The organism is Burkholderia lata, assembly GCF_902499025.1.
In the GTDB taxonomy this organism is placed as follows: Bacteria; Pseudomonadota; Gammaproteobacteria; order Burkholderiales; family Burkholderiaceae; genus Burkholderia; species Burkholderia lata_C.
Map to the genome: position 1 here is coordinate 1 of NZ_CABVPW010000061.1, position 40,623 is coordinate 40,623.

At 67.4% G+C, this 40,623-nt stretch carries 39 protein-coding genes; 19 read left to right on the forward strand and 20 right to left on the reverse strand.

The genetic code is table 11. The features are described from left to right. The 3 genes from fliK to BDI24065_RS37905 form a co-directional block, all read left to right on the forward strand. Positions 1-718, forward strand: a 718-nt coding sequence (fliK, locus tag BDI24065_RS37895; protein WP_175035500.1) for a flagellar hook-length control protein FliK, incomplete at its 5' end; no start/stop codon positions are given. Then, complete coding sequence (locus BDI24065_RS37900; RefSeq protein ID WP_166962517.1) at positions 715-1,032, forward strand: EscU/YscU/HrcU family type III secretion system export apparatus switch protein; 318 nt, start codon at positions 715-717, stop codon at positions 1,030-1,032. The genes fliK and BDI24065_RS37900, both read left to right, overlap by 4 nt. 269 nt (positions 1,033-1,301) lie before the next feature. Continuing rightward, on the forward strand, positions 1,302-2,036 hold the full coding sequence (locus BDI24065_RS37905) for a PepSY-associated TM helix domain-containing protein (RefSeq protein WP_085041894.1): 735 nt from the start codon (positions 1,302-1,304) through the stop codon (positions 2,034-2,036). A gap of 143 nt (positions 2,037-2,179) precedes the next feature. On the opposite strand, the gene BDI24065_RS37910 is transcribed toward BDI24065_RS37905, so the two are convergent. From BDI24065_RS37910 to BDI24065_RS37950, 9 genes are all read right to left on the reverse strand, one after another. Next, a complete protein-coding gene (locus BDI24065_RS37910) occupies positions 2,180-3,205 on the reverse strand; it encodes an XdhC family protein (RefSeq protein WP_175035526.1) in 1,026 nt (341 codons plus the stop codon). 264 nt (positions 3,206-3,469) lie between these two features. After that, positions 3,470-4,876 (reverse strand): amino acid permease, encoded by a 1,407-nt coding sequence (locus BDI24065_RS37915; protein ID WP_175035501.1) that lies wholly within the window; start codon positions 4,874-4,876, stop codon positions 3,470-3,472. Positions 4,877-5,092: 216 nt separating this feature from the next. Beyond that, the gene (gene rqpR, locus BDI24065_RS37920) at positions 5,093-5,749 is read right to left on the reverse strand and encodes a response regulator transcription factor RqpR (protein WP_175035502.1); all 657 of its coding nucleotides are present in this window, start codon (positions 5,747-5,749) and stop codon (positions 5,093-5,095) included. A gap of 7 nt (positions 5,750-5,756) precedes the next feature. Further along, a complete protein-coding gene (gene rqpS / locus BDI24065_RS37925; protein WP_175035503.1) occupies positions 5,757-6,572 on the reverse strand; it encodes a quorum system sensor histidine kinase RqpS in 816 nt (271 codons plus the stop codon). Between the two features lie 415 nt (positions 6,573-6,987). Next, positions 6,988-7,758: a ferredoxin--NADP reductase gene (locus tag BDI24065_RS37930; protein ID WP_043184673.1), complete on the reverse strand. Its 771-nt coding sequence runs from the start codon at positions 7,756-7,758 to the stop codon at positions 6,988-6,990. Between the two features lie 235 nt (positions 7,759-7,993). Beyond that, on the reverse strand, positions 7,994-8,641 hold the full coding sequence (locus BDI24065_RS37935; protein ID WP_089431829.1) for a LysE family translocator: 648 nt from the start codon (positions 8,639-8,641) through the stop codon (positions 7,994-7,996). Between the two features lie 129 nt (positions 8,642-8,770). Next, positions 8,771-9,586, reverse strand: coding sequence for an endonuclease/exonuclease/phosphatase family protein (locus BDI24065_RS37940; RefSeq protein WP_039354781.1), 816 nt, complete (start codon positions 9,584-9,586; stop codon positions 8,771-8,773). 5 nt (positions 9,587-9,591) lie between these two features. Continuing rightward, positions 9,592-10,080 (reverse strand): hypothetical protein, encoded by a 489-nt coding sequence (locus BDI24065_RS37945; RefSeq protein WP_175035504.1) that lies wholly within the window; start codon positions 10,078-10,080, stop codon positions 9,592-9,594. 146 nt (positions 10,081-10,226) lie between these two features. Then, positions 10,227-10,946: a nitroreductase gene (locus BDI24065_RS37950; protein WP_175035505.1), complete on the reverse strand. Its 720-nt coding sequence runs from the start codon at positions 10,944-10,946 to the stop codon at positions 10,227-10,229. Positions 10,947-11,175: 229 nt separating this feature from the next. Between BDI24065_RS37950 and BDI24065_RS37955 the strand changes: the two genes are divergently transcribed. The 3 genes from BDI24065_RS37955 to BDI24065_RS37965 all read left to right on the forward strand — a co-directional run bounded on the left by BDI24065_RS37955 (position 11,176) and on the right by BDI24065_RS37965 (position 13,949). Next, positions 11,176-12,156, forward strand: a complete 981-nt coding sequence (locus tag BDI24065_RS37955; RefSeq protein ID WP_175015385.1) for an AAA family ATPase — start codon at positions 11,176-11,178, stop codon at positions 12,154-12,156. A gap of 177 nt (positions 12,157-12,333) precedes the next feature. Next, a complete protein-coding gene (locus BDI24065_RS37960; protein WP_175035506.1) occupies positions 12,334-13,443 on the forward strand; it encodes an NAD(P)/FAD-dependent oxidoreductase in 1,110 nt (369 codons plus the stop codon). Between the two features lie 194 nt (positions 13,444-13,637). Next, complete coding sequence (locus BDI24065_RS37965) at positions 13,638-13,949, forward strand: high-potential iron-sulfur protein (RefSeq protein ID WP_175015387.1); 312 nt, start codon at positions 13,638-13,640, stop codon at positions 13,947-13,949. Positions 13,950-14,163: 214 nt separating this feature from the next. On the opposite strand, the gene BDI24065_RS37970 is transcribed toward BDI24065_RS37965, so the two are convergent. After that, positions 14,164-14,679, reverse strand: coding sequence for a hypothetical protein (locus BDI24065_RS37970; RefSeq protein WP_175035507.1), 516 nt, complete (start codon positions 14,677-14,679; stop codon positions 14,164-14,166). After that, positions 14,676-15,872, reverse strand: a complete 1,197-nt coding sequence (locus BDI24065_RS37975; protein WP_175035508.1) for a DUF6402 family protein — start codon at positions 15,870-15,872, stop codon at positions 14,676-14,678. Before BDI24065_RS37975 ends, BDI24065_RS37970 begins: the two co-directional genes overlap by 4 nt. Before the next feature lie 331 nt (positions 15,873-16,203). On the opposite strand from BDI24065_RS37975, the gene BDI24065_RS37980 reads away from it, so the two are divergent. The 7 genes from BDI24065_RS37980 to BDI24065_RS38010 all read left to right on the forward strand — a co-directional run bounded on the left by BDI24065_RS37980 (position 16,204) and on the right by BDI24065_RS38010 (position 24,662). Continuing rightward, positions 16,204-17,511: an MFS transporter gene (locus BDI24065_RS37980; protein ID WP_175035509.1), complete on the forward strand. Its 1,308-nt coding sequence runs from the start codon at positions 16,204-16,206 to the stop codon at positions 17,509-17,511. A gap of 320 nt (positions 17,512-17,831) precedes the next feature. After that, complete coding sequence (locus BDI24065_RS37985) at positions 17,832-19,460, forward strand: ABC transporter substrate-binding protein (protein ID WP_175035510.1); 1,629 nt, start codon at positions 17,832-17,834, stop codon at positions 19,458-19,460. A gap of 117 nt (positions 19,461-19,577) precedes the next feature. Next, positions 19,578-20,588, forward strand: coding sequence for an ABC transporter permease subunit (locus tag BDI24065_RS37990; RefSeq protein ID WP_011353491.1), 1,011 nt, complete (start codon positions 19,578-19,580; stop codon positions 20,586-20,588). Positions 20,589-20,592: 4 nt separating this feature from the next. Then, positions 20,593-21,510, forward strand: coding sequence for an ABC transporter permease subunit (locus tag BDI24065_RS37995; protein ID WP_175015390.1), 918 nt, complete (start codon positions 20,593-20,595; stop codon positions 21,508-21,510). 2 nt (positions 21,511-21,512) lie between these two features. Further along, a complete protein-coding gene (locus BDI24065_RS38000; protein WP_175035511.1) occupies positions 21,513-22,511 on the forward strand; it encodes an ABC transporter ATP-binding protein in 999 nt (332 codons plus the stop codon). Further along, complete coding sequence (locus BDI24065_RS38005) at positions 22,508-23,524, forward strand: peptide ABC transporter ATP-binding protein (RefSeq protein ID WP_175035512.1); 1,017 nt, start codon at positions 22,508-22,510, stop codon at positions 23,522-23,524. The genes BDI24065_RS38000 and BDI24065_RS38005 overlap by 4 nt, the downstream gene beginning before the upstream one ends. Beyond that, entirely contained in the window at positions 23,517-24,662 is a 1,146-nt protein-coding gene (locus tag BDI24065_RS38010) for a TraB/GumN family protein (RefSeq protein ID WP_039354812.1), read from the forward strand. The genes BDI24065_RS38005 and BDI24065_RS38010 overlap by 8 nt, the downstream gene beginning before the upstream one ends. Before the next feature lie 557 nt (positions 24,663-25,219). Here BDI24065_RS38010 and pxpA read toward each other — a convergent pair. The 3 genes from pxpA to pxpB all read right to left on the reverse strand — a co-directional run bounded on the left by pxpA (position 25,220) and on the right by pxpB (position 27,778). Beyond that, the gene (gene pxpA / locus BDI24065_RS38015) at positions 25,220-25,984 is read right to left on the reverse strand and encodes a 5-oxoprolinase subunit PxpA (protein WP_175035513.1); all 765 of its coding nucleotides are present in this window, start codon (positions 25,982-25,984) and stop codon (positions 25,220-25,222) included. 73 nt (positions 25,985-26,057) lie between these two features. Further along, a complete protein-coding gene (locus tag BDI24065_RS38020; protein WP_175035514.1) occupies positions 26,058-27,125 on the reverse strand; it encodes a biotin-dependent carboxyltransferase family protein in 1,068 nt (355 codons plus the stop codon). Beyond that, on the reverse strand, positions 27,122-27,778 hold the full coding sequence (gene pxpB, locus BDI24065_RS38025) for a 5-oxoprolinase subunit PxpB (RefSeq protein ID WP_175035515.1): 657 nt from the start codon (positions 27,776-27,778) through the stop codon (positions 27,122-27,124). The genes BDI24065_RS38020 and pxpB overlap by 4 nt, the downstream gene beginning before the upstream one ends. A 148-nt stretch (positions 27,779-27,926) precedes the next feature. Here pxpB and BDI24065_RS38030 point away from each other — a divergent pair, with 148 nt between their 5' ends. Beyond that, positions 27,927-28,439 (forward strand): winged helix DNA-binding protein, encoded by a 513-nt coding sequence (locus BDI24065_RS38030; protein ID WP_027788908.1) that lies wholly within the window; start codon positions 27,927-27,929, stop codon positions 28,437-28,439. Between the two features lie 62 nt (positions 28,440-28,501). Here BDI24065_RS38030 and BDI24065_RS38035 read toward each other — a convergent pair whose 3' ends face one another. Further along, positions 28,502-29,110 carry a 5-formyltetrahydrofolate cyclo-ligase gene (locus BDI24065_RS38035; protein WP_175035516.1) on the reverse strand — a complete coding sequence of 203 codons (609 nt, stop codon included), beginning with the start codon at positions 29,108-29,110 and terminating at the stop codon, positions 28,502-28,504. Between the two features lie 8 nt (positions 29,111-29,118). Here BDI24065_RS38035 and BDI24065_RS38040 point away from each other — a divergent pair, with 8 nt between their 5' ends. The 4 genes from BDI24065_RS38040 to BDI24065_RS38055 all read left to right on the forward strand — a co-directional run bounded on the left by BDI24065_RS38040 (position 29,119) and on the right by BDI24065_RS38055 (position 34,272). Next, complete coding sequence (locus BDI24065_RS38040) at positions 29,119-31,071, forward strand: lytic transglycosylase domain-containing protein (protein ID WP_175035517.1); 1,953 nt, start codon at positions 29,119-29,121, stop codon at positions 31,069-31,071. A 283-nt stretch (positions 31,072-31,354) separates the two neighbouring features. After that, positions 31,355-32,314, forward strand: coding sequence for a complex I NDUFA9 subunit family protein (locus tag BDI24065_RS38045; protein ID WP_175035518.1), 960 nt, complete (start codon positions 31,355-31,357; stop codon positions 32,312-32,314). 72 nt (positions 32,315-32,386) lie between these two features. Beyond that, positions 32,387-33,034 carry a glutathione S-transferase family protein gene (locus BDI24065_RS38050; RefSeq protein WP_174937526.1) on the forward strand — a complete coding sequence of 216 codons (648 nt, stop codon included), beginning with the start codon at positions 32,387-32,389 and terminating at the stop codon, positions 33,032-33,034. Next, on the forward strand, positions 33,031-34,272 hold the full coding sequence (locus BDI24065_RS38055) for a multifunctional CCA addition/repair protein (RefSeq protein ID WP_175035519.1): 1,242 nt from the start codon (positions 33,031-33,033) through the stop codon (positions 34,270-34,272). Before BDI24065_RS38050 ends, BDI24065_RS38055 begins: the two co-directional genes overlap by 4 nt. Before the next feature lie 50 nt (positions 34,273-34,322). On the opposite strand, the gene BDI24065_RS38060 is transcribed toward BDI24065_RS38055, so the two are convergent. Further along, positions 34,323-35,108 carry a helix-turn-helix domain-containing protein gene (locus BDI24065_RS38060; RefSeq protein ID WP_175035520.1) on the reverse strand — a complete coding sequence of 262 codons (786 nt, stop codon included), beginning with the start codon at positions 35,106-35,108 and terminating at the stop codon, positions 34,323-34,325. Between the two features lie 426 nt (positions 35,109-35,534). Between BDI24065_RS38060 and BDI24065_RS38065 the strand changes: the two genes are divergently transcribed. Then, positions 35,535-37,385, forward strand: coding sequence for a M24 family metallopeptidase (locus tag BDI24065_RS38065; RefSeq protein ID WP_175035521.1), 1,851 nt, complete (start codon positions 35,535-35,537; stop codon positions 37,383-37,385). A 19-nt stretch (positions 37,386-37,404) separates the two neighbouring features. Here the strand turns inward: BDI24065_RS38065 and BDI24065_RS38070 are convergent, their stop codons facing one another. The 4 genes from BDI24065_RS38070 to flgA form a co-directional block, all read right to left on the reverse strand. Further along, a complete protein-coding gene (locus BDI24065_RS38070) occupies positions 37,405-38,760 on the reverse strand; it encodes an SGNH/GDSL hydrolase family protein (RefSeq protein WP_175035522.1) in 1,356 nt (451 codons plus the stop codon). A gap of 171 nt (positions 38,761-38,931) precedes the next feature. Next, positions 38,932-39,372, reverse strand: a complete 441-nt coding sequence (locus BDI24065_RS38075; protein ID WP_175035523.1) for a flagella synthesis protein FlgN — start codon at positions 39,370-39,372, stop codon at positions 38,932-38,934. 72 nt (positions 39,373-39,444) lie between these two features. After that, positions 39,445-39,774, reverse strand: coding sequence for a flagellar biosynthesis anti-sigma factor FlgM (gene flgM / locus BDI24065_RS38080; protein WP_175035524.1), 330 nt, complete (start codon positions 39,772-39,774; stop codon positions 39,445-39,447). 118 nt (positions 39,775-39,892) lie between these two features. Continuing rightward, positions 39,893-40,623, reverse strand: a 731-nt coding sequence (gene flgA, locus BDI24065_RS38085; RefSeq protein ID WP_175035525.1) for a flagellar basal body P-ring formation chaperone FlgA, incomplete at its 5' end; no start/stop codon positions are given.

Below are 40,623 nucleotides of genomic sequence, written 5' to 3' on the forward strand. Positions count from 1 at the left end.
GGCCGCGCGCGCGACGGCACAGCCGGGCACGCCGGCCCAGGGCGGCGCGTCGGCGCGCGATGCTGCGCAGGGCTTGCCGGCAGGCGCGCGACAGGGCGCGTCGCTGTCGCCCGATACGGCCGATCTGCTCGGTGAGCGATCCGATGCGCACTGGACGCCCGCGCGGGCCGAACTGGCCACCGCGTCGTCCGATTCGCAGGCGCAGACGCTTGCGACCGTGCACCCGGCCGCCGTGCCGCTCGTCCGGCAGCAGCTCGACGCGCTCGCGACCGACCAGTTCCGCTGGGCGGGCGAGGCGTGGCCCGGCGCGCGGCTCGACTGGACGATCGAGCCCGACGATCCGGGCAACCGTGCGCCGCGCGGCGACGGCGACGCGGGTGACGGCATCGCCTGGCGCACGCGCCTGACGCTGACGCTGGCGTCGCTCGGCACGGTCGACGCGGAGCTGGTGCTGAACGGCACGCAGCTCGTCGCGCGGCTGCGCGCGAACCAGACGGGCGCCGACCGCCTCACGCGGCACGAGGCAGCGCTGCGGCAGCGGCTCGAAGGGTCGGGGCTCAAGGTGGGCGGGCTGTCGATCCGCGCGGTCGACGACGGCCCGGACGGTTTCGACCTGTTTGCGGCGCAGGCGGCGGCCGCCGCGTACGCGAGCGGTTCGGCCTCGGCCGGCGGCCCCGCGACGCGTGCGCCGGATACCGGCGACGAGGCGCTGCAATGAGCATGACGTCCCGCAAGCGCGCGGCCGCGCTCGTCTACGATCCGAAAGGCGGCGATGCGGCGCCGCGCGTGGTTGCGAAGGGCTATGGCGTGCTCGCCGAGATGATCGTCGCGCGCGCGCACGATGCGGGGTTGTACGTGCATACGGCGCCGGAGATGGTGTCGCTGCTGATGCAGGTCGACCTCGACGACCGGATTCCGCCGCAGCTCTACCAGGCGGTCGCGGATCTGCTCGCGTGGCTGTACGCGCTCGACCGCACCGAGCCCGCGCCGGACGACACCGCGCCGCGCTTTCCGCTGCCGCCGCTGCGCTGAACGGCCCGGCATCACGCGATTTCTTACGAAATGCCGTCTCGACCTTGCAAGGTCATTCTGTCGATATTTTTCGCCTATTGATCGACATCGCGATGCAACGTGCGCGCTTTGTCCACATTTCCTCTCTCATGGGACTTGCCGCTGCGTCCCCGGGCTGATTGAGCGGGCAATCGATTTATGTAATGATATCCATTCTCATTTTCATGTTGCTCGGGCGGCGCGCACGCTTTGCGCGCCGCCCGTTGTTTTGAACGAATGGAATCTCTCGCGTGAACGCGCCCGAAACGATCAATCCGCCCAAGACGGGGACTTCCCGCGCGGGCGTCACCGTGCTGCACCCGGCGGCCCGCCCGCTGAGCGACGACGAACTGGCCGCACGCCGCCAGCGCTCGCGCCGCGCGACCTTCATCAAGTGGCTGCGCAAGGTGCACGGCTGGGTCGGGTTGTGGGGCGCGGTGCTCGGGCTGCTGTTCGGCGTGACGGGGGTGTTGCTCAACCACCGCGCACCGCCGCTGAAGATTTCGACCGGCGAGCCGCAGGTCGAGGAGATGCAGATCGCGCTGCCGGATCCGGCGCCGAAGACACCCGCCGCGATGACGAAATGGCTGCAGCACGAACTGCATTTCGACGGCAAGCCGGGCCGCATGCGCAAGGAGCCTGCACAGCCCGTGGCGTGGGGCGACAAGCGCGTGATGCAACCGGAGCACTGGCAGATGGGTCTGTTCGGCCCGCATCAGAACCTGCAGGCCGAATACTGGGTCGGCAACGGCTATGTCGCGGTGAAGCGCACGGGCAACACGTTCCTGACGACGTTGAACAACCTGCATCGCGGCGTCGGGATGAATCTCGGCTGGGTGCTGCTGATGGACACGATCGCGGGCTCGCTGATCCTGCTGTCGCTGACCGGCGTGCTGCTGTGGACCGAGCTGAACAAGCGCCGCACGGTCGGCGTCGTGCTGGTGGTCGGTTCGGTCGCCGCGGCGCTGGCCGCGGGCCTGACCTGATCGGCGGCACGCGCCGGCAGGGTGCCGGCTCGTGCCGTTTCGCTGGTTTCGTCCGCTTCGCTCGTCGTCGGCGCGTACCCGGTGCGTATCCAGTGCGTATCCAGTGCGTATCCGGCGCGACCGCGCGCCGGAGCCGGTGGCGATCAGAGGCCGCAGGCCGCGCCGCTGTTCGCCGCGATTTCGCGCGCAGCCTTCGCGCCTTCGACCTGCAGGATGGTCGGCAGCGACACGTTGTTCTTCGCTGCGGTGATCTCGGCGAGGATCGAGATCGCGATTTCCGGCGGCGTCCGGCTGCCGATGTAGATGCCGGCCGGCCCGTGCAGCCGGCCCAGTTCCGCTTCGTTCAGGTCGAATTCGCGCAACCGCTCGCGCCGTGCCGCGTTGTTGCGCCGCGAGCCGAGCGCGCCCACGTAGAACGCGGGCGTCTTCAGCGCCTCCATCAGCGCGAGATCGTCGAGCTTCGGATCGTGCGTGAGCGCGATCACGGCCGAACGCGCATCGAGGTTCATGTCGAGCACCGTATCGTCGGGCATCGTGTGCACGACGCGCGTACCCGGCACGTCCCACGCATCCGTGTATTCCTCACGCGGATCGCACACCGTCACCTGGTAGTCGAGCCCGACCGCGATCTGGCACAGATAGCGTGACAACTGGCCGGCGCCGATCACGAGCATCCGGTAGCGTGGCCCGTGGATCGTCATGAGCCGTTCGCCGTCGAACGCGAGCCCGTCGGCCGCCTGCGCGGGCGACAGCGAGGCGCGGCCGGTCGCGAGCGTCATCGTGCGCGTGACGAGGCGGCCGGCCTCGACTTCCGCGCACAGCGCGGCAATCCCGCTGTCGCGCGTGAGCGGCTCGAGAACGAGCTGGATCGTGCCGCCGCAAGGCAGCCCGAAGCGGTGTGCTTCCTCGGCCGTCACGCCGTACTTGAGCGCTTCCGGGCGTGCGTCGGCCGCGATCCCGCTCGCGTGCACGCGGGCGATCAGGTCGTCCTCGATACACCCGCCGGACACGGAGCCGACCACGAGCCCGTCCTCGCGCACCGCGAGCATCGCGCCTTCGGGGCGCGGCGACGAGCCCCACGTCTTCACGACCGTCACGAGCAGCACGCGGCGCCCTTCTTCGAGCCAGCGCGCGCTGGATTTCAATACATCGAGATCGACGCTTTCCATCATCTTCTTCCTGTTGCCGGGCGGCCCGCTGCCCGGGACCGTCGTTCGATGGCGGGATTATGAACCGCGCGGCGCGCACGTGCAGGCAGTGCGGTGGCGCGTGCGGGCAAATCCGGAGAATCGGGCAAGAGATCGCGACGATCGGACAGCGATCGATCGCGGGAACGGCACCGCGGCCGGTTCGGGAGGGCGCGCGCGGGACGCCGGTGGCGGGCCCGCGCGGTGTTCGTCGCGACGCGCGGCCTGCGCGCGCCGCTGCGGCACTCAGTGCGCGTCGTGCTGACCGTGTGCGAGCTTCGAGTGGTGACGCGAGTACAGGAAGTAGATCACGAGGCCGATCACGAGCCAGATACCGAACGCGGCCCACGTGATGGGCTGCAGGTTCAGCATCAGGAACAGGCACGACGCGACCGCGAGGATCGGCACCACCGGCACGCCGGGGCAGCGGAACGCGCGCGGCAGGTCGGGGTGCGTGCGGCGCAGCACGAGCACCGCGATCGACACCATCGAGAACGCCGCGAGCGTGCCGATGTTGATCAGTTCTGCGAGCACGTTGAGCGGCACGAGCGCGGCGATCAGCCCGAAGAACAGGCCGACGAGCCAGGTCGTCAGGAACGGCGTCGCGTAGCGCGGGTGTACGCGCGACAGCGCTGCCGGCAGCAGCCCGTCGCGCGACATCGCGAAGATCACGCGCGTCTGGCCGTAGCTCATCACGAGGATCACGGTCAGCATGCCGAGCACGGCGCCGAGATCGATGAAGCCTGCCACCCAAGTCTCGCCGGCCATCTGCAGCGCGTACGAGATCGGGTGCGAGATGTTCGCGTACTGGGCCGACGGCACGATGCCGGTCGCGACCGCGGCGACCGTCACGTACAGCACCGCGCACACCGCGAGCGACGCGATGATGCCGATCGGCAGGTCGCGTTTCGGGTTCTTCACTTCCTCGGCCGCCGACGACACCGCGTCGAAGCCGATGAACGCGAAGAACATCACGGCCGCTGCGCCGAACACGCCGTTCCAGCCGTGCGGCATGAACGGCTGCCAGTTCGCGGGCGTCACGTGGAACACGCCGACCGCGATCACGAGCAGGACGACCGACACCTTGATGAACACCATGATGTTGTTGATGCGGGTCGACTCGCGGATGCCGATCGACAGCAGCGTCGTGATCACGATCATCACCAGGAACGCGGGCAGGTTGAACCACGTGACGACGCCCGGCACCGCACCGGGCGCGGCGGTCAGCACGGTGGGCAGCGTGAGCCCGAAGCCCTGCAGCAGCGACTGCAGGTAGCCCGACCAGCCGACCGACACGGCCGACGACGCGAGGCCGTATTCGAGCATCAGGTCCCAGCCGATGATCCACGCGACGAGCTCGCCGAGGGTGGCGTACGAGTACGTGTAGATCGAGCCGGCGACGGGGATCGTCGACGCGAACTCCGCGTACGACAGTGCGGCGAGGCCGCACGCGATCGCGGCGATCACGAACGACAGCATCAGTGCGGGGCCGGCCTGCACGGCGCCGGTACCGGTCAGCACGAAGATGCCGGTGCCGATGATCGCGCCGATGCCGAGGAAGGTGAGGTCGATCGCGCCGAGCGCTTTCTTGAGCCCGGCGGCATGCGCGCCGGCGATCATGCGATCGACGTTTTTCTTGCGGAAGAGAGACATTGCGGATGAATCGCCAGCGCGCGCAGGCGCGGTAGCGCTGACTGAGTGAAAACCCGTAATTTTAGCCGATTTGGCGCACAAGACCCGCTGCAGCGCAGCGCAGCGTCACTGAATCGTCCGATAAAACAAGCGCTTGCGCTTCAGACGGGCGGCAGTGCGCGGCGGCGCGGCATGTGCCGCGTCGCTGGATCGGGTGAACCGGGTGGATCGGGGAAATCAGGCGCCGGCCGTGGGCGCCATGTCGACGAGCCGGTTGCTCATCACGTAGAACGTGAGCTCCGCGTTGTTCGACAGCCGCATCTTCTCGAGCAGCCGCGACCGGTACACGCTCACCGTCTTCACGGACAGCGACAGCGTGTTCGCGATGTCGGTGAGCCGCTTGCCGGACGCGAGCATGCAGAGCGTCTGGTATTCGCGGTCGGACAGCTTCTCGTGCGGCAGCGGTTCGTTCTCGAACGACACGTATTCGGCGAGCGCCTCGGCCATCGCGGGGCTCACGTACTTGCGGCCGGCCGCGACCTGCTGGATCGCGCCGATCATCTGCGCGGCATTGACCGTCTTCGACAGGTAGCCGGCGGCGCCGGCCTTCAGCGCGCGCACCGCGTACTGATCCTCGCGGTACATCGAGAACATCAGCACCGGCGTGCGCGGCAGCTTGCGCTTGAGGCGCTTGAGCACTTCGATGCCGTTGGTGTCCGGCAGCGAGATGTCGAGCAGGATCACGTCGAATTCCTGCTTGTCGACGGCCGTCATCGCGTCACCGCCGTTTTCGGCCTCGGTGACGTTGCGTGCGACGCCGCGGTCGATCAGCAACTGGCGGATCCCTTGCCGGACGATCGCGTGATCGTCCACGAGCAGGATGTTCAGGCTCATGACGACCTCACGAAAGCGACGCGCGGCGGGCCGTGACGGGCACCGCGAGCAGCGAATCCCAAGCGAAGCGCGCGGTGACGCGCGTGCCGTGGCCGGTGTCCGGCGTGGCCGTCTCGAAGCTGCCGCCGAACGCCTCGCAGCGGGCGCGCATGCCGGCGAGACCGTAGCCGGTGCGACGGCTACGGGAGAAACCGGTCCCATCGTCGGAGACAATCAGTGACAGATGCGTGCCGTCGGTGGCGATGCGCACATCGACCGACGTCGCGCGTGCGTGCTTCGCGACGTTCGACAACGCTTCCTGCGCGACGCGGAACACCGCGAGCGCGCTGGCGCCGGCGATCTGCGTCAGGCGCGCGTCGGCCGCACAGACGAAGCTGGTGCGCAGGCCGGTGCGTGCCGCATGGGTGTCGACCCACGACGACAGCGTGCCGACCACGCCCGCGTCGAGCGCCGGCGTGTCGCGTTCTTCGATCAGCCGGCGATTCGCGTCGGTCGCGGCGTCGAGCGCCTGCTGCGCAAGCTCCAGCGCGCGCAGGCAACCGTCCGGCGCATCGGCCGGCAGCCACGTTTGAACGTTTGCGAGCGCGAAACGCGCAGCGGTGAGTTCGGCGCCGAGCCCGTCGTGCAGCTCGCCGGCCAGGTGGCGGCGGGCCGCTTCGTCGGCGGCGAGCAACTGGGCAGACAGCGCTGCGATCCGCGCGGCAGAGGTACCGCGTTTCGGCGAGACGCCGGCAATGGGCGGAGTCGCGACGCAGCCCGGCACGCGCTGTTGCGACGGGAACGGGGCGTGGGCGCCCAAAGGCGCGTTAAGCGACGTATCCATGACTCTCCCTGCTGTCAGAAAGCGGTTCAGACACCGGCTGGCTGCGTGGATCGGCTGCCGTTTCGATGACGGTCGCCGCCAGAGAATCGCCCCCTGCCGAGGTAACAAAAGTTACGTCTTGTAACACTTGCATCCGACCCTTCCACTCTCATCCGAACGGCAACCACGCGCGGCGAATAATATCTCAAAATTTCTGAAAACGTCATGTCGGGCGGACATTTAAGGGTAAATGTGAATAATCGGAATGAACGTGTTGTAGGAAAAACACTGACACCCGAGCACCGGACGATGACGTATCCAAATGTAACTATTTGAGATGTGATGATCCCAATTTGTTACGAATTCGCCAAGTAGGGATGAAAAAAAACCGGAGCTTTCGCTCCGGTTCTTGATGACGCGCAAATTTGGGGATCGATCAGTCCACGAATGCGCGCTCGATCACGTAGTGGCCCGGCGCGCTGTTCTTGCCTTCGACGAGGCCGGCCTGCTTCAGCAGGTCGGTCGTGTCCTTCAGCATCGCGGTGCTGCCGCACAGCATCACGCGGTCGTTTTCCGGCGAGAACGGCGGGACGTCGAGATCCGTGAACAGCTTGCCCGTCGAGATCAGGTCGGTGATCCGGCCTTCGTTGTCGAACGCTTCGCGCGTGACCGTCGGGTAGTAGACGAGCTTTTCCTTGATGATGTCGCCAAGGTATTCGTGGCCCGGCAGGTCGTGCTTGATGAAGTCCATGTACGCGAGCTCGCCCTTCAGGCGGCACGTGTGCGTCAGGATCACCTTGTCGAAGCGTTCGTAGATGTCCGGGTCGCGGATGATCGACATGAACGGCGCGAGGCCCGTGCCCGTGGACAGCATCCACAGCGTCTTGCCCGGCAGCAGGTTGTCGGCGACCAGCGTGCCCGTCGGCTTCTTGCCGATCAGCACCGTGTCGCCCACCTTCAGGTGCTGCAGGCGCGACGTCAGCGGGCCGTTCTGCACCTTGATGCTGAAGAATTCGAGATGCTCTTCGTAGTTCGGGCTGACGATCGAGTAGGCGCGCGCGAGCGGCTTGCCGTCGACCTCGAGGCCGACCATCGTGAATTCGCCGTTGTTGAAGCGCAGGCTCGCCTCACGGGTGCAGGTGAAGCTGAACAGCGTGTCGGTCCAGTGATGGACGGATTGGACGGTGGCGGTGTCGTATTTGCTCATGGCTTTGAAAACGGACGCGCGTAGCGAACGCGAGTAACGGGCCCAAAAACGGGCAAAAAAAACGAGTGCGACGGCCCGATCGCGGATCGGCCGGCCGGCGCGTCTGACACGCGCCTTCTCGATGACAGACGATTGAGGAACTCGTTATTTTACCCTGTTGACGCGGATCGCGGGCTTGACCCCCGTGGCCGCGCGGATTTGGCGCAACGAATTATTTCAATCAGCTTTCAATTTTTCAGCGCTCGGCCGCGAGTTTCGCGCCGAGGCCGACGAGCGCCACGCCGCACAGCGCGTCGAGCGGGCGTCGCACGCGACGGTAGCCGCGCTGCGCGCGCGGGCTCGCGAACAGGTACGCGACGCACGAATACCAGCCGGCCGACAGCACGCCGATCGTCACCAGCACCGCACCGTTGAACCACAGCGGCACGTGCGCGGGCAGCATCGCCGCGAACACGCTGGTCCAGAACGCACACGATTTCGGGTTCGTCAGGCACGTGAACAGGCCGCTGCGATACGCGCGCAGGTAGTCGCGTGCATGCGGCGCGGCCAGCGGCGCGCGTTCGTCGGGGGCATCGGCCGGCGTCGTGTCGCGGCGCACGCCCGCGCGCAGCAGCTTGAAGCCGAAATACACGAGGTACACGGCACCGCCGATCCGGATCGCCTCGTACAGCCATTCGACCTGGTGCAGCACGGCCGCGAGGCCGAGCATCGCGAGTGTCGCCCACGCGATCGACGCGGTGCCGACGCCGAGCGCCGACGCGGCGCCGAGGCTGCGCCGCCCGGCAAGCGACAGTTGCGAAATCATGAAGAAATTCGGGCCGGGGGTGATCGCCGCGACGAGATAGACGACGGCGATTTGCAGCAGGATCGGCAGGTAAGTCATGGCGGCGCGGCCCGGCGGCGGGCCTGGCGGAATGGGCAAGGCGTTAATGTAGCGCGCGCCGCGCGGCCGCGCTTTGGCGGCGCGCAATCCGGTTGCAACCCGGCTGAAATCCGGCCGGGAGCGGGAACGTTATTGCGGATCGAGGCGCAGGCGCGCGATGTACGGCAGGTGATCCGACAGCCACGCGGCCTCGCCGGACGGTGCGCGCCATTCGAGCGGTGTCAGCCCACGCACGAACATCTTGTCGAGCGCGAGCGCCGGCGAGAACGCAGGGAACGTGCGGCCCGATTCGCCGAGCAGCGTCGCGACCTCGGACAACCCGATCTCGCCGAACAGCGCGACCGAATCGTTGCGCCAGTCGTTGAAGTCGCCGGCGAGCATCAGCGGGCCGTCGCCCGCGTTGCGCACGATCCAGTGCGCGATCCAGTGCATCTGGCGCAGTCGCGCGGCGCGCGTGAGCGCGAGGTGCGCGCACAGCAGCGTGACCGGGCGCGCACCTGCGAGCGTCGCGCGCGCGACCAACAGGCCGCGCCGCTCGAAGCGGTGCGCGGAGATGTCCCAGCGGCCGCCGAGGTCGAGCGGGTGCGGTGACAGGATCGCGTTGCCATGCCGCCACGACGGCTTGAACACGTTCGGCCCGAGCGCGATCTGCCAGTCGAGCGCATGCGCGATCTCGGTGGCCTGGCAGTGCCATACGTCGTCGACCGCGTCGTCCATCGGCGCGCCGAAGCCGGGCGCGAGTACGGGGCGCGGCATGCGGCGCGCCATCGCTTCCTGCAGGAAATACACGTCGGCGTGCGTCGACTGCATCCAGTTGCGCATCGCGTTCCACGCGGTGAAGCCGAGCGGCGAGCGGCCCTTGTGCAGGTTCCAGCTCACCGCGGTGATTTCGTCGGGTGCGGCGTGCGGTTCGGCGAACGGCAGGGACAGGGCGTCGGCGGACATGACGCTCAATCCTTCGCGACGTGCGCCCGCACGCGGTACACGAGGCGCGGATGTTGCTCGACGAGCGTCCAGTCGGTCCACGCGTCGCCACCGACCGTCAGGCCGGGGTGGCTCGCGACGATTTGCCGCGGCGATGCAGGCACGCACGGATCGGCCGGCTTCGCGCCTTCGTCGTCGATCGTTTCCTGCACGTCGAGTGCGAGCGACACCGTGTTCGCACCGGCATCGGCGGTGAGCGGCGCGACCGTCACCGAGCGCGAACGCTCGGTCGGCACGACGCGCGCGGCATTGCCGCAGCCGACCGGCACGGCGGACGGATAGCGATGGGTATCGGTACGGGTCTGACCCACGGTGGTGCGCTGCTGGAACGTGTCGATGGTCTGACCGTCGCGCACCACCTGGATCTCCCACGCGACGGAGGCCGGTGCGGGGCTCTGCGCATGGGCGGCGAGCGCGACGCTCGCGAGCAGGATGGCCAGGCCGTGTTTCAGCATGAAACGTCTCCGGAAACGCGGAATAGCGGGGAACGGACGCACATCTTACGCCCGATCGATTTCGGTCGCGATGTGACAGGACGCGCCGCGGCAGGTTCGCCGCACGATGCGTTCCTGTTCGAAAGGTAGGGCCGCGTCATGCGTTTTCAAGCGAAAAAGCGCGTGAACTCGGCGACGGGCGCGCGCTCGGTGACGAGGCGGTTCTCGATCGCGCCGGGGTCCGCATGGCCGAGCGACATGCCGCAGACGAGCTGTTCGTTGGCGGGAATGCCGAGGTGTTCGGTGACGATCCGGTGAAACGGCACGAACGCAGCCTGCGGGCAGGTATCGAGCCCGCGTGCGCGCGCAGCCGTCATCACGCCCTGCAGGAACATCCCGCAGTCGAGCCATGCACCGTGGGTCATCACGCGGTCGAGCGTGAAGAACAGCGCGACCGGCGCATCGAAGAAGCGGAAGTTGCGTGCGTGCTGCGCATGCATGCGCGCCTTCTCGTCGCGGCCGATGTTCAACAGGCCGTACAGGTCCCAGCCGACCTTGCGGCGCCGGTCGATATACGGCGACACCCATTCGCGCGGGTAGTAGTCGTACTCGGCGACGTATTTCTCGTCGCGCGCGGGATCGTCGTGGGCCGCGGTGAGCGCGGCGGCGAGCGCATCGCGCGTGGCGCCGGTCGCGACGTACACGCGCCACGGCTGGATGTTGGTGCCCGACGGCGCGCGGCTCGCGGCTTCGAGGATCGCCTCGAGCGTGTCGCGCGGCACGGGTGTCGGCAGGAACGCGCGGATCGCGCGGCGCGACGTGAGCGCCGCGTCGACGGCATCGGCCGCATCGGCATCGACGCGCGGGACAGCAGTGGGGACGGACATCGGCATACCTTCGGGACGGGGTCCGACGCGCCGCGCGGGCGCCGTCGGCAAGGCCGGTGCGGCGGGTGAGTGAACCGACGATCATACGCCGCGGTACGCCGTCGTGCAGCGCGCGCGGGTGTTAGCAGCAGACTCGCGTGGCTGCTTGCTTGCGCGGGGATGCGGGATCGCTACACTGAAATCGTAAGGGTCTGATGGTCGTGTGACAGCAAGCGGCAGCGAGGTTGGTATGACGACGGCGATGGTGAAACAGGAACTGGCGGTGGCGTCCTTCAGCACGGTGTACGACCTCGAGCAGGTCGAGACGGCGCTGAGTGACCTGAACGAGAGCGCGAGCGACGCACTGCGCGCCACCTACGAGAGGATGCTCAAGACGGGCAATCTGCGCTTCTGCGTGAAGCCGAACCGGATGCCGTCGTTCGACGCGCTCGGCGAGGCATTGCCCAATTTCGCCGAGCCGCTCGACGACGTGCGCAAGCAGGTCGCGCTGTGCCTCGAAACGGACGACCGGCTCGAACTGATGCCGATCCTGCTGCTCGGGCCCCCGGGCATCGGCAAGACGCACTTTGCGAAGGCGCTCGCGCAACTGCTCGGCACCGCGTACCACTACGTGCCGATGAGTTCGCTGACGGCCGGCTGGATCCTGTCGGGCGCGTCGTCGCAATGGAAGAACGCGAAGCCCGGCAAGGTGTTCGATGCGCTCGTGAACGGCAGCTACGCGAACCCGGTGATCGCGGTCGACGAGATCGACAAGGCCGGCAGCGATGCGCAATACGATCCGCTCGGCGCGCTGTACGCGTTGCTCGAGCACGACACCGCGCGCGCATTCATCGACGAATTCGCGGAAGTGCCGATCGATGCGGGCAACGTGATCTGGATCGCGACCGCGAACGAGGCGCACGCGATTCCGGAGCCGCTGCTCAACCGGATGAACGTGTACGAGATCGAGCCGCCCGATGCGGCCGGCGCGCGCCGGATTGCGCAGACGATCTACGACGAGATCCGCACGTCGCATGCGTGGGGGCGGCGCTTCCCGGACACCCTCGGCGACGACGCGCTCGACGTGCTGGCCGCGACACCGCCACGCACGATGCGCCGCGCGCTGCTGCACGCATTCGGCGCCGCGCGGCTCGACGGCCGCGATGCGATCGCGCCGCGCGACATCCGGGCCGACGAAGGCGCCGCGAAGCGCCGGCCGATCGGCTTCTGAACGAGCGGCGCACGCACTGCACGGCGGCGTGCGCGCCGTGCAGTGCCGTGAGTCGTGCCATGCGTCGCACGTCATGCAAGGCGTCGTCGCGATACGTTGCACGACCCTCGGCAAGCGGATGAACCGGGACGTACAATTCTCTTCTCTCCCCTCGACGCGCTAGCGGCGCGAAACGTCATGGAGCAGATGGATTGTGTCGTGATCGGCGCGGGCGTCGTCGGTCTTGCGATTGCGCGCGAACTGGCCGCGCGCGGGCGTGAAACGCTCGTGCTCGAGGCCGCCGATGCGATCGGCACCGGGACGAGTGCGCGCAACAGCGAAGTGATCCATGCGGGGCTCTACTATCCGCGCGGGTCGCTGAAGGCGATGTCGTGCGTGCACGGGCGCGACCTGCTGTACGAATTCTGCGAGACGCATCAGGTGCCGCACCGGCGCGCCGGCAAGCTGCTCGTCGCCACGAGTGCCGCGCAGGTGAAACAGCTGAAGGCGATCGCCGCGCGCGCGACCGAAAACGGTGTGCTCGACCTGATGCCGCTCACGCGCGCCGAGGCGCAGACGCTCGAGCCCGCGCTCGAATGCGTCGAGGCGCTGTTCTCGCCGTCCACCGGCATCGTCGACAGCCACCAGCTGATGCTCGCGCTGCTTGGCGACGCGGAGCGCGACGGCGCGGTGTGCGCGCTGAAATCCCCGGTGGAATCGATCGACGTGCTGCGCGGCGGGCGCTTCGTCGTGCGCACGGGCGGCGACGCGCCGACCGAGATCGAGGCCGCCTGCGTGATCAACAGCGCGGGCCTCGGCGCCCAGGCGCTGGCGCGCCGCATGCGCGGCCTCGACCCGCGCTGGGTGCCGCCGCTCTATCTCGCGCGCGGCAACTACTTCAGCCTGTCGGGCCGAGCGCCGTTCTCGCACCTGATCTACCCGATGCCCGACCGCGCGGGGCTCGGTGTGCACCTGACGCTCGACCTCGGCGGGCAGGCGCGCTTCGGCCCGGACGTCGAATGGGTCGATGTGCTGCGCTACGAAGTCGATCCCGCGCGCGCAACCGCGTTCTACGCGTCGATTCGTGCGTTCTGGCCTGAGTTGCCCGACGACGCGCTGCAGCCGGCGTACGCGGGCATCCGGCCGAAGGTCGCAGGCCCCGGCGAGCCGCCGGCCGATTTCATCGTGCAGGGCGCCGCGCAGCATGGCGTGCGCGGGCTCGTGAACCTGTTCGGCATCGAATCGCCGGGGCTCACCGCATCGCTCGCGCTCGCGCAGCGCGTGGGCGACATGACGGCTTACCGCTGACGCGGCGCGAGTGTGGCGGGTATGTGGCGGGTATGTGGCGGATGCGTATCGGCCGTGTGGCGGCTGTGTGGCGGCCGTGTGAAATTCCTTATCTCTGGAATTTCGGCGCGCACATTTATTCGCTTGAGCGTTATTCTGTCGAACGGCTGTCGCCAGAACAGCTTTCAAACCGATAACGTTGGAGCGAGTCCCCCATGAAAACATCCCGTCGGAGTTTCCTGATTACGAGCATTGGTGCCGTGTCCGCGCTGGCGCTGTCGCGTGAAGCGCTGGCCGATGCGCCGATGCTCACGGAGAGCGACCCGACCGCGACGGCACTCGGCTACAAGGCCGATGCGACCAAGGTCGACAAGGCGAAGTACCCGAAATACGCAGCAGGCCAGGATTGCGCGGCCTGCATGCTGTACCAGGGCAAGAAGGGTTCGGCCTCGGGTCCGTGCGGTGCCTTCCCCGGCAAGCAGGTGTCGGCGAAGGGCTGGTGCAGCGCCTTCTCGAAGATGGGTTGAGGCTCGTGCGGCATCGTGCGATGCCGCATTGTGGCGAAAACCGCAAAACGCCCGCCGTCGAAAGACGGCGGGCGTTTTTTATTGCTTGAAAACGTTTTATATCTGCTGACCTCGTTGTGTCCAAGCGGGGCAAGTCGCTGCCGGCCAGTGCGATCCGCCATGTGAGAGAGGCAGCAGCCGGGGCTGGTCGCTGCGTTGGCGTGTCTTGCTGGTCTTATGGAAGCTGCGTCAGGATTCGATCGTAAAGAGAGGGTGGGAGATTGATCGTCCTGAGGATATCGCCCTCCGGGTAGATCAGGCCGTCCTTGGTCCAAGTCAGGCTGACGAGGACCCCGGATGTATCCCGGTAGGTCCGCTCGGCAAGAGGTCGTGCGTCGTCTCTCCCATACAGCTTCAGAACGATCGTATCTCCGAAGGAGCAATATTTCGCGACGTAGCGACCGTCAGGCGAGTATTCGGTCATCCGATCTCGAGGGCCGCAGGTGGCTCGCAATCGTGTGTCCTGCCAGTAGCGCCATGCAATGCCGAGCATCATCACGGCAGCGAAAGTGATGGCGACGCGTCGGATCGAGACACGGAGCATTTGCCTGGCTCGTTGAGCCCGGCCATCGCGATCCGACCAGATGAAACGCAACGCAAGAGTTATCGAGATTGATGCAATGACGATAAGGCTGCCGGCCAGCAGCAGGACGAGGGTGCCAACGCCAGTGGCTTCTGCGAAGGAACTCACGAAAACACGATCTCGATGGGTTGAGGGAGCGTTACGCAGCGATAGTCCGAGAAGATAATGAAATCGCCGCCGCGCCGGTGTCGTTGCTGCCACTCGCGAAACGACTTGTTTCTGACCGGATAGTAGATGTTGTCTCGAGAGCGTTTGCCACCGACGACGACGGGATAATCCAGCCAGGGCATGCCGACAATTCCAGCCGCGCCCGCTGCGGGTACGAGGACGACGCGCTTGTGGTTCCAGTGCCCGAGATATTGCGACTGAGCGTCGCCTTTGTCGGAAAACGTATAGTTGTCGCGCACATAGAGGTAAATCGACGTGACCGTTGCGCGGCTGGCCTCCCGGTTGAATTCGGCATACGCGACGGCCGCGTAGATGTTGAACGATCCCAGCGCTCCCGTCAGATCATCCGGCAAGCCACTGTTGGTCAGACGCTGCAGGATGAATTCGTCGAGTTTTTGACCGAACGTACTTTCAACGCCTGCGAACTGGAACTGGAAGCGTTTGTGCAATTCCACCAGATTTCCATTGCAAAGCGCCATCGCGTCGATCACCTCGTCCGGGGAGCGGACACGAGACAGGCACTTGTGCAGCGCGCTGAGGGCTCTAGGCGTGGTCAGTCGCTCGCGTTGTTGAAGCGCCACATATTGCGCTTTCGCGCGAGGGTATTTCAGAATCCATTCGAGCTTGATGGATCTCATGTCGTACATGTCGTCCGGATAAGGCTGGCCGTCCTGATTGATGCTTAGCATCTCGTCCTTGTCGGTCGGCGAATAGTTCAGCGCGCCGGCAAACCATCGCTCCATCAGCCTCGCGGATACCGGCATCCAGAGTCTTCGCATCGCGCCGGGAATCTCCTGGATATCCAGCGGTGCGATCGCCGGTTCCTTTTGGCGCTGTGCCGATGGTGCTGGTTTGGGACTTTTCGGCGCGCTCGGCGTGTGAAGCCACGTTTTGAATCGCGCGAGCGCTTCCGCCGCGGCCAGAAGATCGTCGAGCGAGTTGTTCACGCGATCCTTGTGAGTCAGGCGCTTGACGGGCTTGGGGGGCTTGGGTTTGACTGGCAACGGCGGCGGTGCTTGATTCAGCGAGAGCATGGTTTCGTGGGCGATTTCGCAACCGTCGAGCCCTTCGCATCGAGCCCATTTCCACAGCAGCCTGTTTGCCTCGTAATAGGGAATCTTGTTGTTGCTCATGGCGGTATCCGGGAAAAGTGTCTGGCGATAGAGCAACGTTCGGGGCCCGGCGCATCGGATGCCGGGCGACCTGACGAGGCACGAATTGCATTGTGCGAAAGTTAATGGAAAGGAATGGGATGTGAAATCAGACAAAGTCGAAAGTGCAGCCCATCGTGCGATGCCGCATTGTGGCGAAAACCGCAAAACGCCCGCCGTCGCAAGACGGCGGGCGTTTTTTATTGCTTGAAATCGGTTCCGTCGCTTTCTACACTCGCTGCAAACCGGCGCGCCGTGCGCACCCCGCGCGCCGCGCAGCCCGACACGGCGAATTGACGAGGACGAGGCACGCATGGCGACGATTGCGAATTCAACGAAAACGATCCGGCCCGAGCGTGCGCTGAACCGGCGCGCGGTGGCGGCTGCCGTGATCGGCAACGCCCTCGAGTGGTACGACTTCACGGTGTTCGGCTTCATGACGGTCGTGATCGCCGAGCTGTTCTTCCCGACCTCCAGCGAATACTCGTCGCTGCTGCTGACCACCGCGACGTTCGGCGTCGCGTTCTTCATGCGCCCGATCGGCGGCATCGTGTTCGGGCTGTACGCGGATCGCGCGGGCCGCAAGGCCGCGCTGTCGCTCGTGATCCTGCTGATGACGGGCGGCATCTTCCTGCTCGCGGTCGCGCCGCCCTATGCGGCGATCGGCATCGGCGGCCCGATCCTGATCGTGCTCGGCCGTCTGCTGCAGGGCTTCTCCGCGGGCGGCGAATTCGGCAGCGCGACGGCGCTGCTGATCGAAGCCGCGCCGTTCTCCAAACGCGGCTTCTACGGCAGCTGGCAGATGGCGAGCCAGGCGGCCGCGCTGCTGATCGGCGCGCTCGTCGGCGCAGCCGTCACGCGCGGGCTGTCGCACGATGCGCTGCGCAGCTGGGGCTGGCGCGTGCCGTTCATCCTCGGGCTCGTGATCGGCCCGATCGGCTTCTACATCCGCCGCCATCTCGCCGATTCCGAAGCGTTCCTGCATGCGCAGCAAAGCGCGCGCCGCGCGACGCTCGGCGAAGTGTTCACGCGCCACCCCCGCGAGGTGCTGTGCGGGCTCGGCTCGGTGATCGCGCTGACGGTGACGATCTACGTGCTGATCAGCTATCTGCCGACCTTCGCGGTGAAGCAGCTGAAGCTGCCCTTCGCGGAATCGTTCTACGCGGTGATCGTCGGCAACCTGCTGCTGATGGTGCTGTCGCCGATCGCCGGTGCGTGGTCGGATCGCATCGGCCGCAAGGGGCTGTCGCTGTGGTCGCTGGTGCTGACGCTCGCGCTGATGTATCCGCTGTTCGCATGGCTCGACGCGGCGCCGAGCATCGCGCGGCTGATCGCGGTGCAGGCGGTGCTGTCGGTCACGCTCGCGGGCTACTACGGGCCGTTCGGCGCGATGATCGCCGAGCTGTTTCCGGCCAACGTGCGCTCGACCGGGCTGTCGATCGCCTACAACGTCGCGGTGATGCTGTTCGGCGGCTTCGGGCAGTTCATCGTCACGTGGCTGATCAAGGTCACGGGCACGCCGCTCGCGCCGACCTACTACGTGATGGCCGGGATCGCGCTGTCGATCGTCGCGGTCGCGTTCGTGCCCGCGCGCAGCGCCGACCTCGATGCGCCGGCCTGACCGCATGACAGATTGAAGACTGTCACAGGATCGTTTCGCAAAACGCAATGATGTGCTGCAGAACACGGGAAAACGGCGCGTCGAGCCTTCGTGTTCGCGCCCGAATTGTTTAGTCGTCGAACGAAACTTGCGCGAGATGAACGGAATTGCCGCTCGCGCGCGTTATCGCATTTTTTTACCCCCACTAAACATCGGCAAAAACCCGGCGGGGCATCTAGAAGAGTTTTTTCTCCAGCTTGTTGCCACATCGTTAGCTCAAGTAATATCCGCGTACACCGGCCCCGGGCGGGCCGGTTCCGATCTGGAGACCTGGAGGAAACATGGAATACAACCGTCTGTTGCACACCCTGCGTGTTACCGCCATTGCAGGCGTGGCAGCGGCATCGCTCGGCGTCGCGGGTTCTGCATTCGCACAGATCCCGAACAAAACGCTCGTCTACTGCTCAGAAGGCAGCCCGGCGGGTTTCGATTCCGCGCAGTTTACGACCGGCGTCGATTTCACCGCCGCTACGTTCACCGTCTACAACCGCCTCGTCGAATTCGAGCGCGGCGGCACGAAGGTCGAGCCGGGCCTCGCCGAGAAGTGGGACGTGTCGCCGGACGGCAAGGTGTACACGTTCCACTTGCGCCATGGCGTGAAGTTCCACACGACCGACTTCTTCAAGCCGACGCGTGAGTTCAACGCGGACGACGTGCTGTTCACGTTCCAGCGCATGCTCGATCCGAACCAGGCGTTCCGCAAGGCGTACCCGGTGTCGTTCCCGTACTTCACCGACATGGGCCTCGACAAGCTGATCACGAAGGTCGAGAAGGTCGATCCGTACACCGTGAAGTTCACGCTCGCCGAGCCGAATGCGCCGTTCATCCAGAACATGGCGATGGAATTCGCGTCGATCCTGTCGGCCGAATACGGCGACCAGCTGATGAAGGCCGGCAAGGCCGCCGACATCAACCAGAAGCCGGTCGGCACGGGCCCGTTCATCTTCCGCAGCTACACGAAGGACGCGACGATCCGATTCGACGGCAATCCTGATTACTGGAAGAAGGGCGAAGTGAAGATCTCGAAGCTGATCTTCTCGATCACGCCCGATCCGGGCGTGCGCGTGCAGAAGATCAAGCGCAACGAATGCCAGGTGATGAGCTATCCGCGTCCGGCCGACATCGCGACGCTGAAGGCCGATTCGGGCGTCGACATGCCGTCGCAGGCAGGCTTCAACCTCGGCTATCTCGCGTACAACGTCGAGCACAAGCCGGTCGACAAGCTCGAGGTGCGTCAGGCACTCGACATGGCGATCAACAAGAAGGCGATCCTCGAGTCCGTCTACCAGGGCGCCGGCCAGGCTGCTACCGCACCGATGCCGCCGACCCAATGGTCGTACGACAAGAACCTGAAGATGGCGCCGAACGACACCGCGAAGGCGAAGGCGCTGCTCGCGAAGGCCGGCTTCCCGAACGGTTTCGAGATCACGCTGTGGGCGATGCCGGTGCAGCGCGCGTACAACCCGAACGCCCGCCTGATGGCCGAGATGATCCAGGCCGACTGGGCGAAGATCGGCGTGAAGGCGAAGATCGTCACGTACGAGTGGGGCGAGTACATCAAGCGCGCGCACTCGGGTGAGCAGGACACGATGCTGATCGGCTGGACGGGCGACAACGGCGATCCGGACAACTGGCTCGGCACGCTGCTCGGCTGCGACGCGATCAAGGGCAACAACTTCTCGCACTGGTGCTACAAGCCGTTCGACGATCTGGTCCAGAAGGGCCGCACGACGACGGGCCAGGACGCGCGTACGAAGCTCTACACGCAGGCTCAGCAGATCTTCGCGCAACAGCTGCCGTTCTCGCCGATCGCGAACTCGACGGTCTACCAGCCGGTGCGCAAGACCGTGGTCGACATGCGTATCGAGCCGCTTGGCTATGCCCGCTTCGATGGTGTTAGCGTGAAGTAACACGCCTGTCGTAAGCTGTCTACGAAGACCGAGACCGGCTAATTCATCCGGCGGCGGGAGGCCAAAAGCTTCCCGTCGCCGGTCGCACATTTCCCACAAGAAAATACGAGACGCATCATGTTCACATTCGTGTTGCGCCGCGTGGGCATGGTGATCCCGACTTTCATCGGCATCACCATCCTGGCGTTTGCGCTGATTCACCTGATACCGGGCGACCCCATCGAAGTGATGATGGGCGAGCGCGGCGTCGATCCCGCGATGCATGCGGAGGCGATGAAACGCCTCGGGCTCGACCAGCCGCTGCCCATGCAGTACCTCCACTACATCGGCCGGGCGCTGCATGGCGACCTCGGCACGTCGATCATCACCAACACGAGCGTCGCGGGCGAGTTCTTCGCGCGCTTCCCGGCGACCGTCGAGCTGTCGCTGTGCGCACTCGTGTTCGCGCTCGCAGTCGGGCTGCCGGCCGGCGTGATCGCCGCATTGCGGCGCGGCTCGGTCGTCGACCACGGCGTGATGGGCACCGCGCTCACCGGCTATTCGATGCCGATCTTCTGGTGGGGGCTGATCCTCATCATGGTGTTTTCGTCATACCTCGGCTGGACGCCCGTGTCGGGGCGCATCGCCGTCGAATACGACTTCCCGCACCCGACGGGCTTCATGCTGATCGACGCGCTGCTCGCGCCGGATGAAGGCTCGTTCAAGTCGGCGGTCAGCCACCTGATCCTGCCCGCGATCGTGCTCGGCACGATCCCGCTCGCGGTGATCGCGCGGATGACGCGCTCGTCGATGCTCGAAGTGCTGCGCGAGGACTACATCCGCACCGCACGCGCGAAGGGGCTGTCGCCCGCGCGCGTGGTCGTCGTGCATGCGCTGCGCAATGCGCTGATCCCGGTCGTCACCGTGATCGGCCTGCAGATCGGCACGCTGCTCGCGGGCGCCGTGCTGACCGAGACGCTCTTTTCGTGGCCCGGTGTCGGCAAGTGGCTGATCGATGCGATCGGCCGCCGCGACTATCCGGTCGTCCAGGGCGGCATCCTGCTGATCGCGACGCTCGTGATCGTCGTGAACCTGGTCGTCGACCTGCTGTACGGCGTGCTGAATCCGCGCATCCGCCACACGAGGTAATCCCATGAGCAATCTGCAAAATACCCTGCCGACCGAATCCGCGCCGGCCGGCGGCCGTGCGCTCGCGCTGCGCGAGTTCTGGGCCAACTTCTCGCGCAACCGCGGCGCCGTCGGCGCCGGCATCGTCGTGCTCGTGCTGATCCTGGTCGCGCTGCTCGCCCCGCTGCTCGCGCCGCACAGCCCGGTCGAGCAATACCGCGACTTCGTGAAGATCCCGCCCGCGTGGCTCGAAGGCGGCAACTGGAAGTTCATCCTCGGCACCGACGAAGCGGGCCGCGACATTCTTTCGCGGCTGATGTACGGCGCGCGGATGTCGTTCTGGATCGGCTTCGTGTCGGTCGTGCTCGCGCTGATCCCCGGCATCGTGCTCGGGCTCGTCGCCGCGTTCTTCCAGAAGTGGGCCGACACGCCCGTGATGCGCATCATGGACGTGCTGCTCGCGCTGCCGTCGCTGCTGCTCGCGGTCGCGGTCGTCGCAATCATCGGCCCGGGCCTCACCAACACGATGTTCGCGATCGCGATCGTCGCGCTGCCGGCCTACGTGCGTCTCACGCGCGCATCGGCGCTCGGCGAGCTGCAGAAGGAGTACGTGACGGCGTCGCGCGTGGCCGGTGCCGGCACGCTGCGACTGATGTTCTCGCAGGTGCTGCCGAACTGTACGGCGCCGCTGATCGTCCAGGCGACGCTCGGCTTCTCGTCGGCCATCCTCGACGCGGCCGCGCTCGGCTTCCTCGGCCTCGGCGTGCAACCGCCGACCGCCGAATGGGGCGCGATGCTGGCGTCCGCGCGCGACTACATCGACAACGCGTGGTGGATCGTGACGATGCCGGGCCTGTCGATCCTGATTTCGGTGCTCGCGATCAACCTGCTCGGCGACGGGCTGCGCGACGCGCTCGATCCCAAACTGAAACGGATGGCGTGAACATGAGCCAAGATCTTCTGACCATCCGCAATCTCGCGGTGAACTTCAACGGCCTGCCTGCCGTCGACCGGATCAACCTGTCGATCGCACCGGGCGAGGTGGTGGGCGTCGTCGGCGAATCGGGCTCGGGCAAGAGCGTGACGATGATGGCGCTGATGGGCCTGATCGATGCGCCGGGCAAGGTGACGGCAGACGAAGTCACGTTCAATGGCGTCGACCTGCTGAAGGCGTCGCCGAAGGCGCGCCGCAAGATCGTCGGCAAGGACATCGCGATGGTGTTCCAGGACGCGCTGACGAGCCTGAACCCGAGCTACACGGTCGGCTACCAGATCAAGGAGGTGCTGAAGCTGCACGAAGGGCTGCGCGGCGACGCGCTGCACCGCCGCGCACTCGAACTGCTCGACCAGGTCGGCATTCCCGATGCGAAGAACCGCATTACGTCGTTCCCGCACCAGATGTCGGGCGGGATGAACCAGCGCGTGATGATCGCGATGGCGGTGGCGTGCAACCCGAAGCTGCTGATCGCCGACGAGCCGACCACCGCGCTCGACGTGACGATCCAGGCGCAGATCATGGACCTGCTCGTGAAGCTGCAGAAGGAGCGCGGGATGGCGCTCGTGCTGATCTCGCACGACCTGGCCGTGGTGTCGGAGGTCGCGCAGCGTGTCGCGGTGATGTACGCGGGCGAGGTGATCGAGACCAACAGCGTGCCCGAGATCTTCCGTGCGCCGCATCATCCGTACACCGAAGCGCTGCTCGCGGCGATTCCCGAGCACAATAAGGGGGCGCGTCGCCTTGCCGCATTGCCCGGCATGGTGCCGGGCCGCGATGATCGCCCGTCCGGGTGCCTGTTCGCGCCGCGCTGCAAGTACGTCGTCGACGACTGCCGCAAGGCGCGGCCGGCGCTCGACACGCTGGTGTCCGGCAACGATGCGATGCGCGCACGCTGCATCAAGCCGCTCAACGTTTCCAACCTCGACCTGACGGGAGGTGCACGATGAATGCAGTCAATCAAGCGCGTGCCACTTCGCACGACGAGGAAGCAGTACTGGTGGCCGACGGCCTCGCGAAACACTATTCGGTGAAGCGCGGGATGTTCGGGCAGGGCACGGTGAAGGCGCTGAACGGCGTGTCGTTCTCGCTGAAGCGCGGCAAGACGCTCGCCGTCGTCGGCGAATCGGGCTGCGGGAAGTCGACGCTCGCACGCCAGCTGACGATGATCGAGACGCCCACCTCGGGCAGCCTGACGATCGACGGCAAGAACGTCGCCGGCGCGAGCCGCGAGACGGTCGCCGACCTGCGCCGCCGCGTGCAGATGGTGTTCCAGAACCCGTTCGCGTCGCTGAACCCGCGCAAGACCGTCGAGCAGACGCTTGCCGAGCCGCTCGAGATCAACGCGAACCTGACGGCCGCCGAACGCGCGCAGCGCATCGCGCAGATCATGCGCACGGTCGGCCTGCGGCCCGAGCACGCGAAGCGCTATCCGCACATGTTCTCGGGCGGGCAGCGCCAGCGTGTCGCGATCGCGCGCGCGATGATCCTCGATCCGCGGATCGTCGTCGCCGACGAGCCGGTGTCCGCGCTCGACGTGTCGATCCAGGCGCAGATCCTGAACCTGTTCATGGATCTGCAGGAGCAGTTCAAGACGAGCTACGTGTTCATCTCGCACAACCTGTCGGTGGTCGAGCACGTCGCGGACGACGTGATGGTGATGTATTTCGGCAGCGTCGCCGAGCTCGGCGACAAGGCGACGATCTACGCACGGCCGCGCCATCCGTACACGCGCGCGCTGATGTCGGCGACGCCGGCGATCTTCGAGGAAGACCGCCGCGTGCAGATCAAGCTGCAGGGCGAACTGCCGTCGCCGCTCAATCCGCCGTCGGGCTGCGCGTTTCACCAGCGCTGCCCGTATGCGGTCGAGCGCTGCCGTGCGGAAGAGCCGCAGCTGCGCGAGGTCGACGGCCGGCGCGTCGCCTGCCATCGGGCCGAGGAGGTAGGGGAGGCGAATGCCTGAAGCGTTGGCGGCGCGCGCGTCCGGCGTGCGCCGTGCGGGGGCAAGCAGCGCGCGCGTGATGCGCGCGTACCGCTACGCGCGGCGCTGGAGCGTGCGTACCGTCACGGGCGCGGCGCTGGCCGGCGCGTGCGTGGCGGCCAGCCTCGTGGTTCCCGTCGAATCCGCGCGCGCCGAAGGGCGCGCGCCGGCCACTTCACCGATCCATCCGTCGCAAGTCCCGCCGCCCGGCATGAGCCTGCCGGGCTTCCACGCGCCCGCCGTGTCGGACGGCACGGTGTCGCGCGGCACCGTGCGCGTGCAGCCCGCGCGCATGCCGTTCTACGTTGCAACCAAGGGCAAGGTCACGCTGTACGTGCTCGGCACGCTGCACACGGGCGACCCGTCCGATTATCCGAGCGCGCAGCCGTTCCGGCCGCGCATCCTCGCGGCGCTCGCCGCATCGCCCACACTGGCGCTCGAGCTGTCGCCCGACGACCTGCTCGAATCGCAGGACGACGTGTCGAAGTACGGCGTGTGCCGCTACCCGTGCCTGCAGCGCCTGCTGCCCGAGCCGCTGTGGCAGCGGCTCGCGGCGCGCCTGCGCGGCAACCCGGCCGCGCTTGCCGAGATCCGCAAGATGCGGCCGTGGCTCGCGGCACTCGTCGTCGAGACCTACGATTCGCTGTCGGCCGGCCTGCAGACCGAGTACGGCACCGAGGCGCAGCTGCAGAACGTGTTCCTGAAGAAGAAGGGCGGCCGCGTGATCGGCCTCGAGACGCTCGCCGAACAGATGCGCGCGTTCACCGGGCTGACGCTCGCCGAGCAGCGCGAGATGCTCGCGCAGGACATGGTGCAGACACCCGCGCAGAACGCCGACGACATCAAGGCGCTGCACCGACTGTGGCGAATTGGCGACGCCGATGCGATCTCGGCATGGGCGGTCGCGAAGAGCGAACGGCTCGCGCGTTCGAAGGCGTTGTCGGACGCGATCGACAACAAGATCGTGTACGAGCGCAACCGGCGCTTCGTTGCAAGAATGACGGCAATCGCCGCACCGAACCGGCCGCTGTTCGTCGCGATCGGCGCGCTGCACTTGGGCGGCCCGCGTGGCGTGCTCGAATTGTTGCGTCAACAAGGTTACAGGGTCGACGCGAACTGATCGTCGCCACCGTGCCCGAACCGATCCTCCCCTGTTTGATCGACGTCGCGCGCACGGCGTCAAACGCCTGTATGGCCACGCTATTCGATAAGGAAAACCCTCGAATCGTCAGAAAATAGCGTTTCAAACGATTGACATCCCGATCTGCCAATATCTATTCTTCGATCCACAAGTTGAAAAAATGAAAAGAATAGAAAAAGTTCTACGGGGTAGCAGAAATAAAGCGCGGGGTTAGCGCGTTGCCGGCACGTGGTGCACGTGCCGGCCGCGGAAGTGTCTGCATGTACGGCGGGGCCAATCATCGTCGGACAACAACTAGGCATGCAGGCCGACTTGCGAGATAAAGCAACGTTCCGTCGTCCCACCGGGGAAAGGCAGTGATCGGGCGGCGGCGGACGTTTTTTAATCCGGAAGATTTTTCCGGTCACCGTCGAAAGACGGTTTCGGGGGGCGAATCGACAGACGGCAAAGCCGCAGCGATTGCGCCAACGGAAAAGCGCCACGAGGGCGCTTTTTTCTTTTGTGCGACGGATTTGCGCCTGCTGGCGCAGGCCGGATCAGGCGCGTTCGTCGGCCTGCAGCAAGCCCGGCGCGACCACGTCGACGCCCACCGCCTCGAGTGCGGCGCGAATCCGCTTCGCGAAGACCAGCGCATGCGGCCCGTCGCCGTGCAGGCAGACGGTCTGCGCATTGAGCATCACCCATTCGCCGCCGATTGCGCGTACCTGCCGGCTGCGCACCATGTCCAGCGTGCGCGCGATCATCGTATCCTCGTCGTCGATCAGCGCGCCGGGCTGGTTGCGCGGCACGAGCGAGCCGTCCGCACGATAGCCGCGATCGGCGAACACTTCCTCCACCGCGGCGAGCCCCGCGTGCCGCGCGGCCGCGACGAACACGCTGTTCGCGAGCCCGAATACCGCAAGCGACGGATCGAAATCGCGGATCGCGGACACCACCGCATCGGCGATCATCGGGTCGCGCGCGGCCTGGTTGTAGAGCGCGCCGTGCGGCTTCACGTGTGCGATGCGCCCGCCCTCGGCCTGCGCGATCGCCGACAGCGCGCCGAGCTGGTACAGCACGCCCGCGTAGATGTCGCTGGCCGGCAGCTGCATTTCCTTGCGGCCGAAATTCTCCGGATCGTGAAAGCTCGGATGCGCGCCGATCGCGACGCCTTTCTGTACGGCCCAGCGCACGCAGTCGCGCATCGCGTTCGCACCGCCCGCATGCCACCCGCATGCGATGTTCGCGGACGTCACGAGGTCGAGCAGCGCCTCGTCCGAACCGCATCCTTCGCCGAGATCGGCATTCAGATCGATTTCCATGATGTTCCTCGTCCACTGATTGCGTGGCCCGTCTTTGCTACCGCTACTGCCTTCGGCACTGCTACCGCCATTGTCATGCCGCACGCGACTGGGCGCGGCGGCGCGCTTCCTCGCGCATGTCGATCGCGACGTCGATCTGCCGCAGATAGGCACGTTCCGCAGCCAGCGCGGCACGCGCGGCGTCGGGTGTCGTGCGCACGAAGCGGATCGGCAGGTTGAGCCGCGCCTGCGCGAGTTTCCACAGGTCCGCCCGGATCACCGTGCCGATCTTCGGGTAGCCGCCGGTGGTCTGCGCGTCGTGCATCAGCACGATCGGCTGGCCGTTCGGCGGCACCTGGATCGTGCCGGGCAGCACCGCGTGCGACAGCAGCTCGACCGGCCGCTCGCGCATGAGCTCGGCGCCGGCCAGCCGATAGCCCATACGATTGCTGTTTGCCGTGACAAGCCACTCCTCATCCCAGAATGCCTGCTGCGAATCGGCGGCGAACGATGCGTAGTCGGGGCCCGGCAGCACGCGCACGGGCATCGCCCACGGCGCATGCGCCGGGCGGTGGCGGCGCGGCGGCTCGTCGACGCGCACGAACGCGCACCACGCCGGCGCCTTGACGCCGAATTCGGGCGCATCGGCCGCGAGGCAACCCATCCCGGCCGGAAGCACGCCGACCGGGAGGCGATCGCCGTCGCGCAGCGCGCGGCCGCCGAGGCCACCGAAGCGCGATGCAAGATCGGTGCTGCGCGAGCCGAGCATCGGCAGCACGTCGATGCCGCCGGCGATGCACAGGTAGCCACGCATCCCGCGTTTCGCGGCCGGCAGCACGAGCGTCTGCCCGGCCTCGACCGGCAGGCTCCACCAAGAATATACGCGCCGGCCGTCGAGCGTGGCACCGAACTCGGTGCCGGTGATCGCGACGCGGGTCGCGCGCGTAAAGCGGAAGGCGGCCGGGCCGATCGTGATCTCGACGCCTGCCGCATCGGGACGGTTGCCGACCAGCCGGTTGCCGACCTCGAGCGCGAGGCTGTCGAGCGCGCCGCCCTGCGCGACGCCGAGATGGCGCGCGCCGCGGCGCCCGAGATCCTGCACGGTGGACAGCGGGCCGGCCCGCACCACTTCGATGGTGCCCGGTACGTTGCTCTGGGTCATCGTGCGTCGACTCCGGCAATGGTGAAGCGCACGCGGTCGCCGGGCAGCAGCAGCGTCGGCTGCGCCCGCGCCGGATCGAACAGCACGTGCGACGTGCGGCCGATCAGTTGCCAGCCGCCGGGCGACGTGGCCGGGTAGATGCCCGTTTGCGCGCCGCCGATGCCGACCGAGCCGGCCGGTACCTCGAGGCGCGGTGCCGCGCGGCGTGGCGTGTGCAGTGCCGCGTCGAGCCCGCCGAGATACGCGAAGCCCGGCTGGAAGCCGACGAAAAACACGACATAGGCACCGGCCGCATGGCGGGCGACGACCTCGTCGGTCGACAGGCCGGTGTGCGCGGCGACAGCCGGCAGGTCGGGGCCGGCGGCGCCACCGTATTCGACCGGGATCTCGACCTCGCGGCCGTCCGCGTGCTCGACGTCGGCCGTTTCCCACGCGTCGCGCAGCGCCGGCGTGAGCGACTCGGCCGTCGTGGCGAGCGCGTCGAACACGATGGTCAGGTTGTTCATGCCGGGCACGACGTCGACCACGTCGGGCCACGCGCGCGCGGCCTCGGCAACGGCCCAGACGCGGCGCTGGCAATCGAGCGTGGCGGGCGGCGGCACCTCGCAGACGAGGGCGGCATCGCCGAGCGGATAAATGCGGGGTTGCGTCATCGGACTGGCACGGTTCGGACGGCAATGTTAGCGCACATTGTCAATAAAATATCGACAACTTCCCAATAAGCGTTTTCGCCTAGCCCGTATGTCGGGGCTTCTGGCGTACACTCGGCACACCCTGTCATCCGGCTTGCGCCGCCTTTCCATGAAGCGTCCTGCGACCAAGATCGTGTCATCCGAACACCTCGTTTCCGATTCGAGCGCAGAGCTGTCGGAGCTCGAATACGGGCTCATCATGGCAGGCAACGCTTTCAATCGATGGATGGTGCGCTGCATGTCGGCGGCCGGCGCGAAGGACATGACGGCGGTCGAGGTGTCGCTGCTGCATCACGTCAGCCATCGCGAACGCAAGAAGAAGCTCGCCGACATCTGCTTCGTGCTCAATATCGAGGATACGCACGTCGCGACCTATGCGCTCAAAAAACTGATCGCCCGCGGCTATGTGAAGAGCGAGAAGAACGGCAAGGAAGTGTTCTTCTTCGCGACCGACGCGGGCCGCGACCTGTGCCTGAAGTACCGCGAGGTGCGCGAGCACTGCCTGATCGAGACGCTGAAGGACAGCGGGCTCACGAACGAGCAGATCGGCGACGCGGCGCAGTTGCTGCGCAACGCATCGGGCCTGTACGACACGGCCGCGCGCGCGGCGGCGTCGCTGTAAACGGTTGCGGCAAGGAAGGCGCGCGGCGTTGTGCTGACGGGTGAGCGGCGCCGCCCGCCGCATCATCCGACGGCCGGGTAGAGCGCGCCGTCGGTCACGATCCAGCGCAGCGCGAGATCGTGCGCTTCGGCCGGCAGCGCATCGACGCGGCACGCTTCATAGGCGATGCCGACCGTCACCGGCAACTCGCTGCCAGGCCATGCGGCGAGCGTGCGGTCGTAGTAGCCGCCGCCGTAGCCGAGCCGGTAGCGCTCCAGATCGAATCCGACACACGGAATCAGCAAAAGGTCGGGCACGACGACGATCCCCGACGCGGGTTCCGGAATCCGGTGATGACCTTCGCGCATCGGCGTGTGCGTGTCCCATGCATGGAACTCGAGCGGTGTGTGCCGCTCGTCGATCACGGGTAGCGCGGCCTGCCTGCCGGCACCGGCCGCGCACCACGCGAGCACCGCCTCGCGCGCATCGAATTCGCCCGGCAGCGGCCAGTAGAACCCGACCGTGCGCGGAGCGAGCCGTTCGAGCAGCGTGCGCAGCCGCGCATCGAGCGCGGCGTTCGCGGCGGGTTGCGACGCGGCGTCGCGACGCGCGCCGGACAGCGTTTTGCGTAGCGCAACCTTCGGGTTTGGCACAGGGTTGCGTGCTATGCTTTCGCTCACTTCGTGCTCCATTCAAAACGATGTCGAACAGCCTTTTCCGAGTATATCGCGCGGTCGCGCTGACACTTTCGGCCGCCGCGCTCGTCGCGGGTACGGCCGCGTGCGCCGCACCGAACGACGATACGGTCTCCGGGGATGACCAGGTCTTCGTGCAGCTTCGCGAAGCCGCACGCCGCAACGACGCTGCGAAAGCCGCGCAGCTCGCGTCGATGATCCCGAACTATCCGGTCCCGTCCTACGTCGAGTATTTCCAGATCAAGCCGCAGCTGTTCGATTCGACGGGCCGCGCGCGCGTCGATGCGCCGGATGCGCCCGTGCAGTCGTTCCTGCAGCGCTACGACGGCCAGGCGATCGCCGACCGCCTGCGCAACGACTACCTGCTCGTGCTCGGTGCGCGCCACGACTGGCGCAACTTCGACGATCAATACAAGCGCTTCGTGCTCGACGACGACACGCAGGTCAAGTGCTATGCGCTCGAATCGCGCGCGGCGCGCGGCGAGAACGTCGCCGATGCGGCACGCGCGCTGCTCGTCGAGCCGAAGAACTACGGCGACGCGTGCGTCGACCTGATCACCGCGCTGACGGTCAACCAGCAGTTCACGAACGACGACGTGTGGCAGCAGGCGCGCCTCGCGTACGAGCAGAACTACACGACGCTCGGCGGCAAGATCGTCGACGCGCTCGGCCCGCGCCCGGTCGGCTTCGACCAGGCGACGAGCGCGCCGCCGCTGTACCTCGCGCGCGGCGTCGGCGCCGACGCGGCGTCGCACCAGCTCGCGCTGATCGCGCTCAGCCGCATGGCGCGCAACGATCCGGACGCCGCCGCCGGGATGCTGACGTCGGTCGCCGCGTCGCTGACCAAGCAGGAACAGGCGATCGCGTGGGGCGCGATCGGCTACCAGGGCGCGATCAAGCGCTCGCCGCTCGCGTCGGTCTGGTATGCGAAATCCACGAATGCGCCGCTGTCGAACCCGGGCTACGAATGGCGCACGCGCGCCGCGCTGCTCGCCGGCAACTGGCCGATGGTGCGCTGGTCGATCGAGCAGATGCCGCCGTCGCTGCGCGACGATCCGGCCTGGATCTACTGGCATGCGCGCGCGCTCAAGCAGAGCGGCGACACGCTGCAGGCGAACCAGGAATTCGAACAGGTCGCGGGCCAGTTCAACTTCTACGGGCAGCTCGCCGGCGAAGAGCTCGGCCAGCGCACGACGATCCCGCCGCGCACGAAGGTGAGCGACGCCGAGATCGACGCGATGAGCAAGATTCCGGGCTTCGCGCTCGCGCAGCGCTTCTACGGGCTGAACCTGCGCCTCGAAGGCAACCGCGAATGGAACTGGCCGCTGCGCGGGATGACCGATCGCCAGCTGCTGGCCGCGGCCGAATACGGCAAGCGCGTCGAGCTGCTCGACCGCACGGTCAACACGGCCGACCGCACGAAGGCCGAGCACGACTTCACGCTGCGCTACCCGTCGCCGTACCGCAACATTGTCGAGCGCTACGCGCAGTCGACGGGCCTCGACACCGAATGGGCGTACGGGCTGATCCGCCAGGAGTCGCGCTTCATCACGAGCGCGCGTTCGTCGGTGGGCGCGGGCGGCCTGATGCAGCTGATGCCGGCCACCGCACAGATGGTCGCGAAGAAGCTCGGCATGGGCACGATCTCGCGCGCGCAGATGCACGACATCGATACCAACATCCAGCTCGGCACCTGGTATCTGGCGGACATCTACAACAACTTCGACAGCTCGCCGGTGCTCGCCACGGCCGGCTACAACGCGGGCCCGGGCCGGCCGCGCCAGTGGCGCCAGGTGTTGACGCAGCCGGTCGAAGGCGCGATCTTCGCAGAAACGATTCCGTTCAACGAGACGCGCGACTACGTGAAGAACGTGCTGTCGAACACCGTCTACTACGCGGCGCTCTTCGAGGGCAAACCGCAGTCGTTGAAGAAACGTCTAGGCATGATCTCGCCCTGATACGCGATCTTCACACTGCCGCGCGAGACGCGGCAGTGTGCTTAAGGGCCTGTTCCCGCTAATAACGGGCCCTTCTGGCGGCCAGCCCCATTTGTGATTTTTCCTGGTCAGGGGAACGTGCCTTGCCGGCCGCATTGGGGCGTCGCGCGTCGCTTGTCCCCCAAGGGGACTTCCTTCGGGGCGTTTGGCATGGCCAAACGGCGCTTTGCTTCTTGCACTGCGACCGGCAAGACACGTTCGCAAGCCCGTTATTAGCGGGAACAGGCCCTAGGAGGCTCGAACCATGGATCGCCAGACCGTCGCGCTGCTGGGCGGCACCGGCTTCATCGGCAGCCGGCTCGTCAATGCGCTGATCGAAGCCGGCAAGCAGGTACGGATCGGCACGCGCCGGCGCGACCACGCGCGCCACCTGCAGATGCTGCCGGTCGAAATCGTCGAGCTCGAAGCGCTCGACACGCGTACGCTCGCGCGCTTCGTCGCCGGTGCGCACGCGGCGATCAACCTCGTCGGCGTGCTTCACGGCGGCCGCGGCACGCCGTACGGGCCCGGCTTCGAGCGCGCGCACGTCACGCTGCCGGCCGCGCTCGCGACCGCCTGCACCGAGGTGGGCGTGCAGCGCGTGCTGCACATGAGCGCGCTCGGCGCCGATTCGCACGGTGCGAGCATGTACCAGCGCTCGAAGGGCGACGGCGAGGCCGCGCTGCATGCGATCGCGGCGACCGATTCGCTCGCGCTGACGATCTTCCGCCCGTCGGTCGTGTTCGGTCCCGGCGATGCGTTCCTCAACACGTTCGCGAACCTGCAGCGCTCGGTGCCGGTGCTGCCGCTCGCGATGCCCGACGCGCGCTTCCAGCCGGTGTTCGTCGGCGATGTCGTGCGCGCGTTCGTCAACACGCTCGATCTTGCGGCCGCACACGGCAAGACCTATGAACTCGGCGGCCCGACCGTCTACACGCTCGAGCAGCTGGTGCGCTATTGCGGCACGCTGGTCGGCCGGCAGGCACGCATCGTGCGCCTGCCCGACGCGCTCGCGCGGCTGCAGGCGAGCGTGTTCGAATGCCTGCCCGGCGAACCCGTGCTCACGCGCGACAATCTCGCGACGATGTCGGTGCCGAACGTGTTGTCGGGGCCGCTCGCGCCGGAACTCGGGATCTCGCCCGCGAGTCTCGAAAGCATTGCGCCCGCGTATCTCGGCAATACCGCGCAGCGGTCCCGGTTCGACTGGTTCCGCTCGCGCCGCTAGGGCCGCTAGGCCGCCCGGGGCGCCGCCGTTCGGCGTTTTCCTTACCACCTTCGCGTTTTCCGGAACCCCGTCATGAAACTCGTCATTGGAGACAAGAACTACTCGTCATGGTCGATGCGCCCGTGGCTGCTGCTCGCGCATTTCGGCATCCCGTTCGACGAGATCGCGATCGAGCTGCGCCACGATGACACGGCCGCACGCATCCGCGAGTATTCGCCGTCCGGCAAGGTGCCGTGCCTGGTCGACGACCACGGCGTCGCGATCTGGGATTCGCTCGCGATCGCCGAGACGCTCGCCGAACGTTATCCGCAATTCCCGATGTGGCCGGCCGATCCGCTCGAGCGCGCGCATGCGCGCTGCGTCGCGGCCGAGATGCATTCGGGCTTTGCGGCGCTGCGCACGCAGATGGGGATGAACGTGCGCGCGTCGATGCCGGGGCGCGGCGCGACACCCGACGCGCTCGCCGATGTCGCGCGCATCGATGCGCTGTGGAGCGAGTGTCTCGAGGCGTCGGGCGGGCCGTTCCTGTTCGGCGAATTCGGCATTGCCGATGCGATGTACGCGCCCGTCGTGATGCGCTTCAACACGTATGCGCCGGGCCTGTCGCCGGAAGCGGCCGGCTATGCGGCCCGCGTGACGGCGCTGCCGGCGGTCCAGCGCTGGATCGACGCCGCGCGCCGCGAAACGAACGTGATCGCCGAGTACGAGCCGACGCCATGAATATCTATGCAGTAGGCGGGGCGATCCGCGACGAATTGCTCGGCGTGCCCGTGCAGGACCGCGACTACGTGGTGGTGGGCGCAACGCCCGAGCAGATGGCCGCGCAGGGTTTCCGGCCGGTCGGCAAGGACTTCCCGGTATTCCTGCATCCGCGGACGCAGGAGGAGTACGCGCTGGCGCGCACCGAGCGCAAGACGGCGGCCGGCTATCACGGCTTCCAGTTCCATTACGCGCCGGACGTGACGCTCGACGAGGATCTCGCGCGGCGCGACCTGACGATCAACGCGATGGCGCGCGAGGTGAGCCCGGAGGGCGAGCTGGTCGGGCCCGTGATCGATCCGTTCGACGGGCAGGCCGACCTGCGCGCGCGCATGTTCCGGCATGTGAGCGATGCGTTCGTCGAGGATCCGGTGCGGATCCTGCGCATCGCACGCTTCGCCGCGCGGTTCGCGGATTTCACGGTCGCGGACGAAACGCTCGCGCTGATGCGGCGGATGGTCGACGCGGGCGAGGTCGACGCGCTCGTGCCCGAACGCGTGTGGCAGGAAATCGCGCGCGGGCTGATGGAGGCGAAGCCGTCGCGGATGTTCGCGGTGCTGCGCGAGTGCGGCGCGCTCGCGCGCATCCTGCCAGAGGTCGATGCGCTGTGGGGCGTGCCGCAGCGCGCCGACTACCACCCGGAGGTCGACACGGGCGTGCACGTGATGATGGTCGTCGACTATGCGGCGAAGCAGGGCTATTCGCTGCCGGTGCGCTTCGCGGCGCTCACGCACGATCTCGGCAAGGCGACGACGCCGGCCGACGTGCTGCCGCGCCACATCGGCCACGAGGGTCGCAGCGTCGACCTGCTCAAGCCGTTGTGCGAGCGGCTGCGCGTGCCGAACGAATGCCGCGATCTCGCGCTGGTCGTCGCGCGCGAGCACGGCAACCTGCATCGCGTGATGGAGATGGGGGCGGCCGCGCTGGTGCGGCTGTTCGAGCGCAGCGACGCGCTGCGCAAGCCGGCGCGTTTCGCCGAGATGCTGCAGGCGTGCGAATCGGATGCGCGCGGGCGGCTCGGGCTCGAAGCGCAGCCGTATCCGCAGGCCGAGCGGCTGCGTGTCGCGCTCTCGGCCGCGCGCAGCGTCGACGCCGGTGCAATCGCGCGCGGCATCGGCAACGACACGGAGAAGATCAGGGAAGCCGTGCATCGCGCACGGATCGAGGCCGTCGCGCAGGCGCTCGAGATCGGGGAATAGGGCCGACGGGAAGGGTGCGCGTCGCGCGCCTGCCTCTCTCCCGGCAACCGTTACGACTTCTTCTTGCGCGCCGGCTTCGCGGCCGCCGGGCGTTTGCCGGCGGATGCGCGCGGCTTGGTCGCTGCCTTCTTTTCTTTTCCTGCCGCGCCGGCGTCACGATCGCGTTCCGCCTGCTTGGGCGCCGACCCACGGCGGCTCGCGCGCGGCTCGCCCGGCGTCGCGCGCGCGACGGGCGCTGGTTTCCTGACGTCCATCGTCGCGGAGACGAACCCGGCGCCACGGTCGTCGAACAGCGGCAGCGTGCCGACCGCGATCACCTCGGCCGGCCCGTCGCCCACGTTGGCGACCCGGTGCCGCTTGCGCGCGTCGAAGTGCAGCGAGTCGCCGGGCGACAGCGGGTAATCCTTCTTGCCGACCGTGTAGCAGATCCGGCCGGCCAGCACGTACACGAACTCGTCGCCGCCGTGCGCGACCCATTCCGAGCGATAGCCTTCCATCATCTGCACCTTGAGCGCGTTGATCTGGCTGCCGTCGAACGTGGTGGAGAGGCGTTCGTACCACTGCGACGTGGCGTCGAGCGCGTACGGCTTGCGGCGGCCCTCGTACGAATCGGGCTGCGCCTGGCGCGGCTGGTCGATCAGCGCGCTGAGCGGCACGCCGAGTGCCTTCGCGACGTTGACGAGCGACGACAGCGAGATGCCCGTGAGGTGGCGCTCGACCTGGGACAGGAACCCGACCGACAGCTTCGCTTCGGTCGCGACTTCCAGCAGCGTCTTCTTCGCTTCCCGGCGCAGGCGGCGAATCCGCTGGCCGATACGCATGATGTCTGAATCCATGAATCTCTTTCGTGGCAACGAGTCGGGAGGCGAGCGGACGGGCGGTGCAGCCGCCGGACAGGGATTTCCGCGCATCGCACGAAGCACGGCCGTCGGGACGGCGATGCCGGCGAATTGTACCGCGCTGTGTCGCCGGGTGAATTCACGTTGTGCCGGGATACGCAGGCGCCGCGCCGATTTTAGCCCTACGAAAATTTTAGCTTGACCTCAATTTCGGCGTGCTCTAGATTCTGCTGCGCGCATCAAACAAAATTAAGTGGGACGAAATTTTTTCAAGGGCCTGCCGCCGGAACGGAACGGCGGCCCGGCGCCATGCGGGGTCGAGCGCCGACCGTGCAGCGGCGTCGTGCCGTGTCAGGCCTGCCTCGGGCTTGCTCCCCGCCGCGTCACCGCCGGCCGCCGACAACAATGCATAACGGGCTTCCGATGATCGATCGACTGAAATACAGCTTCTCCGGCCTTCCCCCGTACGACGCGTCCGTCGCCGACACGCAAGCTGGCTTGTCGCGCCTGCTCGACGCCGCACGGCTCGACGCGGTGCTGGTCACGTCGCAGGACGAATACGTGACCGAGTACCTGCCGCTCGCCAACAATCCGCGCTATGCGCTGTCGGGTTTCAACGGCTCGGCGGGCTGCGGGATCTTCCTGAGCGCGGCGACCGCGCAGGCGCTCGATCTGCCCCCGTTCGTGCTGTTCGTCGACGGCCGCTATCACCTGCAGGCCGAGCAGCAGTGCGATCCGGCGTGCGTGCGCATCGAGAAGCTCGAGATGAACGTGACGATCTGGCAGGCGATGGCCGACTGGCTGGTCGCGCACGGGAGCCGGCTCGCACGGGTCGGCTACGACGCGCTGCGGATCAGCGTCGGGCAGCGCGATCGTCTGTTCGAGCAGACGCAGGCGGCGTCGCTCGACTGGACGAGCCTCGCCGATCGCGAGATCGATCGCGCGATCGCATTGCCGGGCTGGGTCGTCGAGCGGCCGATCTTCGAGGTGCCGGAATCGGCGACCGGCCTGAGCGTCGCGCAGAACGTCGATACGCTCAACCGCAAGCTCGCCGCGCATACCGGCGCGCCGGACGGCAAGACCGCGTTCTTCACCTGCGCGTCGGACGACCTCGCGTACCTGCTGAACAGCCGCGGTTATCACATCCCGAATGCATCGTCGCACCTCGGCTTCCTGTTCGCGGTCGGCGGGCAGGTGGCGTTGTTCCTGCCGGAAGGCTGCGACCGCTGCGAGGTCACGCTCGCGTCGTATCCGGCGCTGCACGTGATCCGGCGCGACGTCGCGGCGCTCGAGCGCTTTCTTGCACAGTTCGACGTCGAGCACGTGTGCTACGGCTTCGAATCGGTGAACTGCGCGCTCGTCGACGCGGTGAAGCGGGTGTGGCCGCACGCGCGGCACGCCGACTTCAGCCCGGTCGAGGCGATGCGGGCCGGCAAGACGCCGGCGGTGCTCGACCGGTTCCGCGATGCGTTCGCGCGCAGCTCGGCGGCGATCGCCGAGACGATGCGCTGGGCGAAGGCCGGCGAGCCGGGCGCACGCCACACCGAATACGACCTGGCGCGTACGATCAACGACGCGTACGGCGCACGCTCGGCGGTGGCGCTGACGTTTCCGTCGATCGCGGCGAACGGCGCGAACAGCGCGTTCGCGCATTACACCGCGGCGAGCGCCGACGTCGAGCTGACGGAAGGCGAACTCGTGCTGCTCGACAGCGGGGCCTATTACGAAGCCGGCTTCGCGACGGACTGCACGCGCGTCGTGCTGCGCCGAACCCGGCCGGATACGGTCGCGCAGCCGTGGCAGCGCGAGATCTACACGGTCGCGCTGAAAGCCTGCATCAAGGGGCTCGTCACGCGCTTCCCGAGCACCGCGAAGGGCGGCGATGTCGATGCGGTGGTGCGGCAGGTGTGCCGCGATCACGGCCACGATTTCGGCCACGGCACCGGGCACGGCGTCGGGATTCACGTGCACGAGGGCGGCGTGCGGTTCGCGCCGGGCGCGAAGTACGGGCTCGTGCCGAATGCGGTGATTTCGGTCGAGCCGGGCATCTACGTGCCCGGCAAGGGTGGCGTGCGGATCGAGAACATCGTGATCATCCACCAGGACGACGCGCAGCCGGACACCGTCACGTTCGAGAACATCGTGACGGTGGGCTACGACTGGGACCTGATCGATCTCGACCTGCTGGACGACGGCGAGCGCGCGTACCTGCGCGACTACGAGCGGCTGTGCGTGGAGCGCGGCACGCAGGTCACCGCGTGTCCGCTGCTGTAAGCACCGCCGCCCGCGCCGGTCAGTTCAGCAGACGCGCCCGCACGAGCGGCGCGATCCGCTCGGCGAGCCATGCGTGGGTGCGCGTGGTCGGGTGCAGCGTGTCCCAGAACACGAAGCGTGCCGGATCGCGGCAGTCCGCGCGCGGCGTCTGCGCGGCCATGTAGGTGAACGACGACGGCTTCGGAATGTCGAGGCACGAGCGCTTCGCATCGTCGAAGCCGTACTGGGCCGGATGGCTCAGCAGGTCGTCGAACAGCGCGTACGCATCGAACACCTCGAGCCGCAGCGTCGCGCCGTAGCGGGCGCGCAGCGCGGCGGCCGCGTCGGCGAGGCGCTGGTTGTAGTCCTTCACCTGCGCGGCGACGCTCGCGGTGTCGGTGCGGGTCGCGAACACTGGCGCGCGCGACACGTCCGGCAGCGTGACGAGCATGATCCGCGTCGCCCCGGCCGCGGCGAGCCGCTCGAGGCTGTCGCGCACCGCATTCGCCGCCTGCTCGGGCGAGCGCCCGTAGTTCACCAGATCGTTGCCGCCCGCGAACACCGCGAACAGCGTGTTGGCGGGCCGGTAGTCCGGCGCGCGATCCATGTATTCGCGCCACGAGTCGATCTGCTGCACGAGGCCCGGCACGACGAGGTACTGGTCGGTCGCCGCGCCGCCGATCGCCCAGTTGTAGAACGGCAGCCGCAGCGTGTTGGCGAGATATTCGGCCCACACCGGGCCGTTGCTGAAACGTCCCGCCTGCCAGCTCGTGCCGTTCGGCAGCTTCCACTGGCTCGCGTTGAACATGTTCTGCGTGTCGGACAGGCTGTCGCCGAACACGATCAGCTTGTTGACGCGCGCGTCCTGCTGCGCGGCATCGATGGTCCACACCGTGTAGTTGAACGACAGCGCGTTGTTCGCCGCGACCGCCTGCACGAGGTCGGATTTGATGCCTTTCGCGGCCAGCGTCTTGCGGCACACGTCGGCGAGCGTGTCCTGCGTCGTCGTGCTGTAGAACATGTTCTTCCACTGCGTGATGCCGTCGGCCCACCAGTAGCCGGACACGCGATACCAGTCGCCGCCGGCGGGGTTGCGCGCCCATTCGTAGGTCGAGGCCGGCTTCAGCGGATCCGCGTCGATCCGGTACCAGCAGCGCAGGTACGTGTAGGTGTCGGACCCGCGGCGCGACGCGCGCGGCGTGGCTCCCGGCGTGCTCGATGCGGCCGGCGGCACGACGTCGGGGCCGGCCGGCGACAGCGACATGTCGCCCGTCGGCGTGGGCAGCGGCGCGGGGCCGGCGGCCTGCGCGGCGGGGAGCGTCAACGCAGCGCCCAGCGCCGCGACGGCGGAAACGGCGGCGACGCGGGATGAAAACGGAATGCGGAAATACGGCATGCGGCCCTCTTCTGATTGTTGTGACGGGACGGCGGCGCGGCTGCGCAGCCGTGTATCGGAAGGGACCGTGAGTGCCGGGCTCGGGCCCGGTCTGTCGAAACGTGAGATGCCGCACATGGCGGCGAGAGGCAGAAAGTACGGTGGCGGCGCTGCCGCCGGTCAGTCAGTGCTTCAGCGCGCGAGTGCCGACACGCGCCCGTCGGGGCCGTAGACGCCGGCTGGTGCGGGCGCCGAGCGCAGCACCGCGAGCGCGCGCTCGTTGTAGTCCATCCGGATCCGGATCAGCATCCCGTTGTTCGCATTGGCCTGGCGCGCGCGTTCGGCGGACTGCTGCAGCAACTGCCAGCGGCCGGCGAGGCGGGCATCGCGCTCGGCGGCCTGGTCCATCCCCTTCTTGCCGGACGGAAAGCCGAGTGCGGAAAGCTGCGTGTCGCGCGTGCGTTCGAGCTGCGCGAGCCGGTCGATCAGCTCGCTTTTCTTTTCGACGATCCCCGGCAGCATCTCGAGCGGCTGCGCCATCGTCAGCGCCTTTTCCTCGTAGGCGAGCAGGGACGCGAACGCTTCGACCGTCGCGTGTTCGTCGTTGACCGTGGCCAGCAGCTCTTCTCTCATCGCGTCATGCTCGTCGCGCCGGCGCGTCGGACGCGCCGGCAAACCGGGGGGACCGGCCTCGCGAGGCCGGCTTCAGCTGCCCGGACGCTGCTGCTGCAGCAGCTCTCGGGCGGTATTCAATACGCCGTCGGCGATCTTGTTCGCGTCGATCGTCAGCGTGCCGTTGTTCAGCGCGTCCTTGATCGACTGGACCAGGCCCGTGTCGATATCGCCGGTGCCGGACGCGGATACCGAACGCAACTGGCCGGACAGACCCGACAGGTTCACGGTCGAGTCACCGCCGGTCGACCCGCCATCGGCCGCCTGCGCGGACGAGGACGAGGCCGTGCCGGATTGCGCACGGGTCGCGCCGTTGCCGGTCGGTGCCAGGGGGCTCGGGTTCGGAGTGGAATCGATCTTCACGATGGGTTTCCTGTTCGGTTTGACCCAGATAACGGCCGGGTCGGCCCGAACTTTAGCATCGCGAGCCCGAAATGCTCCGAATAAACAATTCTTTACATTCTTGCGGCGCTATCCGTCCCTATAACGGAATTTCCACGGTGCCGGCGTCCTTGACGATCGCCGTGACGATCTGGCCCGCCGCCATTCGCACTCGCACCGACTGGCCGGGCGCGGCATTCGCCAGCGCGCTGCCTTCGGCCGAAATCGTGAAGCCGGGCCCGGCCGCGACGACCCGCACCTGCTGGCCGGCCGACACCGACGCCGCGCTCTTCAGCAGGTCCTGCCGCAGCGGCAGCCCGGCCGAGATGCGCGCGAGCGCGGTCGAGCCGATCGCCTGCGCCGGATCGGTGATCACCGCGAGCGGCAGCACCGTCAGGTCGCCGTCGCGGGCGACCAGGTCGGCCGCGGAGAGCGGCTCGCCGGGCGCGATCTGGCGCGCGGCGACGTAATAGGTGGCCTGCACGGTGACTTTCGCCTGCAGGTAGACGGTCCACGGCCGCTCGCCCGCGCAGCGCACGCCGACCGTCGTGCGGCCCCACAGGCGCGCACCGGTCGGCAGGAACGGTTCGAGCGTCGTACACGCGGCGAGCCCGCGCGGAAACGCGGTCGTGACGGTCGCGGTGGTCTTGCCGGGCAGGCCCGCGATCTGCTGCTGCAGGAATGCGAGGGCCGTGCGGCGGATCGACTCGGGATCCTGCTGGCCGGGCGGCGTCGCGGGCTGGGCCGCGTTGGCGGCATTGGCCGCCGGGGCCAAGTTCGCGGAAACCGGTGCGGCGCGCGGCGCCGGCGCGGCGGACGCGGCGCGGGCCG

Excerpts from the sequence above, each read along its gene's own strand:
- BDI24065_RS37900 (WP_166962517.1), top strand. The coding sequence starts at position 715 with ATGAGCATGACGTCCCGCAAGCGCGCGGCCGCGCTCGTCTACGATCCG.
- BDI24065_RS37910 (WP_175035526.1), bottom strand. The coding sequence starts at position 3,205 with ATGGAAAGCGTCGATCTCGATGTATTGAAATCCAGCGCGCGCTGGCTC.
- BDI24065_RS37915 (WP_175035501.1), bottom strand. The coding sequence starts at position 4,876 with ATGTCTCTCTTCCGCAAGAAAAACGTCGATCGCATGATCGCCGGCGCG.
- rqpR (WP_175035502.1), bottom strand. The coding sequence starts at position 5,749 with ATGAGCCTGAACATCCTGCTCGTGGACGATCACGCGATCGTCCGGCAA.
- rqpS (WP_175035503.1), bottom strand. The coding sequence starts at position 6,572 with ATGGATACGTCGCTTAACGCGCCTTTGGGCGCCCACGCCCCGTTCCCG.
- BDI24065_RS37930 (WP_043184673.1), bottom strand. The coding sequence starts at position 7,758 with ATGAGCAAATACGACACCGCCACCGTCCAATCCGTCCATCACTGGACC.
- BDI24065_RS37935 (WP_089431829.1), bottom strand. The coding sequence starts at position 8,641 with ATGACTTACCTGCCGATCCTGCTGCAAATCGCCGTCGTCTATCTCGTC.
- BDI24065_RS37940 (WP_039354781.1), bottom strand. The coding sequence starts at position 9,586 with ATGTCCGCCGACGCCCTGTCCCTGCCGTTCGCCGAACCGCACGCCGCA.
- BDI24065_RS37945 (WP_175035504.1), bottom strand. The coding sequence starts at position 10,080 with ATGCTGAAACACGGCCTGGCCATCCTGCTCGCGAGCGTCGCGCTCGCC.
- BDI24065_RS37950 (WP_175035505.1), bottom strand. The coding sequence starts at position 10,946 with ATGTCCGTCCCCACTGCTGTCCCGCGCGTCGATGCCGATGCGGCCGAT.
- BDI24065_RS37955 (WP_175015385.1), top strand. The coding sequence starts at position 11,176 with ATGACGACGGCGATGGTGAAACAGGAACTGGCGGTGGCGTCCTTCAGC.
- BDI24065_RS37960 (WP_175035506.1), top strand. The coding sequence starts at position 12,334 with ATGGAGCAGATGGATTGTGTCGTGATCGGCGCGGGCGTCGTCGGTCTT.
- BDI24065_RS37965 (WP_175015387.1), top strand. The coding sequence starts at position 13,638 with ATGAAAACATCCCGTCGGAGTTTCCTGATTACGAGCATTGGTGCCGTG.
- BDI24065_RS37975 (WP_175035508.1), bottom strand. The coding sequence starts at position 15,872 with ATGAGCAACAACAAGATTCCCTATTACGAGGCAAACAGGCTGCTGTGG.
- BDI24065_RS37980 (WP_175035509.1), top strand. The coding sequence starts at position 16,204 with ATGGCGACGATTGCGAATTCAACGAAAACGATCCGGCCCGAGCGTGCG.
- BDI24065_RS37985 (WP_175035510.1), top strand. The coding sequence starts at position 17,832 with ATGGAATACAACCGTCTGTTGCACACCCTGCGTGTTACCGCCATTGCA.
- BDI24065_RS37990 (WP_011353491.1), top strand. The coding sequence starts at position 19,578 with ATGTTCACATTCGTGTTGCGCCGCGTGGGCATGGTGATCCCGACTTTC.
- BDI24065_RS37995 (WP_175015390.1), top strand. The coding sequence starts at position 20,593 with ATGAGCAATCTGCAAAATACCCTGCCGACCGAATCCGCGCCGGCCGGC.
- BDI24065_RS38000 (WP_175035511.1), top strand. The coding sequence starts at position 21,513 with ATGAGCCAAGATCTTCTGACCATCCGCAATCTCGCGGTGAACTTCAAC.
- BDI24065_RS38005 (WP_175035512.1), top strand. The coding sequence starts at position 22,508 with ATGAATGCAGTCAATCAAGCGCGTGCCACTTCGCACGACGAGGAAGCA.
- BDI24065_RS38010 (WP_039354812.1), top strand. The coding sequence starts at position 23,517 with ATGCCTGAAGCGTTGGCGGCGCGCGCGTCCGGCGTGCGCCGTGCGGGG.
- pxpA (WP_175035513.1), bottom strand. The coding sequence starts at position 25,984 with ATGGAAATCGATCTGAATGCCGATCTCGGCGAAGGATGCGGTTCGGAC.
- BDI24065_RS38020 (WP_175035514.1), bottom strand. The coding sequence starts at position 27,125 with ATGACCCAGAGCAACGTACCGGGCACCATCGAAGTGGTGCGGGCCGGC.
- pxpB (WP_175035515.1), bottom strand. The coding sequence starts at position 27,778 with ATGACGCAACCCCGCATTTATCCGCTCGGCGATGCCGCCCTCGTCTGC.
- BDI24065_RS38030 (WP_027788908.1), top strand. The coding sequence starts at position 27,927 with ATGAAGCGTCCTGCGACCAAGATCGTGTCATCCGAACACCTCGTTTCC.
- BDI24065_RS38035 (WP_175035516.1), bottom strand. The coding sequence starts at position 29,110 with ATGGAGCACGAAGTGAGCGAAAGCATAGCACGCAACCCTGTGCCAAAC.
- BDI24065_RS38040 (WP_175035517.1), top strand. The coding sequence starts at position 29,119 with ATGTCGAACAGCCTTTTCCGAGTATATCGCGCGGTCGCGCTGACACTT.
- BDI24065_RS38045 (WP_175035518.1), top strand. The coding sequence starts at position 31,355 with ATGGATCGCCAGACCGTCGCGCTGCTGGGCGGCACCGGCTTCATCGGC.
- BDI24065_RS38050 (WP_174937526.1), top strand. The coding sequence starts at position 32,387 with ATGAAACTCGTCATTGGAGACAAGAACTACTCGTCATGGTCGATGCGC.
- BDI24065_RS38055 (WP_175035519.1), top strand. The coding sequence starts at position 33,031 with ATGAATATCTATGCAGTAGGCGGGGCGATCCGCGACGAATTGCTCGGC.
- BDI24065_RS38060 (WP_175035520.1), bottom strand. The coding sequence starts at position 35,108 with ATGGATTCAGACATCATGCGTATCGGCCAGCGGATTCGCCGCCTGCGC.
- BDI24065_RS38065 (WP_175035521.1), top strand. The coding sequence starts at position 35,535 with ATGATCGATCGACTGAAATACAGCTTCTCCGGCCTTCCCCCGTACGAC.
- BDI24065_RS38070 (WP_175035522.1), bottom strand. The coding sequence starts at position 38,760 with ATGCCGTATTTCCGCATTCCGTTTTCATCCCGCGTCGCCGCCGTTTCC.
- BDI24065_RS38075 (WP_175035523.1), bottom strand. The coding sequence starts at position 39,372 with ATGAGAGAAGAGCTGCTGGCCACGGTCAACGACGAACACGCGACGGTC.